At 36.8% G+C, this 57671-nt stretch carries 44 protein-coding genes (1 of these 44 running past the window's edge); 36 read left to right on the top strand and 8 right to left on the bottom strand.

All coding sequences use genetic code 11. From position 1 onward, the window contains the following. Nucleotides 1–734 precede the first annotated feature (734 nt). Complete coding sequence (locus ESZ48_RS16315; protein WP_129018570.1) at nt 735–1484, bottom strand: hypothetical protein; 750 nt, start codon at nt 1482–1484, stop codon at nt 735–737. A gap of 984 nt (nt 1485–2468) precedes the next feature. Beyond that, nucleotides 2469–2666, bottom strand: a complete 198-nt coding sequence (locus tag ESZ48_RS16320; RefSeq protein WP_129018571.1) for a hypothetical protein — start codon at nt 2664–2666, stop codon at nt 2469–2471. A 569-nt stretch (nt 2667–3235) separates the two neighbouring features. Here ESZ48_RS16320 and ESZ48_RS16325 point away from each other — a divergent pair. The 4 genes from ESZ48_RS16325 to ESZ48_RS16340 all read left to right on the top strand — a co-directional run bounded on the left by ESZ48_RS16325 (nt 3236) and on the right by ESZ48_RS16340 (nt 6837). Continuing rightward, on the top strand, nt 3236–3601 hold the full coding sequence (locus tag ESZ48_RS16325; protein WP_129018572.1) for a DUF7793 family protein: 366 nt from the start codon (nt 3236–3238) through the stop codon (nt 3599–3601). Further along, entirely contained in the window at nt 3601–4557 is a 957-nt protein-coding gene (locus tag ESZ48_RS16330; protein ID WP_129018573.1) for an AraC family transcriptional regulator, read from the top strand. The genes ESZ48_RS16325 and ESZ48_RS16330 overlap by 1 nt, the downstream gene beginning before the upstream one ends. A 502-nt stretch (nt 4558–5059) precedes the next feature. Next, the gene (locus ESZ48_RS16335) at nt 5060–6481 is read left to right on the top strand and encodes a DoxX family protein (protein WP_223266485.1); all 1422 of its coding nucleotides are present in this window, start codon (nt 5060–5062) and stop codon (nt 6479–6481) included. Nucleotides 6482–6558: 77 nt separating this feature from the next. After that, the gene (locus ESZ48_RS16340; RefSeq protein ID WP_129018575.1) at nt 6559–6837 is read left to right on the top strand and encodes a hypothetical protein; all 279 of its coding nucleotides are present in this window, start codon (nt 6559–6561) and stop codon (nt 6835–6837) included. Between the two features lie 58 nt (nt 6838–6895). Here the strand turns inward: ESZ48_RS16340 and ESZ48_RS16345 are convergent, their stop codons facing one another. From ESZ48_RS16345 to ESZ48_RS16355, 3 genes are read right to left on the bottom strand one after another with little or no spacing between them, the layout of a single operon-like run. After that, on the bottom strand, nt 6896–10126 hold the full coding sequence (locus tag ESZ48_RS16345) for an amidohydrolase family protein (protein ID WP_129018576.1): 3231 nt from the start codon (nt 10124–10126) through the stop codon (nt 6896–6898). A 4-nt stretch (nt 10127–10130) separates the two neighbouring features. Continuing rightward, entirely contained in the window at nt 10131–11507 is a 1377-nt protein-coding gene (locus tag ESZ48_RS16350) for a RagB/SusD family nutrient uptake outer membrane protein (RefSeq protein ID WP_129018577.1), read from the bottom strand. Between the two features lie 13 nt (nt 11508–11520). Further along, a complete protein-coding gene (locus ESZ48_RS16355) occupies nt 11521–14529 on the bottom strand; it encodes a SusC/RagA family TonB-linked outer membrane protein (protein WP_129018578.1) in 3009 nt (1002 codons plus the stop codon). 428 nt (nt 14530–14957) lie between these two features. Between ESZ48_RS16355 and ESZ48_RS16360 the strand changes: the two genes are divergently transcribed. From ESZ48_RS16360 to ESZ48_RS16510, 31 genes are all read left to right on the top strand, one after another. Continuing rightward, nucleotides 14958–15344, top strand: a complete 387-nt coding sequence (locus ESZ48_RS16360; protein ID WP_129018579.1) for a helix-turn-helix domain-containing protein — start codon at nt 14958–14960, stop codon at nt 15342–15344. Nucleotides 15345–15353: 9 nt separating this feature from the next. Further along, the gene (locus tag ESZ48_RS16365) at nt 15354–15752 is read left to right on the top strand and encodes a helix-turn-helix domain-containing protein (RefSeq protein WP_129018580.1); all 399 of its coding nucleotides are present in this window, start codon (nt 15354–15356) and stop codon (nt 15750–15752) included. A 1474-nt stretch (nt 15753–17226) separates the two neighbouring features. Continuing rightward, the gene (locus ESZ48_RS16370) at nt 17227–18288 is read left to right on the top strand and encodes a Fic family protein (RefSeq protein ID WP_129018581.1); all 1062 of its coding nucleotides are present in this window, start codon (nt 17227–17229) and stop codon (nt 18286–18288) included. Nucleotides 18289–19253: 965 nt separating this feature from the next. After that, nucleotides 19254–20177 carry an NAD-dependent epimerase/dehydratase family protein gene (locus ESZ48_RS16375; protein ID WP_129018582.1) on the top strand — a complete coding sequence of 308 codons (924 nt, stop codon included), beginning with the start codon at nt 19254–19256 and terminating at the stop codon, nt 20175–20177. A 48-nt stretch (nt 20178–20225) separates the two neighbouring features. Continuing rightward, on the top strand, nt 20226–21092 hold the full coding sequence (locus ESZ48_RS16380; RefSeq protein ID WP_129018583.1) for an FkbM family methyltransferase: 867 nt from the start codon (nt 20226–20228) through the stop codon (nt 21090–21092). A gap of 104 nt (nt 21093–21196) precedes the next feature. Continuing rightward, nucleotides 21197–22057: an ABC transporter permease gene (locus tag ESZ48_RS16385; protein ID WP_129018584.1), complete on the top strand. Its 861-nt coding sequence runs from the start codon at nt 21197–21199 to the stop codon at nt 22055–22057. Between the two features lie 564 nt (nt 22058–22621). After that, the gene (locus ESZ48_RS16390; RefSeq protein ID WP_129018585.1) at nt 22622–23890 is read left to right on the top strand and encodes an ABC transporter ATP-binding protein; all 1269 of its coding nucleotides are present in this window, start codon (nt 22622–22624) and stop codon (nt 23888–23890) included. Beyond that, nucleotides 23874–24797, top strand: coding sequence for an FkbM family methyltransferase (locus ESZ48_RS16395; protein WP_129018586.1), 924 nt, complete (start codon nt 23874–23876; stop codon nt 24795–24797). The genes ESZ48_RS16390 and ESZ48_RS16395 overlap by 17 nt, the downstream gene beginning before the upstream one ends. A 70-nt stretch (nt 24798–24867) precedes the next feature. Beyond that, nucleotides 24868–26088, top strand: coding sequence for a glycosyltransferase (locus ESZ48_RS16400; RefSeq protein ID WP_129018587.1), 1221 nt, complete (start codon nt 24868–24870; stop codon nt 26086–26088). 65 nt (nt 26089–26153) lie between these two features. After that, nucleotides 26154–27047, top strand: a complete 894-nt coding sequence (locus ESZ48_RS16405; RefSeq protein ID WP_129018588.1) for a glycosyltransferase family 2 protein — start codon at nt 26154–26156, stop codon at nt 27045–27047. A gap of 33 nt (nt 27048–27080) precedes the next feature. Further along, on the top strand, nt 27081–28037 hold the full coding sequence (locus ESZ48_RS16410; RefSeq protein ID WP_129018589.1) for a glycosyltransferase family 2 protein: 957 nt from the start codon (nt 27081–27083) through the stop codon (nt 28035–28037). Continuing rightward, on the top strand, nt 28030–29289 hold the full coding sequence (locus tag ESZ48_RS16415; protein WP_129018590.1) for a glycosyltransferase family protein: 1260 nt from the start codon (nt 28030–28032) through the stop codon (nt 29287–29289). Before ESZ48_RS16410 ends, ESZ48_RS16415 begins: the two co-directional genes overlap by 8 nt. A gap of 19 nt (nt 29290–29308) precedes the next feature. Continuing rightward, nucleotides 29309–30442: a glycosyltransferase family 4 protein gene (locus tag ESZ48_RS16420; protein WP_129018591.1), complete on the top strand. Its 1134-nt coding sequence runs from the start codon at nt 29309–29311 to the stop codon at nt 30440–30442. A gap of 83 nt (nt 30443–30525) precedes the next feature. Next, nucleotides 30526–31635: a glycosyltransferase family 2 protein gene (locus ESZ48_RS16425; RefSeq protein ID WP_223266486.1), complete on the top strand. Its 1110-nt coding sequence runs from the start codon at nt 30526–30528 to the stop codon at nt 31633–31635. Between the two features lie 37 nt (nt 31636–31672). Continuing rightward, the gene (locus tag ESZ48_RS16430; RefSeq protein ID WP_129018639.1) at nt 31673–32446 is read left to right on the top strand and encodes a polysaccharide pyruvyl transferase family protein; all 774 of its coding nucleotides are present in this window, start codon (nt 31673–31675) and stop codon (nt 32444–32446) included. Between the two features lie 25 nt (nt 32447–32471). Further along, nucleotides 32472–33428 carry a glycosyltransferase family 10 domain-containing protein gene (locus tag ESZ48_RS16435; RefSeq protein ID WP_129018592.1) on the top strand — a complete coding sequence of 319 codons (957 nt, stop codon included), beginning with the start codon at nt 32472–32474 and terminating at the stop codon, nt 33426–33428. A gap of 178 nt (nt 33429–33606) precedes the next feature. Beyond that, a complete protein-coding gene (locus ESZ48_RS16440) occupies nt 33607–34611 on the top strand; it encodes an N-acetylneuraminate synthase family protein (protein ID WP_129018593.1) in 1005 nt (334 codons plus the stop codon). After that, nucleotides 34612–35772, top strand: a complete 1161-nt coding sequence (neuC, locus tag ESZ48_RS16445) for a UDP-N-acetylglucosamine 2-epimerase (RefSeq protein WP_129018594.1) — start codon at nt 34612–34614, stop codon at nt 35770–35772. After that, nucleotides 35772–36473, top strand: coding sequence for an acylneuraminate cytidylyltransferase family protein (locus ESZ48_RS16450; protein WP_129018595.1), 702 nt, complete (start codon nt 35772–35774; stop codon nt 36471–36473). Before neuC ends, ESZ48_RS16450 begins: the two co-directional genes overlap by 1 nt. A 3-nt stretch (nt 36474–36476) precedes the next feature. Next, nucleotides 36477–37889, top strand: a complete 1413-nt coding sequence (locus ESZ48_RS16455) for a UDP-glycosyltransferase (RefSeq protein WP_129018596.1) — start codon at nt 36477–36479, stop codon at nt 37887–37889. Between the two features lie 8 nt (nt 37890–37897). Continuing rightward, on the top strand, nt 37898–39037 hold the full coding sequence (locus tag ESZ48_RS16460) for a glycosyltransferase family 4 protein (protein WP_129018597.1): 1140 nt from the start codon (nt 37898–37900) through the stop codon (nt 39035–39037). Next, complete coding sequence (locus ESZ48_RS16465; protein ID WP_129018598.1) at nt 39034–40563, top strand: glycosyltransferase family 2 protein; 1530 nt, start codon at nt 39034–39036, stop codon at nt 40561–40563. Before ESZ48_RS16460 ends, ESZ48_RS16465 begins: the two co-directional genes overlap by 4 nt. Further along, nucleotides 40560–41555, top strand: coding sequence for a glycosyltransferase family 2 protein (locus ESZ48_RS16470; RefSeq protein ID WP_129018599.1), 996 nt, complete (start codon nt 40560–40562; stop codon nt 41553–41555). The genes ESZ48_RS16465 and ESZ48_RS16470 overlap by 4 nt, the downstream gene beginning before the upstream one ends. Before the next feature lie 12 nt (nt 41556–41567). Continuing rightward, entirely contained in the window at nt 41568–43181 is a 1614-nt protein-coding gene (locus ESZ48_RS16475; protein WP_129018600.1) for a hypothetical protein, read from the top strand. Beyond that, complete coding sequence (locus ESZ48_RS16480) at nt 43181–44254, top strand: lipid II:glycine glycyltransferase FemX (RefSeq protein WP_129018601.1); 1074 nt, start codon at nt 43181–43183, stop codon at nt 44252–44254. The genes ESZ48_RS16475 and ESZ48_RS16480 overlap by 1 nt, the downstream gene beginning before the upstream one ends. Continuing rightward, the gene (locus ESZ48_RS16485) at nt 44251–44721 is read left to right on the top strand and encodes a hypothetical protein (RefSeq protein ID WP_129018602.1); all 471 of its coding nucleotides are present in this window, start codon (nt 44251–44253) and stop codon (nt 44719–44721) included. Before ESZ48_RS16480 ends, ESZ48_RS16485 begins: the two co-directional genes overlap by 4 nt. Nucleotides 44722–44728: 7 nt before the next feature. Then, on the top strand, nt 44729–45871 hold the full coding sequence (locus ESZ48_RS16490) for a glycosyltransferase family 4 protein (RefSeq protein ID WP_129018603.1): 1143 nt from the start codon (nt 44729–44731) through the stop codon (nt 45869–45871). A gap of 1027 nt (nt 45872–46898) precedes the next feature. Further along, nucleotides 46899–47972, top strand: a complete 1074-nt coding sequence (locus ESZ48_RS16495) for a glycosyltransferase (RefSeq protein ID WP_129018604.1) — start codon at nt 46899–46901, stop codon at nt 47970–47972. Nucleotides 47973–48011: 39 nt separating this feature from the next. Continuing rightward, nucleotides 48012–49403 (top strand): O-antigen ligase family protein, encoded by a 1392-nt coding sequence (locus ESZ48_RS16500; RefSeq protein ID WP_129018605.1) that lies wholly within the window; start codon nt 48012–48014, stop codon nt 49401–49403. After that, complete coding sequence (locus ESZ48_RS16505) at nt 49354–50388, top strand: glycosyltransferase family 4 protein (protein WP_129018606.1); 1035 nt, start codon at nt 49354–49356, stop codon at nt 50386–50388. The genes ESZ48_RS16500 and ESZ48_RS16505 overlap by 50 nt, the downstream gene beginning before the upstream one ends. A gap of 399 nt (nt 50389–50787) precedes the next feature. Beyond that, nucleotides 50788–52179: an exopolysaccharide biosynthesis polyprenyl glycosylphosphotransferase gene (locus ESZ48_RS16510; protein WP_129018607.1), complete on the top strand. Its 1392-nt coding sequence runs from the start codon at nt 50788–50790 to the stop codon at nt 52177–52179. Between the two features lie 577 nt (nt 52180–52756). On the opposite strand, the gene ESZ48_RS16515 is transcribed toward ESZ48_RS16510, so the two are convergent. The 3 genes from ESZ48_RS16515 to ESZ48_RS16525 all read right to left on the bottom strand — a co-directional run bounded on the left by ESZ48_RS16515 (nt 52757) and on the right by ESZ48_RS16525 (nt 56558). Further along, nucleotides 52757–53014 carry a hypothetical protein gene (locus ESZ48_RS16515; protein WP_129018608.1) on the bottom strand — a complete coding sequence of 86 codons (258 nt, stop codon included), beginning with the start codon at nt 53012–53014 and terminating at the stop codon, nt 52757–52759. A 506-nt stretch (nt 53015–53520) separates the two neighbouring features. Further along, entirely contained in the window at nt 53521–55107 is a 1587-nt protein-coding gene (lnt, locus tag ESZ48_RS16520; RefSeq protein WP_129018609.1) for an apolipoprotein N-acyltransferase, read from the bottom strand. Nucleotides 55108–55487: 380 nt separating this feature from the next. After that, complete coding sequence (locus tag ESZ48_RS16525; RefSeq protein WP_449404161.1) at nt 55488–56558, bottom strand: putative type IX sorting system protein PorV2; 1071 nt, start codon at nt 56556–56558, stop codon at nt 55488–55490. A gap of 486 nt (nt 56559–57044) precedes the next feature. On the opposite strand from ESZ48_RS16525, the gene ESZ48_RS16530 reads away from it, so the two are divergent. Then, nucleotides 57045–57671, top strand: partial view of a CDP-alcohol phosphatidyltransferase family protein gene (locus ESZ48_RS16530; protein WP_129018610.1) — the 5' portion only. 135 nt of this gene lie beyond the right edge of the window; only the first 627 of its 762 coding nucleotides appear in the window; its start codon is at nt 57045–57047; its stop codon lies off the right edge, out of view.

Below are 57671 nucleotides of genomic sequence, written 5' to 3' on the forward strand. Positions count from 1 at the left end.
TTTCAACTGTTCAAACTTCCCTTTCTTTACCTTCGTTTCACTCTGGTAAAATCATTCCTAGTTCTTGTTCAAACTCCATTTCAAACTCCCCTTTCTTTACCTTCGTTGCACTACGGTAAATTCATTCTCCAGTTCTTATTCAAACTCCATTTCAAACTCCCCTTTCTTTACATTCGTTGCACTACGGTAAATTCATTCCCCAGTTCTTATTCAAACTCCATTTCAAACTCCCCTTTCTTTACCTTCGTTGCACTACGGTAAATTCATTCCTCAGTTCTTATTCAAACTCCATTTCAAACTCCCCTTTCTTTACCTTCGTTGCACTACGGTAAATTCATTCCTCAGTTCTTATTCAAACTCCATTTCAAACTCCCCTTTCTTTACATTCGTTGCACTACGGTAAATTCATTCCCCAGTTCTTATTCAAACTCCATTTCAAACTCCCCTTTCTTTACCTTCGTTGCACTACGGTAAATTCATTCCTCAGTTCTTATTCAAACTCCCCGTCCAAACTGCGTTTGTCCACCCCTCTTCAACTGAAGAGGGGAGCTGGATTGTGAATATTCATGTTAATTTGTGATTTTATTACTAGCCTGTCTTTTTCAGTTAAATATAGGTTGTGGTGTAGTCATGCGTAGTTTTTTAGGAAATAGTTATTTTTTAAACAGATATAAAATAAGTCCAATAAAAAAGCGGACCTTTTTGGGGTCCGCTTAGTTTTGGTATTCCGGTTGTTATAATACTTCCAATAATTGGAGGGCATTATAAGCACCATTGTTCAATGGGTACTGGATACCGTTGACTTCTTGATAAAAAGCCACTTTTAGGAAGTAACATTGAGCTCCGGCTCCAGCAGGAACCGCGGGAGGTGTCAAAGTTACTGTTGCCGTGGTATTATCAATAGGCAGGTTTGTTATTGGACTTAACTGTAGGTCCTTATCGCCCGTTGTGAAGTCTAAATTCAGGAATCCTGAGATTAGACTTACGTGGGTGGCTCCTTGCGGAATATACAATCTTTGAGCAGGTGTAAAAGCGGCGATTACTATTTCGCCCGTTGCTGTGTCTAAATTGATATCCGACAATACTACAGCGCTCATGATGGCCCTGTTGTTGAAATTAAAGCCTTTTAAGGCCAATTGTCCTTGTGGGGTTGTAATTCCCACAGCCACATTACGTTCGCCGCGGGGACTGATGGCATCTTCGTTTTTGACCAATGTCATTACACGTGTCAGTCTTGAAGTTACCAAGCCATCCTTTGCGTCGACCATCAGATCCAAAATAGCACGTCTCAGCATTTTGCCACTGGTTGCCGCCAATCCAAATTCTGACCCATTTTCACGGGTTCTTGCGAATGCTGGATCTTTAGCCATACGTGATTTGCTTATGCCACCTTTGGTGCGTACTAAATACCCTTCTCTGCCCTTGTAAAAGGTAAGGTCGTCCAGAGTTCCTTCGACCTTGATTAAGCTTTTTAATTTTGCCATAATTCTTAAATTTGTGAGGACATTATCTACTTGTCCTCGGATTATACAATTTGTTTATTTTAGAACCAGTCCTGGGCGCGCAAAACATCGGCCGCTGTTTTTATATATCCAGGTTTGGATCTGATGCTAAATTATAGGGAATACTTAGTGGTGGTTTGTCGTTGTTGCCGCTTTGATGCTTTGTTTCTGAAATGGAATGGTTCTTCATTATTGCGCCATTTTTACTTTGATTTGCAGGTTTATTTTCCTTTATGAGCTTTCTGCCTGAATTTCCTTTTCTGCCGTTTATAACCATTTTTGCCGAAGTGCCTATGTCATGCTTTATCCATGGAGTATCTATGGAGTATCTATGGGGTAACTATTAGAGAGAGGTGAGAATTATTCATTAACGATTAACGATTGATGAATGTTGATTTTTGAATAACGAATAACGAATAATGTAGGTTTGAGGTGTGAGAGATGAGGATAGAAAAGAAAAAGAGAGTAAAGAAAAAAGAAGCCGAAACAAACAATAACGAGCTGTCATTGAGAAGCCTCTCCACCCAAGCGTCATTGCGAGGACGCAGGACGAAGCAATCTCATCAATGGGGAGCCGTCAACAAACAGATTACTAACACTTTATTATTTTTATAAATAGGTGTTCCCGTCATCGCTAAGGCTACCCGCCTACGCTTAACTGCGGACGGGCAGGCGTGAGTGCTTTGCATTGGCCGCGTCTTTCCTTTGACGCTCCTTGCACCGACGCTTGGGAGGTAGTCGCAAGAAAATGAGGTATTTGCTGTTTTAAGGTGTTGGAGGGAAAATACCAATAGCAGCATGGGAGTCTGTGTATTAGGCTTCCAACTATGAGGTTGCCGCGTCGTTCCTGCGTCACTCCTCGCAATGACGCTCGGGTGGCGTCGCTGCTTTGTTGCTCCCTGCTCTGGTAGGCAGGCTCGCAATGACGATCGGGGGGGTGTCGCTGGTTTGTCACTCACTGCTTCATTATGTTCTTCGGTTGAGCAATTCGCAGACCTGATCATAGGGTAACCCCAAATAATCGCATGCTTCGGCAATGGTGATCAATTGGTGCTTCTTTTTTTTGTGCAATAGCCGGATGTCGCGCAAAATATCTCTAGCATAACGTTCGCTCTTTCCCGTTATCCAACAAATATCCTTACTGTATATACAAATTCTTTGCATCAGAAGATTGTTTTTAAAGTGAAAAAGTTAAAGAAATCAATACATCCCATCGGCAATATTATGTATATGCCTTATTATGTAGGAAATGAGCGGTGATTATGGCTGGTCAGATCGTTATATTGATCTGTCTGTCTTTATTCACAAAAAGACACCTTTGGCCATATTTAATTTTGGCTATACCCCAATTCAGGGCGAATAGCACATGTTGTCGGAAGAGTAAGGATGGATGTGTTCATGGAAGCGATTTTAGGTTAAGTTTTTTAGAGATCTAAGGTATATATTTTGGGGTTTTAAGATCGGTTTTAAAGGTAAATATCTGACTGACTGTTTGTTGTTGTGATTTAATCCTTTTATTATGTAGTGGAAACTATAAAATAATATGCGATGTTCATAATTATGAGATATCATTTTTCCTTGTTAATCCTTTTGGGAATAGAAAATCTCCCTTAGAGCAAAAAATTAGCTTAAATTCTTGTAAATCTTTGATTAAAAAAGTGTTACGAGTTGTTTTTGCGTTAAACGGATTAGTTTTTTTCCTATGTTAGAGGCTCCAATCAATCTTCATACTTATGAAAGAGACTACTTACTCTAAAATTTGGATGGCAGATGGCATTCTTATTTTTGTATATAAACCACTTCCTGTCCTTGATTATAGCACGGCAAAAATTGTGGTAAATGAACGACTTCATTATCAGCAAGACGTTTCCTATCCGGTATTGTGCGATCTTCAAGGTATAAAGGATGCTGATAAATCGGCAAGGGATTATCTTGCGAATGAAGGTTCGTTTTTATTAAAAGCTGTAGCAATGGTTGACACAAGAGCGATTATGGAGGCGCTATTGCGTGTTTATATCCACCGAAGCAAACCGCTAATTCCGACGCAGTTGTTTGAAAATCAATATGAGGCTATGCATTTTCTAAAATCCTATCGCTGATGCAAAGTCCGTTCAATACACATCGACTACAGCAAATCCAACGGTTGCTCATGACATTGATTATGGGAGGGGGAAATTATCTAATAGAACGTTCAGAGGAAGATGACGATATTGAATTGGTGCTTATGATGGCCAACCTGTTGGTGGAGGAGCTGGCTGATACTTTGCGGTATGTGGGGTATTTGGATTCGCCGGAAGCCATCAAGGAATATGTAAACATGATATTTGTTCTGGATACCAGTTTTCAGGTGCGGTATGTCAACAACACCGTTCACACATTATTGGGACAGGAATCAGATGCATTACTTGGAGCTTCTTTTTCTGATTTGTTAACGGCAGACTCTTTGTCAAGCTGGCAATTGATTACGCGAGGCCTGCTTTATGAAGACCATTATCACGGGATACATGACCTTTCTTTTAAGGTTCCGGGGGCGTTAACCAAAAGGTGCACTTGTGCTTTTAGTACCGTTTTCATAAAGGAATGGTCTGTATCTTTTATTTTGGTGACCACCTTTGAGACTTCACTGAACAGATTGTTTATAGAAGATAGAATCAAGGCGCTATTAGCCTCCCGAGATTTGCGATCGCGTGTGAAATCAAATTCTCCCTTTAATCTTTCCAATGAAAAGGATGTTCGAATTATTCAGGGCGTCCGGGATCGTATTCTTCAAAACATTTCACAACCGCTTCCCGGATTACGGGTTTTGGCCCATGAATTTGGTACCAATGAGCACAAATTAAAAAATGGCTTTAAGCAATTGTACGGCACTTCTGTTTACCGTTTTTTAACCCAAGAGCGCTTAAAACGAGCTAATATGCTTCTGCAGAATACCAGCCTACCGGTGAAAGGAATTGCTCAAATGACTGGGTTTAAGAACATGTCCCATTTTTCGAAAGCATTTAAAAAGCAATATGGCGTCACACCGATGACTTTGAGGAAGATGAGGGAGGGGTGATTTGGGGTTTACGATTTTTGATTGAAGATTGAGGATTGAAGATTTTTGAATAGCGAATAGCAAAAAAACAAATAACGATTTACGATTTTTGATTGTTGATTGTAGATTGAGGATTTGAATAACGAATAACGAATAATGAATAATGAATAACGAATGACAAATGGATTTACGATTTGCGATTGTTGATTGTTGATTGTAGATTGAGGGTTTGAAGATTTTTGAATAGCGAATCATGAATTACCATTTGTCTCGATGGAGCCTGTCGACAGAAGAACGAGAGCGAGGATCGTGTCTTAAAAATCTTTGAGAGCCTTTGCCATTGTTGGTGTTTTCCACCAACAATTTCTAATTAGAGTGAGCCGCTTTATTGTATATATACTAAATGTTATATATAGTACTTATGAAAATCCCTTAGAGACTATCGGTTATCCTTTTGAAAACATTACAATTCACGAATTTTATTCCTACTTAAGATTCTGTTATGAGATTGAGATGGGACATATTGAAACACTATACTTTAGAGTTTGTCAGTTTACTGTTCATTTTATTATTTGTGTATGCTGCGGTAAGCAAATTGTTGGATTTGGGTATTTTCCAGTCGCAGATTGCCCAGTCGGCAATGTTGGCTCCTTATGCAAAAGCATTGGCTTGGCTTGTTCCTATTATAGAATTATTGCTGGCTGTATTGCTGTTTATTTCTTATACACGAGTCTGGGGGTTATTGGGCAGTGCTGTACTTATGTTCGGGTTTACTATTTATGTTTATTTGATTTGGTCCTATAGTCCTTCATTGCCGTGTTCTTGTGGCGGACTGTTGGAAGCAATGGACTGGGAAACGCATCTGTACTTTAATTTGGGATTTACCCTACTTGCTACTTGGGCGTGGTATTTAAAAAGTGGCAACAAGCGTAATGACACTTTATTACTGATAGGAGATTTTGGAATGCTTGCGTTGGTTTTGACACTTTTCTTTACCCAGCCCCAATCTCAGATTTTACAAGATGAAAGCTTTACTCGCACATATCAAAAAGGGGTTTTAGAAGAAATAGCCAGTCAAAAACTAGCTTTCAACTCTTATTACTTGGCTGGTGTAAACGATTCTCTAGTTTATTTGGGGAATAGCACTGGATTTACGCATGGATTGGTTTGGAATTATAAAACGGGCGATACAACGCACATTAGTGTACAACTACCTGATGCACCCGGCAGTTTTGTTTCCTCACCTAAATGGCAGGTTTATGGAGATTATTTCTTTATCGGTGAAGGTGTTGGCCCTAGTTTATATCGTGGCAAAACAAGCGATTGGATCGCTCAGAAATTTATGCCTGCAGTTCCCTATTATAGTGATATAGTAGCAATAGACACCACAGAATTTATCATCCGCGCTAGGCAGGCCAGTACCCAAAAGAACGTATTGGCTACTTATGTTAATAGAGAGCCTTACGTTCAAATACAAGATGTTTTAGACCAAGATTCAGGCAATCTTTTGCAGGCGGATGGCACTTTGGTTTGGGATGTAGCACAGGAACAAATAACCTATTTGTATTTCTATAAAAATCTAATTAACCATTGGAATAGAGATTTCAGCAATCCGCAAACTACTACGCTATTATATAACCTAACCATAAATATTCGTACACGTCAAGGCAGGGATGGAACATATTTACGGGAAACAACGTATAGCCCTTTTCATATTAAGTTAAGAATATGGAACAACAAGTATTACGTCTTATCCGATGTTATGGGAGCTAACGAAAGCTTGGACGTCTTTACTAAAAATTCAACCATAGATATTTATGACAACAATTATTTAGAAAGTATACGAATCCCAAATAAAAACAAAGAAAGAATTAGTGATTTTTATATCACTGACGAGCATATAATTGTCCATTACGTTACTCAAGTAGTGGTGTATGGACATTAGCGATTTTATCTGGCCAGATAACCCGAGGTTGCAGAGGGACTGCAAACCTCACAGTAAGCATCTAAAAAAACAAGAAGATGAAAACACAACTAATTTTAAAAACTGCCGTAGTGGCTATGGCGGCTTTTGGAGCTTTTGCGTTTGGTGGGACTAATAGACAACAAACACCACCATTCACAGAGGCTTATTATCTCGATAGCGAGAATGGATGTACTAATATTGAAGCTAGATGTTCTAAACTATCTTCTGGTGTAGTTTGTCAGATATTGGTAAATGGAAAAACCATGCCTGTATTTGATTTTGATTGCGAAATCAATCTCAAACACAATAATAGTTCACCAGTAGAATGGAAATAGTCTGTAAGCACTATTACTCAATTAGATAGGGAGCGAATTCTCGTTCCCTATCATTAGTCTATCTATTAATATCCCATCCCCATGGTTTTAATTTTCTTTCGAACGGATAGATTTGCCTCATTGTTTCGGCTTCAAAAATATTTCCATTTTGAATAGTATATAAAATATCTGTGGTATTAAATATTCTTTTTAGAGGATCTGAATTTAAGATAACCAGATCGGCAAGTTTATTGCTTTCTATTGTTCCTATTTCGTCTTGTAGATCGAGTTTTTCCGCGCCATTTATAGTAGCTATTTGTAAGGCCTCATAATTTGATATACCTTCTGCCATAAACCATATTTCCCAATGCATTCCGATACCTGGTAGTGGGTCACCATGGCCTCCAGCGGTTACCTTACCACCTGAATCTACTATATTACCCAGTGTTTTAATCGCTCTTAATTGCTCATAATCACCAATTTTCCTCCATTGATTAATAAATATTTGTTTATTTGGATCATTGTTTTCATAAATATTAGCATACTTATTGTCATACATAACGTCACCGTTAAAGTTTATAAGTTTGTTTCTTTCTTTACTAGTTATCTCTGTAAAAATGTCAGTAACCCCAGGACTAACTATATATGTTGGTGTATAATAAAAACCACTATGGCTAATTAGTTGTATTATATCTTTTTGCATTGGATAATTTCCAATCTCATGCTCTATTGCAGTATACCCTTGAGTAATTCGACTTATTGCTGTTGTAAAAATGTCTTGATGCGCTGTAATATTTATTCCAAATTCTTTACAAGCCTCTAATAATAGACTTCTAATTTTTTTATCTTCTATATTATAATCTTTAATTGGGCCTGAAACTCCAATTTTTTTATTGCTTTTAACAATTCTGCGAGCATCATTTATTGAGCTTATATTTTTGTAATGTTCTGACATCCTTCTAGAGGCACCTATATTTATATTTCCCGATGCAAAAATCCTCGGCCCTAAAAGTTTTCCTGTTTCCAACATTTGTGCCTGTTCTCTATAATTTAAAACTTTTTGAGATGGGTCATATACTGTAGTTATACCGTATGCGAGAGAACCTATATATTGTGCTTCTTGCTGATTTACAAATTCAGAAGGATAGAAATGTAAGTGACTATGTACATCAATAAGTCCTGGTATAATCGTTTTTCCTTCTAAGTTAAAAACTTTATAATTTTTTGGAATCATAATTTTATCTACATCTCCTACTTTTTCAATTCGATTGTCCTTTACTAAAATAGTTCCTTTCTTTATGATTTTATCTTCCTTATTCATGGTGATGATTCGAGCATTAGTAAGTGCATATTGAGCTTTGGGAATGTCTCTATACCTTTGTACTTTGATGTCCGTTATTTTCTCGGTCTTTCCTATACGCACATCATAGGTGTAAATCTCTTCGGCTGAACCCCACATTAATATATTTTCATCCTGCCAAGATAAATAACTAGGCGCAACCTCATAAACGGACTTTGCTGCTGGTAATAAAATATTAGTTATATACCCACCGTTATAATGATATTTCTTACGTGTAGATTCTGAATTTTCTGCAAATTCAAATTTCAACGAATAAGGAAATCTATCGACCCAAACTTGTTCATCAAAAATAAAGGCAATATAATTTGCATTTGGTGAAACCACTACTTCGTCTATATTAAAAGGAATTAATAGTTCTTTCACTACATCTTTTGTTTCTAAGTCAATTTCTATTAAAACAGGTAAATTTTTGTCACGATTCCTTGTTGTAATGTACAAACCCTTCCCATTTGGATAATATATAGGGATAGGATAAAATCGATTAGGAAAATTAGTTTTTGGGTAAACCTCAATAATATCATTACTAAAATAATTACCAATAACTCCAACTGTCTTTATAGATAACTGATACTCTATGCTATTAGATCCAGAGATTTGATTAGGAATCCCCATTTTAGCTTCGGTTTCATCGGCCACAAATACAATTTCTGAACCATCGGGTGACCATGCTGGATTAATATATCTACCTGGTGTTTGAGTTAATTGATATTCTTCTCCCGTTTTTATTTTTCTTGTGTATAAATGCCCCATTTCAGTATCGTTCCAAGTAGTATAAGCTAGATATTTCCCATCTGGCGATAAACTTGGAGATACTTCAAGCCTATCTTCATCTGGATACATCTCTTTAATATTTCCGGTGGTTTTTGCATAAGAATGTAATTTCCCAAAAGCTCCAAAATAGATGGTATCTAAGTCTGGCTGAGTAACTGGATTGCGCAAAACACTCGCGGTAATGATTGAATCCTTGATATATTGCGGTTTTCTACGTAAAGGTTTTTTAATTACCTTCCTTACCTCCAGTTCTATCGGAATCGGTTCATACTCTCCTGTTTCGATGTCCATCCGAACGATTTCACCTTCTTTGTCTAGAATAATAGTGGTACCATCTATAAAGTCAAAACTGTAATTTAAAGAGGTGGAAATTCCTAAAGTTTGTATCGTATTTAAAATGATTAAATTGTTCGTAGCTAGATTCCAATGTACTAAATCTTGCTTTGTATTATCTTGGGGATTCACTTTATAAAATAAAAGATTCCGTCCATTTTCAGAGCCCCTAACAGATTTTAAAAGAACTTTATCGGGAATTGATTCTATGAACAAATCGATATTTTTATCTACATCATACGCCCATAAATCACCATTCTTTTGGAAAAAAGCATAGTTGCATAATTTATCAACACTCATTGTTCTATTTACAGTATGCATTACAACCTTCTCCTCTTCTAACGCAGGACGTGTTATTTGACCTTTCCCTGTAGTAATATCAAAACTTTGTAAACCTTCTTTACTAGGAATTAATAAGTGTTTCTCATCTTTCCAGTAGGCATACATAGGGAGATGTCTTGACTCTGTAATAGGATAAACTCTCTTTATTTTTGATTCTAAATCTATAGTCCAAACCTGGAACACTCCTGTTTCATCACTGACATATGCTAATTTTTTTCCATCTGGAGAAAGTTTTCCCGCTCGTTTCCAATTATTATCTTGAAGCAATACCTCTGCTTTTCCTCCCTTTATTGGCACTTGGTAAATGTCTCCTAGTACATCAAAAATGATATTTTTGCCATCAGGAGTGACGTATAAATTCGGTAAGGTGAACCTATCTGTAGTAAACTCTATAAGTTTTTCATCATCAGCTAACTTCAAAGTAGTTTTATTTTGGGCACAGCCTTGGCTAGCTATGCCTAGCCAAATAGCTAGACATAGGTTCCAATAAATTAATTTGTTCATAGCTTTAGTAACCTGAGTTTTGAGTTAAGAAAGGATTTCTAAGTATATCCTGCTCTGGAATTGGAAGCAGTTTTGCATGTGGTTGCCAAGTCGGTTTCTTCTGTCCTAGCACTTCATCGGATTTCCCAAAGCGTCTAAGATCTAACCAGCGGTGTCCCCATTCGCTAAAGAGTTCTCTGCGTCTTTCATCCAAGACAGTTTGTTCGATATCCGTAACCTCTGTGATCATCCGATTGGCTAATCCTGCACGATTTCGGATGCTATTCAAATCATTCAAAGCTAGTTCTGGATTACCATTTTTAGCATAGCCCTCGGCACGGATTAAGTAAAGTTCTGCCAGACGGAGTACCATAGAATACTCTTCCGAACCTCCCTTAACTTTAAACTTATATTTATATGGATAGTAATAATCGTCATTGCCTTCAGTATAAATTGCTATCCAATTCTGGTAACGAAAATCATTTGCTTCCCATATTGATAGAAAATCTTTGGTTAAAGATTGAGATGATCGATTATTCAAAGCATTAGGATTGTTTTGTAGTATAAATAAATTTCCTTCATTAGCACCTGTATTTGGCATAACAGGAACTAATTGCCAGATGCTTTCTGAACTATTGGCTTTAAATACATCATCAAGCTCAGTCAAACTATATTTTCCAGAATCAATGACCTTGCTAGCATAATTAACAGCCTGAGTATACTCTTCGTTCCATAAGGCTAAACGAGCCAATAAAGTATGAGCAGCATATTTGGTCGGACGAATATGCTCGTTGTTACTGTACACATAATCTTCGGGAAGGTAAATTAAAGCCTCTTCCAAATCTTTTTGAATCTGTGTATGTGCCTCACTGGTAGACGCACAAGCTAAGTTCTGATTAATATGATAATCTGTAGTCAATACCAATGGTACCCCATCGTACAGATGCACCAAATAGTAATAGATAAAAGCTCTCAGAAACTTTGCTTCGCCTTTTATTCGATTTTTGGTAGCTTCGGATAAATCTACATTTTCTTTAATTCCTTCCAGCAAAACATTTGTATTATAAAGCTGTTTATAGGCAGAACTCCAGATATTATAATTAGTGCTGTTATCTGCACGGAGGCTGTTGGTATAAAAATCATATCTATCGTTGGTATTATTATAATCTATAGCATCATCTGCTAAAACATTCCCTAGAAAGGTAACACTTTGGATGTTCCCACTAGCAAAACCACTACTTTGTAATTCATGGTATATTCCTTCTAAAGCTGCAAGGGCAGTATTATCATTTTCAAATACCAATTCAGTATCTAATTCACTTGTATTGAAACCCACTTCTAAGAAGTCATCACACGAGGTTAATACTACTAAAAACACTAGGTAAAATAAAATTCGTTTCATAATATTATATTTTTTATAGGACTAGTTTTATTCCTAAATGAACACTAGTAAGAGTAGGTAAATTTAGTCCATCTGGACTTTGAGCATCATAGCCTTTATAAGGCGTAAGCGTAAATAAATTTTGTGCATTCAGATAAATCTGAGCTTGTTGTAACTTTAAATTGTGTAAGATATTGACTGGGAGTTGGTAGTGTAAAGACAAGGATTTCATACGTACAAAAGAAGCATCCACTATAATAGCATCACTCGCGATATAATCGTAATAATCAGCATCAAAATTTTGGGTGTAAGCAGGGTGTTTTCCTATTGGATTAGAAATATGCCAACGATCCAATATCTCAATCGGCATATTATGTGAACTCCCTGATGTACCAAAAAACACAAGTGGATCAGTCCCTTTTTGTTTTGTAAACTCCAAGAGAAAAGAAAAACTCCAGTTTTTATATTGAAATGTATTATTCCATCCACCATAAAACTTATTAGAGAGGTCGGTGATGACCTGTTGGTCTTCATAGTTTATTATTCCATCACTGTTTATATCTTGATATGTGTTTTTTCCGGTACCTGAATTGATACCTGTATAATGATAGTGTTTACGAATATTTAATGACTTACCTATTTCATAAATAGGCGCATAACTTGAACTTTCTAATCCAGGAAAATCTACCAATCTATTTTTAGGGATAGTTAAATTTAAATTAGAATTCCAAACGAAACTAGAAGTTTGAATAGGTGTGGTTTGCAATACAATTTCCCAACCTGTGTTTTCAACAGTTGCAGGGAAATTCCCTGGTACGCTATTAAAACCTGTAGTACTAGGTAAAGACATACCGATTAATTGATTATCGGAGCGATTCCTATACCAGCTCGTAGATAAAATCACTTTATCCTTCCATAAGCCCCAATCAAAGTTTAATTCCAACTTTGTGTTTTTCTCCCATTGATAATAAGGATTGTGCAAACGACTAGAAACAAGACCTCCACTACTCAAAGAGCCAGATTGTAAACGAATTTGAGAATATGTATTTCGATATTGGTAATCCCCTACATTATCACTGCCTGTGGTGCCATAGCTGCCTCTAAGTTTTCCATAACTTAACCAAGACATGGTTTCCTCTGCGAGGCTTTCTTTATAGAATTCCCATGCAACCGCAATAGCCCCAAAGTTTCCAAAACGATTATTTTCCCCAAATCTTGAAGAACCATCCCTGCGACCAGTTAAGTTCAAATAGTACTTGTCGGCATAAGAATATCCAATACGAGCAAATAAAGCTGCATAGTGATACTTTATTAGATTATGAGTAGATATATTTTTTTCTCTTGCTAGAGCTATATTACCTACTTGGGATTCAGAAAAATAATCCACACCTCTTAGATGTTTATTAGTGTTTTTGTTCTTTTGAAAAGTTGTACCTATTAAACTACTTATTTTATGTTTTTTAAAGTTTAAACTATACTTAACCAGAGGTTCAATTGATAAATTCCTTCTATTTACTAACCTTTGATTTGTTGTAGAACGTGAACTTGACATATACAATGGATTAGAGGATTTTTTATACAACAATTGCTTGTCATCATTCTCAGCATGATTGAATCCTAAATTAACACCGACATATAAGTCTTTAAATAAATTATAACGAATTTGTCCATTCCAATGAAAAGATAGAATTCTGTTAACATTGGGATTTACCAATCCAGTTATTGGATTATCAAATGTGGGATTTCCATGCTCATCTACTTCCCAGTTGACATTGCCTTTCTCGTCAAATAACGCTGGCGCATTTGGGGCTAAACGAATACCATTGTTTACAAAAATACCCGCATCAAACAAGTTGCTTTTTCGATACCCATAGTTAATCGAGGTGTTCAGTTGTAAACGTTTGTCTTGTGATCTATGGTTAATATTTGCTAAAAGATTATTATTGTGAAAACCAAAATCTCCAGGAAATACCGTTCCCTCTTTTTGAATACCTCCAGAGAGCAAAAAGGAAGTCTGATCACTTCCGCCACTTATGGTAGCTTGATATTTTTGGAATTCAGCCTTTCCGCCTATGAGTTCTTTTTGCCAGTCGGTATATCCGTTTTGACCCCATAACAACAAGTCAGGGGCATTGGCTGGTGTGGGAGTAACTTCATCGTTTTCAAAAGCTTCGCGACGCATTTCTAAATACTGTTGGGTATTCATAAGCTTCAAAAACTTCCCCACCCAAGATACTCCCGTTTCTGATTGTAACTCAAACTTGGTCTTGCCAGCTTGTCCTCTTTTCGTATTGATGATAATTACGCCATTTGCACCGCGAGAACCGTAAATAGCGGTAGCATCGGCATCTTTTAAAATTTCTATGCTTTCGATTAGCGATGGGTCTAAAGAAGCCAAAGGATCTACGCCAGTGCCTGAGTATAATTGAGTTAGAGAGATTATTTCAGAATTATCTATTTGAATTCCATCAATTATATAAAGTGGGGAATTGACTACTATCCCTCTTAAACTACTTTGTCCTCTTATAGTTACAATAGGGGCATGTCCACGCAATCCTGATCTTGCTTCAATTTCTATCCCCGTCACTCTGCCTTGTAAGGCTTCCATAGGGGAGTGGATCACTTGCTGTTGGAGTTGGTCAGTGCCTATTTTAGTGACATTACCTGTTTTGGTGCGCTCGGCAAGAGCATAATAACCTCCCGTAATCTCTACAGCTGCCAATTGCTCAATATCTTCTTTTAAAAGGACATCTATGTTAGGCTGGTTGATGAGCTTTATTTCTACTGTTTTATATCCTAAATGCGAAAACACCAGTACATCACCAGAATTTGCTTGTATGGCATAATAGCCTTTTTCATCGGAAAGTGTTCCCGTGGTTGTGCCTTTTATAAGGACGCTTGCTCCGGGTAAAGCTCCTGAGACATCAGATATAATCCCCGTAATGGATTGTTGTTGAAAAGCAAAAATAGGCAGGCACAAAAGCTGTATGATTAAAAGACAGCAAAACCTGCTATTACTTTTGAAGAGTAGAATATTCTTCATAAATTTGATTAGTTTTAAAATGAAACATTAGTTTTGTATTCTTGAGTCCTCTATGAAGTTTGCCGACGAGATAGAGGGCTTTTTTAATGCTATACCAAATGGCATGGCATTAAGGTTTTGTGCGTTGTTATTTTGTCATAGGCAATTTGTGTTTATTAGGGAAGATGGGCTAGTGCTTAATAACCAAATCTAACCGTGGCAATAGCCCTTTCCCATAGACTAAAATTAATTGTTTGTTACTAAAACTTAGGGGTGTAGATTTAGATTATTTAAATATTAATTTCTTCATATTATTAATAATGTTTACGCTCTTTTAAATCTGAATAACAAATGAAACTATTAACTTGAACAAAAAACAAATAATCAGGTTGACTTTTATTTGTTTTGGGTTGATAATTATTATAGATTTACAGTAAAAATTAGAAAGTATGGAGAAAAACGTTACGTCTCATATAGGAAAGAATATTCAAAAACTTAGAATATTGAAAGGCTTCAAGCAAGAGACTTTAGCAAAAGAGCTTGGTATGTCACAATCTGAATTTTCTTTTATTGAAAATTCAGAAATAATTGATGATGTAGTAATAATAAAGATAGCAGAAATTTTAAATTTAACTCCTGAGATTATCAAAGAATTCAATGAAAATCATGCCTTTTATAGTATTGATAATAAATTGGAGAATGTAACAATACATGAAAATGGACAAGGTATTCATCAGGTTTTTAGTCCTATTGATAAAGTGGTGGAATTGTATGAAAGGCTACTTGCAAGTGAAAGAGAAAAGTTAGAAATGTTAAAACAGTTGACAAAAAAATAGATTTAAATTATGGACACAATAACAAGTTCAGTATCACATCACAAAGGAAGAAAAGTTGAGCAGATAAGAAAACTCAGAGGTTGGACACAATCAGAATTAGGTGATAAACTGGGGGTTTCTAAACAAGCTGTTTCTAAAATTGAACAATCGATTAATATTGGAGACGAAAAGCTCAAAGAGTTTGCTGGTGCGTTGGGGGTAACTTATGAAGGATTAAAGAACTTTAGTGAGGAAAAAGTACTTAACAATACGAATAATTTTTACGAGAACTGTGGAGTAACAGCATCAAGTATAAATGCAAATGTTGAAAACATAAATAATCCAATTAAGGAAACTATCGAAATGTTCGAAAGACAACTTGATTTACTAAGAAAAGAATTAGTTAACGTTCTGAAAGAAAGGAAGTAATTGTTGCCTCAAAAAATATGAGACAACATTGAAACATCGAGAATCACCGATGTATTGGCGAAAAAGATAGCTCCTTTGTTGATTAAGTATTAGGTTCCCGATGGGTCAGGATTGAGTAAACCACCTCGTCTGCAATTTCTTTTCTGAAATTGCATCCACTCCTCCTTATGAAGGAGGAGAATTAATGAATTATACTTTAATTGAATTAGACGCTTTAAAGTTGATGGTAGAAAACACCAACAATGGCTGATTGATAAAACCACACTTATTCGAAGCTTTTGGAATAATGTTAGAACTTACAATCCCTCTGAATATGAAAAATTCAACGAAAAGAGTTTTACAATAGTTGCAGCAATAAGAAGGTTGATAGAGGAGACTTCATTTTTTGATATGCCTAAAAAGACAGGTGAAGTTCGCAATCGTATTTCAAATGATTATTCTATTAAATTGGAAAGTTCTGCGGTTAGTCAGGCATTATTAGACTTTGTGAAGGATGGGCTACTTAAGAAAAGCAAAGTCGGGTCAAGGAATTATCATTACTATAAGTGATATTTTTTGTTTACTTGATAACGCGGACGGTCCTCTGGTTTCCGTGAGGAAGTAATTGAACATATTTTATTTTGCCGCTTCTGTTGCTTTCCACCAACGACGTTAGTCTTTTATTGAGAATGGGGACGTCATTTATTAATTGGAAGGTTGTTACCTAAAGATTGCCGCGTCGCTCCTTTGTCGCTCCTCGCAATGACGGAATCAACGGGCTTGCACTCCCACCCAAGGAGCATTGCGGGGAGCAAACCCACAACCCTGGCGTCATTGCGAGGACGCAGGACGAAGCAATCTCATGGTTGGGTAGTCCAACAAACAGATGACTATTATTATGTAATTAGGTGTTCCAGCTGTCGCTAAGGTTAAGGGCGGGCCGGCGTGTATGCTTTGCATTTGCTAAGTAACTCTTGCGCCGATTTGAAAGATCAAGTGTTTCTCACTATGTTGGCGTTTTACGCCAGCAGTGTTTGGTTATTTAGTCTTTCTGGGGCATTTGTAGGCTAGTTTGTTGGGTTGTTTTTGGAGCCATCAGCAAAGGCAGAATAGTATAAATTATTTATTATATACTTTCGTTGGGCTATGGCAGATTTATTCCTTTGTAATTGTTCGATGGATTTAAATTGTTGGTAACAAACACTAACAATAGCTGAAATAAACCACCTCGTCTGCAATTTCTTTTCTGAAATTGCATCCACTCCTCCTTGGGAAGGAGGAGAATTAATGAATACTGCAATAATTTAATGCTTTGAAGATGTTGGTGAAAAACACCAACACTGGCGGAAACACCAACAATGGCTGCGTAGAAACCAGCAGCAATGTTAGAAATATACAAATGTGTATAGATATGTTACTTTTTGTTACACATAAGTGAGATATGTATAGAAAATCCAATTATCTTTACACGTATAGGTATGCAAAATAATAAACAATGAATTGGAAACTCCAAAATCTGCCATATTCCGTTGACTTAGAAACTCTAAAGGTGCTTAAGCTTTTACCGGAAGCACACAGGGCTTTAGCCGAATTAAAAGGAGTTGCACAATCAATTCCTCGACAAGATATTTTAATAAACACATTGGCCATACAGGAGGCGAAAGATAGTTCGGAAGTAGAAAATATTGTAACGACCCACGATGAGATTTACAAAGCCAGTATGGGTATAGAGAGTGTGACCTCTAGTCAGGCCAAAGAAGTGCAGAACTACATAGTGGCCATGAAAACAGGTTTTGCTACCGTAGCGAAGAATCATTTTTTATCCATAAATCACATTAAGCAAATTCAGCAAATACTAGAAAATAATAATGCGGGATTTAGAAGGGTACCTGGCACCACACTTAAAAACAAAAATACTGATGCTATTGTTTATACGCCGCCCCAAAGCCATGAGGATATTGTAAAACTCATGCAAAACTTGGAGGTCTTTATTAATGTAGAAGAAAATTTACCTATAGATCATCTTATTAAAATGGCGCTGTTTCATTTTCAATTTGAAAGTATTCATCCATTTTATGATGGGAATGGGCGTACGGGAAGAATTTTAAATATTTTATACCTTATACAATATCAATTGTTGGATACTCCTATTTTGTATTTGAGCAAATATATTATCCAGCATAAAAACCAGTATTACCAGTTGCTGCAAAAGGTGCGCGACACAGGAGAATGGGAAGACTATCTGTGTTATATGCTTACTGCTATTACCGAAACGTCAAAAGACACTTTGGAGAAAGTGAGGAACATCAAAAAAGCCATGGCAGACTATAAGATGCTCTTGCGTGAAAATTATAAATTTTACAGTCAAGATTTGTTGAATCATTTGTTTAAGCAGCCATACACCAAAATAGAGTTTTTACAAAATGAGCTACATATATCTCGTATCACGGCGGCCAATTATTTAAATCAGTTGGCTACTGATGGCCATTTGGTAAAACATAAAATAGGACGTACCAATTATTATGTAAACCATGCAGTACTTAAAGCCTTGAATTAAACTCTGAATGGGCTGATTTGCATTAAGAGGTTAGAGAAATGTTTGGGGATTGTGAAGAAACTATTTAAACGTGTTGATACGAGTAGGGAATCGGCAAACTCTAGGTTGATCAGCCTCATTTGACAGATTACTAACAACTTATTATTTTTATATTTAGGTGTAAGTATATGCTTTGCATTTGCTACGTCGCTCTTGCGCCGCTTTTAAAGATCAAGCGCTTCTCACCATGTTGGTGTTTTAAACCAGAAGTGTTGGAGCCCTTAGTTCTTTTCGGACATTTGTATATTATTGTATTTTGTTTTTTTGGAATGAGACCATCATGGGTAGGATAAAATAATTACCTCTAGTTATATCTACATTGCCATCCGTTTTATCTGGACTATAAATTGAAGTGTTGGTGGAAAACACCAACAATGGCGCAGATTAATTAAGGCTTTTCAAACACCTCTTTCTTTACCTTCGTTTCACTACGGTAAAATCATTTCCCAGTTCTTGTTCAAACTCCATTTCAAACTCCCCTTTCTTTACCTTCGTTGCACTACGGTAAATTCATTCCCCTCTTCATCTGAAGAGGGGAGCTGGATTGTGAGTTTTCATTTTGTTTTGTGAGTTTTTTATAAACCTCTTCTTTCAATAAAGTGAATATGATGGCTTAGTCAGGGAAATTATCACAAGATATTAAAACTAAACCTGTTGCTCCTCCCTTTAGTCAAAGGGAGGTGGCTAAACCGACGGTAGGAGGTTTAGACGGAGGGTTTGCGAATCCTAACTTCAATCACCTGTTATTCATGTTAATTAACTACATCAAATAAACCCACCCCAATTTTACAACTATTAATCCCCATAGTTCGCTCAATTTTTTTATATTAGTTTTTTGATTCATGGCGAGATATATTCTGAACATTCCTAAAGTAGAATCTCGTCATTCTGCCAGCGTATGACTTTTTTAATGCTTAACATATGATATGACAAATTTCTTGATCACTGGTGGTGCCGGTAATATTGGAAGTGCCTTGGCCGCAAAATTGGCCGAAACTGAGAACTATAAGATTGTCATTGTCGATAATCTGTCCACAGGCCATATCCATAAAATGCCGAAATCTGACAATGTGATCTTTATCAATGCTGATGTCAATATCTACAAGGATATCCTCCCTGTGTTTGGTCGTTTTGATTTTGATTATGTCTTTCACTTTGCTGCCGTGGTCGGTGTACAACGCACTTTAGAACATCCCATTGGGGTATTGGAGGATATTGAAGGCATCAAAAATGTTTTGGCGCTTTCAAAAAGTTCAGGGGTTAAGCGGGTGTTCTTTTCCAGTTCATCGGAAGTGTACGGCGAACCCTTTGAAATCCCACAGAACGAAAACACCACCCCATTAAACTCACGACTGCCTTACGCCATAGTAAAAAATGTTGGCGAAGCCTTTTTTAGATCTTATGAAAAGGAATACGGACTACCTTATACTATTTTTCGATTCTTCAACACCTACGGGCCGCATCAAAGCCAAGACTTTGTCGTCCCTAAGTTTTTGAAGGCTGCTATGGCTGACAAACCTATTGAGATCCATGGGGATGGCCTGCAGACCCGATCATTCTGTTATATTGAGGATACCATTGCCACCTGCATCAAAACCCTACACCGCCATTATGAAAACAGTGTCCTAAATGTTGGAAATGATCGTGAAATGAGTGTTTTGGAACTCGCCCAGGAAATTATCAAGGTCACTGGCTCCAATTCGGAAATTATCCATTTACCTGCTCTAATTGAAGGCGATATGCGCCGCCGTTGTCCTGATGTGACCAAAATGAAAGCCATTTTACATCGGGAGTTGACGAGCTTGGACGAGGGTTTGAATAAAATGATTCAATACTACAAGCTCGATTAATTTTTTGTGAATTTTAAAATTTAAAGTTAATGAAAGTAATTGCACATAATGAATAAACACTATTTCAAAAGACCGTTTTATCATCTCGCTGGTAGAGCGTCTAAGATTTTAAGAAATTTTCAAATATCTCAGGACAAAAAAATAAAACTGAAAGAGGATAAACTGTGGAATGATTTATTTAAAGGAGACGCCTGTTTTAAATTTGAGCTGCATAATATTTTTATGAATTTATATAAAGACAGCATATTATCGAGAATCATTTACAATGGATTTGAAAAAGATGAAATAGACTTCATTATGTCCACATTAAAAAAAGATGATATTTTTATCGACATCGGAAGTAACATTGGATTGTTTTCTTTGATAGCTTCGCATATTGTCGGAGAGAAAGGAAAAGTCATCTGTTTTGAACCTTCTCCAGTGACATTTGAGCGTCTTAAGGAAAATGTAAAATTGAACAATTTTGACAATATTGATTGTAGAAACATAGGCTTATCAAATAAGAAGGATGAATTAAGCTTTTATATTTCAGAGAATGGACATGACGCATGGAATTCTTTTGCCCCTAGTACTGACAATAAATTAGAAGATGCAATAATGGTTCAAGTTTCAACCTTAGACCATGAACTTCGCAAAATTGATAAAGAGCAAATTAGTTTAGTTAAAATAGATGTTGAAGGATGGGAAAAGTTTGTGCTCAGTGGCGGTATAGAGTTTTTTACCAAATATAATCCTGTTGTGATGGTCGAATTTACGGAAGAGAACACTTTTAATGCCGGTTATCCTGTTCAAGAAATTTTTGACATTATGCAAGATTGGGGGTATCAATGGCACAGAATAGTAAATAATAGGTTGATAGTGGAAACAAAAAAGATGCGTTACCCATATGTAAATTTAGTTGCTATAAAAAATTAGACGCCTAAATTATGTAAATATAATGTGCCGAAACGCCTCTAAATAATAAGGTTTAACTCCATATTTTCTATTATATTTGCCCAGTTAAAAATGCAACTCATCTCATGACACCACAGGATCAATGGTTGTACACCATTTCTTCAAAACATAAACTTATTGACCTTAATTTTAAGGAAATTTGGCGTTATAGAGATTTGCTGATCCTTTTTGTAAAAAGAGATATCGTCACGGTCTACAAACAAACTATTTTAGGCCCTTTGTGGTATGTGATTCAGCCCTTGTTCACTTCGGTTATTTTTACCTTGATTTTTAATAATCTTGGGAATATCCAAACCGGAGGTGTGCCGCCGTTTCTTTTTAATTTAGCAGGAATTACGGCCTGGAACTATTTTAGGGAATGCCTCACGGGGACCTCAAGTACCTTTACGTCCAATCAAGGTATTTTTGGAAAAGTCTATTTTCCAAGGGTGATTATGCCCATGTCCATCACGATTTCCAATCTTTTAAAGTTTGGAATTCAATTAGGGATTTTTATCGGTTTTTATATTTATTACGCGTTTCAAGGGCAGACTTTTGGGTTTAACAGCCATATCTTTTTACTTCCTGTATATATTATAATGATGGCCTTATTGGGCTTGGGCCTGGGGATGATCATCTCCTCCATGACCACTAAATATAGAGATTTAACCGTGTTGGTTGGTTTTGGCGTGCAATTGTTGATGTATGTCTCTGCGGTGCCTTATCCGGTAAGTGAGGCAAAAGCCAAATTTCCGAGTACTGTGGCGCTCATTGTTGAGTATAATCCGTTGACCCAAATTATAGAAGGCTTTAGAGTCATGCTTTTAAATACGGGTTCTTTTAGCTGGTTTGGATTTAGTTATACCTTAATCATTAGTTTGGTCCTGTTTTTAATAGGATTGGTTATATTTAACAAAACGGAGAAAACATTTATAGATACGGTGTAGTAGGCATTTGGGACCCGCCCCGAACGTACCTTTTCCTGCCCGAATGATTTCGTTCAGGCGGGCGGTTCGGGCGAGTTAGGGATTAGTTGTGAGAGGTGAGAGGTGAGAGGTGAGAGGTGACGATTAACGATTAACGATTGAAGATTGTTGAATAACGAATAACAAATAACGGTCAACTCTAATCAGGGATGTTCAATGAGGAGAGAGTGAGAGGTGAGTTGGTAGAGGATAGAAAATAGAGTAAAGAATAAAGAAGGCAAAACAAACAATAACGAGCTTTCATTGAGGAGCCGCTCCACCCAAGCGTCATTGCGAGGGCTCCCCACAATAGCTTCATTGCGAGGACTCCCACCCAAGCGTCATTGCGAGGACGCAGGACGAAGCAATCTCATCAATGGGAAGCCGTAACTTTGAGATTACTAACGCATAACTGTTTTAATATTTAGGTGTTAGTGAATGCTTCGCATTTGCCGCGTCGTTCCTGCGTCACTCCTCGCAATGACGGCAAAATTAAGACGCTCACATTGACGAAAGAATAATAAATAAACAAGAACTAATACGAACATGATCATTTTAAAAGCCGAAAACATCAGCAAGCAATACCGATTAGGTACTGTGGGTACGGGCACCATCAGTCATGACCTGAACCGTTGGTGGCATAAGGTGCGTGGTAAGGATGATCCATTTTTGAAAGTAGGAGAATCTAATGACCGCAACACAAAAGGAAATTCAGAATACGTGTGGGCTTTACAAGACATCAACTTTGAAGTGCAACGTGGTGAAGTCTTAGGCATTATCGGGAAAAACGGCGCAGGTAAATCCACCTTATTGAAAATTTTATCCCGTGTGACCAGCCCAACTACTGGCGAAATTAAAACTAAAGGCCGGATTGCATCTTTATTGGAAGTAGGCACAGGCTTTCATCCTGAAATGACAGGGCGTGAAAATGTGTATTTGAATGGAGCCATTTTGGGGATGACCAAAAAGGAAATAAAAGCTAAGGAAGAAGAAATTATTGCGTTTTCTGGATGTGAGCGTTATATTGACACGCCAGTTAAGCGCTACAGTAGCGGGATGCGTGTACGCTTGGCATTTGCCGTGGCGGCGCATTTAGAACCAGATATTTTGGTGATTGATGAGGTGTTAGCGGTTGGGGATGCCGAGTTCCAAAAGAAGGCGGTTGGGAAGATGCAGGATATTAGTAGAGGTGAAGGACGGACGGTGTTGTTTGTGAGTCATAATATGGCGGCGGTGAAAAGTTTGTGCACGCGAGCGATTGTTTTGGAACATGGTGTTGTTGTTTTTAATGGAAATACAGATGATGCTGTTTCTTATTACTTATCAAATTCTCAAACTTTTAATTCTTTATTGGAAGATAGAACAGATAGAATTGGTGATAATTCAAAATTTAAATTTACAAGCATTCATTTGAAGGATCAGTTGGGTAATTCAGTTGGATCATTAATGTCTGGATTAAGTTGTAGAATTGAAATTAAATTTCAATCGAATGAAATAAATGTTGAAGATATTATTTTTACTGTTGGAATAAAAGACATTAATGATGAATTAATATGTTTTTGGGCTTCTGATGAAATGGGCTATAAATTGGATAAAAATTTGAATGACATCACTCTTTTTATAAGCAAATTATTGTTGCGGGGTGGACAATATTCAATTTGGTTATTTTCATCCTATAAAACAACTGCTCAAAACAATTTTTGCGATGTTATAGACAAGGCAATGATTTTTAATGTTTTGCCTAGTGATTACTGGAATAAAGGGAAGTTAAATAGGACGAATAGTAAAGTAATAATCGATGGTGAATATATATAGATTTTATTTAGCCATTTGCTTATCAAGATTTCTTAAAAATAAATCTTTACGCGGTAAGAAATATCTAACTAAGTTAATAACGATCATCAAACCAAAAGTTAAGTGTGGTATGATTGTTAAAACTTTGTATGGTTTTAAACTCGAAATTAATCCCAATTATGATAAGGGAATAGAAACTCAAATTTACAAAACAGGTATTTATGAGGAAGGAACTTTATGGTGTTTTCAAAAGATTTTAAAAAAAAATGACGTTGTATTTGATATTGGTGCAAACATTGGCTTAACTTCAATTTATGCGAGTAAATTAGTTGGAAGAAATGGTACAGTGCACGTGTTTGAACCTTTAACGTCCACTTTCGAAATTTTAAAAAGAAATATAAAAGTAAATCGGTTAACAAATGTTAAAACATATAATATAGCTTTAAGTAATCATGAAGGTGTAGGATTAATTTACAAAAACTTGCATATAAATAGGGGGGCCGCGTCGTTAAAAAAATCAATAAATGAAATAGGTGAAAATGTAATAATATCAACATTAGATAGATTTGTTTCGACTAACGCTATTGAACTGATAAATTTCATGAAGATAGATGTTGAGGGATCGGAGTATGATGTTCTTGAAGGAGGTTTAAATATGCTCAAATCAAAATTTAAACCTATTATTTGTCTTGAATATAGTGAGGATGTTGAAAGCTTAAATAAGATAAAATTTTTATATAATTTGCTGAATGTTCAATTGGGTTATGATGTGTTCAAATCAATAAAGGGTAAAGGTCATGTATCACAATTAATTAAAATAAACGACAAATCTGAATTACCAAAGCACGATAATATTTATTGTTTTCAAAGCTATCATTATTCAGCTATTTCGAAAGATTTATTTTTTGGCCTGAACCTGAATTCATAAAGTTTAGTTTTAAAGTTATTTTGTTTAATTAAGATCCAGTAAAACCTTAACTGCAAGGTATCCCTAATATATGAAGACTATTTGTTTTGTTGTACCAAGTTTTCCTTCTGTAACCGAAACCTTTGTTACTAACCATATTATACAAGCCAAGATAAAGGGTTATAGGGTTAATGTTCTTACCAAAAATAAATTAGGCCTTGAAGCATCATCTCAACAAGAGCTTTTAGCGGAGCACCGCATATTAGACAATACCTTTATCATTGACTTTAAAATCCCGAGAAATAAAACTAAAAGGCGCTTTCAATCATTAATTTTAATATTGAAATTCTTTAAATATTGGAAACGTACAAAAGATATTTCAATAAGAGAACGATTCTCAACTTTACCCTTTAAGCTTAACTTTTATAATCAACTTAAAAAAATATCTGTTTTTCATATCCAATTTGGATTGGCTGGTTTTGACATTGCTCTCATGAAGTCTATAGGTTTGTTATCAGGACAAATCATAACTACTTTTCATGGTTACGATGCTCATTTCCATAATTCAGAAGAGCTTAGGTCATTGATAATGAGGTATAAGAGGCTAATGGAAGAATCAGGTCATGTTACGGTAAATACGCCTTATTTGGCTAATAAAGTGAAATTAATGGGATGTGATTACAGAAAATTGCGAATCATTCCCATGGGTGTTGATTTAAACTTTTTTCAACATTCTGAAGAAAAAAAAATATTAAAAAATCTATCTATAAAATTGATATCTGTTGGTCGTTTAATTGAACTTAAAGGATTTGAATATGCCATAAGAAGTATTAAGCTTCTTGTTGAAAATGGTTACAATATTAAGTATACAATAGTTGGAGAAGGCCAAGATAAAGAGATTTTACAGCAATTAGTTTCTAAATTGAATATAGAAGAATTCGTTTTTATAGTTGGTGCTAAAAACCAAAATGAAATAAAAGAGCTTTTAATAGAAAACAATATTTTTTTAATGAGTTCTATTACTGATAGTGCTAATAGGGCAGAAGCACAAGGTGTTGTAACGGCAGAAGCACAAGCCATGGGACTTCCTGTAGTTGCGTTTCGTAGTGGAGGTGTGCCATATACTATTTTAGAAAATAAAACAGGATACTTGATCGATGAAAAGAACATAGAAAAGTATGCCGCTGCTATAATGAAATTAGTAGAAAACCCCGTTTTGTATAAAAAGATGAGTATTTCAGCCAAACACTTTGCATCCAACAATTTTAATAGAAAAACTTTAAGTTCAGAGTTTTTTGGATTATATGTCTAAATTCATGATTTTATTCATATTTCTGTTATATACAACTTTGTAGATTAGTGCCGAAAATAGTAAACATGCCAAAACAATCCCTCGTTTCCATTATCATCCCCACCTTTAACCGCGCTCACTTAATAGGCGAAACGCTGGATTCTGTGTTGGCACAAACCTACACCAATTGGGAATGTATTGTAGTGGATGATGGCAGTACGGATGGAACTTCACAACTCATGGAAGCCTACTGTGCTAAGGATCCAAGATTTCAATATCATCATCGGCCAAAAGAGAGGCCAAAAGGCGCGAATGTGTGTCGAAATTATGGCTTCGAGCAAAGTATAGGGGAGTTTATAAACTGGTTGGATAGTGATGATCTATTTTCGAATAACAAACTGGAAGCGCAAGTTTCTGAATTACTAATGCCTGAAATTGATATTACAACATGCACTTGGGGTTTTCTTGAGAACGATTCCAGACATAAGTTGCGGGAATTTGAAATTTATAAAAATTATAGCAGCGGTTTAAAATTTCTTGATGATTTAGGTAAATACTCAACCTATTTACCCGTTCATGCTTATTTAATAAAAAGGGAGTTAATAAACCAAGCAGGATTTTGGAATGAAGATTTAATTGTAAATCAAGATGGGGAGTATTTAACTCGTGTCTTAATTGGATGTCAAAAAATAAAATATGTAAACAATGGATTTGTATTGTATAGAAGATCCGATCCAGGCTTTGCCAATATTAGTAGCTCTACTATAAATAATATACAAGGATTAATTGAAAGCTGGATATTAATAGAGAAGCATTTGAAGCCTTATTATAATGCGGATATCTTGTATGTGTCAAGTGCTAAATCCCGAATTTACAGTCTTGTTAAAAGCAAATATCCATCGCTTATTTTGCCCAATATCATTTTCTTTAGAAGAAATGTATTACTAAATCTGAAGCAAAAGGTTTTAAATTTTAAATAGAATAATTGATTTAAAAGTTCCAAAATTTAGTATATGAAAACTCCATTAATTTCTATAATAATGCCTACATATGATAGGGGTGATTTAATTTCAGAGAGCATAGATGCTATAATAAATCAATCCTATAATAATTTGGAATTTATTATTGTCGATGATGGATCCAAGGATGATACAATTAATGTAGTCACAGAGTATACTCAAGCCGATAAGCGGATAAAGTTCTTTGAACGTCCCAAAAATAGACCTAAGGGTGCTAATGCATGCCGGAACTACGGCCTTGAATTAAGTACGGGAGATTTTATAATATGGGCAGATAGTGACGATATCATGCATCCTAAATGTTTGGAAATTTGTTTTAGATTGATAAATGAGCATTCTTCAGATTTTTGTCGATTTAGTAAGGCCGTTTTTTTTGGATCTAATCATAATTATTTGATTTCAGAACCAGTTGTAAATGCAGTAATTCCATTAGATATAGATAACCTCTATGATATGATAAGCAATACCATCCCTTTTAATACCTGTACGGTTTTATGGAATAGAGAGGTAATTGGTAAAGAGCGGTTTAGTGAAGTGATTCTTTACGGAGATGAATGGGAGTTTTTTTCAAGGTTATTGTCCAACGGTCTCGAAGGAATATCAATTGATTCCGTATTATATTATGTTAGAAAACATGAAAACTCGACGACAGGTGAGTTTTGGAGCAATGATAAGATAAGAAGAAATTCTAAAGTTAAAGCTAATGAATTGGTTATTGAGAATTTAAAAGATAAAGACTTATTAAATTACAAAATGGCGCGATATTTCATTGGATCGTCTTTATTTTTAAAAGATAAGAAGGTTTATAGTGTATTAATTGAGAATATTGAACATTTAGGCTTTATTCAAAAAATGAAATTGAATATTCGATATCATTTTAATTTTTTAATAAGGCCGTTATATAAAGCTAAAAGAGCTGTAATTAAGAAAATAGGACGCAATAATGAATAGTTGTTCGAATAACATATTAGTTGTTGTAGAATCAATTGATATTGATGATAGTAGTGGCACTAAGGGGCGTATCGCCTTAATTCATAGTTTAGTTAATGCAGGTTATAAGTTAACTGTTTTGCATTTTACACAAAAAGAAATTCAACTTGAGGGTATCGACTGTTATGCCATTAATGAAAGAAAATATAACATTATCTATTTATTAAGTCGAGTACAGCGACTATTGAACAGGTGGTTCAGTATTGATATTTCTAAATACGTGGATACTCTTTTTGGTTTTTCATTTGGTTTTTTTAATGATGCCAAAAGTTTGGAGAAAGCCATTGGAAAATACGATCCTGTTAAATATGATATGGTTTGGACGTTGAGTAAAGGGAACAGTTATCGATCTCACAAGGCAGTTCTTGAGCTGCCGCAGTGGCACGACAAATGGTATGCCTATGTACACGATCCTTTTCCACAACAGTTGTATCCTCGCCCATATAATTACGTGCCTTATGGATATAAAAAACAACGTTATTTTTTCAGAGAGATCGCAATAAAAGCCAAGCGACTCGTATTTCCTAGTTTAAAGCTAAAGGAGTGGATGCAGAGTTATTATGAAGTAATAAATGGTAAAAGTTTGATTGTACCGCACCAGCTTTTACAGGATGAAGTTCACAAAATGGATCTGCCTATTTATTTTAAAAAAGAGAAATTCAATATTTTATTCGCGGGCAACTTATTAGATTTAAGAGACCCGAAACCTATTGTTGAAGCTTATCGTTTGTTTCTAAATGCATACCCAGATTCCAAAGAAAACTCTACTCTCATTTTTTTAGGAGGGCCATCTAAATATGACACTTATTTATTAAATCAACAGAAAAGCATGCCTTCTCTATATGTAAGTGATGGCTATGTTCCCTTTGCTCAAGTTTATAGAATGCAGCAGGAAACATCAGTTAATCTTATATTGGAAGCCAAGTCAGAGATCAGCCCTTTTTTGCCAGGGAAATTTCCACATTGTGTGGCAGCCAATAAGCCCATTGTTTATATTGGTCCGTATTATAGTGAATGTAAGAGGTTGTTAGGGAAAGAATATCCTTATGTGTTTGACTTTGAGGATAGCCAGATGATAGCAACTGCTTTTTCAGAATTATATGAAAAATGGAAATTTAATCCAGACCATTTGATTTTAAACAGACCAGACCTTATTGAGTATCTTATCAGTCCATATTTAAAAAAAACCTTAACGAATGATAATGTATGTTAATAGATAGTTTGAGAATGAGATGAAAATATTAATTATTGCTATGCGATCCATCCATACCATTAGATGGGTATCCCAACTGAAGGATAGTGGTCATGATGTACACTGGTTTGATATTTTGAATGGTGGGTACATCCCAGAATGGGAGTGGGTAACTCAACATACGAATTGGCGCTATAAATTTGGAAATTTTAAAGGACGCTATTTTATAAAAAGATATATTCCAAGGTTCCATCGATTATTTGAGAATAGTGCTGAACAAAAATTCAATGATCTATTAGATGAGATTCAGCCAGATGTTGTCCATAGCTTTGTCATGTATAACTGCACGGTACCGCTAATTACGACAATGAAGAAAAATAAACATATTAAGTGGATTTATTCAGCTTGGGGTAATGATTTGTATTATTACAGAAACATTGAAACATATAAAAAAGATATTCTAAAAGCTTTGCCACATTTAAATTATATGTTTGCTGACTGTCATCGTGATATTCAAATAGCCAAAGAAATGGGTTTTAAAGGTGGGGTTTTAGGAGTGTTTCCAGGAGGAGGAGGTTATGACATAGAAAGATATGACAGGTTGAATTTACCTATTGATCAGCGAAATATAATCTTAATAAAAGGATATGAACAACGATTTGGAAAAGCCATTAATGTTGTGTTAGCTTTAAAAAACATCCAAGATCAATTACAAGATTTTAAAGTAATCGTTTTTGGAGCAGATGATCCCTTTAACAAGGCTTTTAGCAAAATGGAAAATATTGATTTTATTGAAATTAAACAGCATATGAACCATAACGATGTGCTCTCTCTAATGGGGGAAAGTTTAATTTATATAGGAAATAGTATTTCTGATGGCATGCCAAACACCTTGCTTGAGGCCATTATAATGGGAGCATTTCCAATACAATCTAATCCGGGCGGAGCGACTGAAGAAATTATCCAAGATAATGTTAATGGATTTTTAATTGAGAATCCAGAATCCATTGAAGACATTCAAGAAAAAGTTTTGTTTGCTTTATCAAATGAAAACTTGTTGAACAAAGCGCGTTTTTATAATAAAGAACTGAGAGAAACTTTAGAATATGAATATATAAGAAACGAAGTTTTAAAAGCATATGACTCAATTATATTGAGAGAAAACGAGAATTAAAACTTAACGGATTTTGTTTTTTAAAAGATTAAAGTTTTTTTTGAAATTGAAATTTATAACTCAAAAAATCTAATAGATACATTTTGTCCATTCCAATACAAATCATATTTGCTTTCAGAGATCGCGATGTTGACCGTGTAAAATTATCGCTAACATCTTTAAAGTCACAAACTCAAAATAGTTTTAATGTAATTTTTATTGATTATGGCAGCCAAGACAGTTACGCACAGAAAGTAAAAGAAATAGTCAGTAGATTTACATTTGTCACCTATTACTATGTTGGTCACCCCGGCCTACTATGGAACAAAAGTAAAGCTATAAATTATGGATTAAGAAAAGCACACAGTGATTTTATTATTACCGCGGATGTTGATGTCTTGTTTACGGAAAATTTTGTGGAAATTGCTTTAAAGTTATCGAATCCAAATTCTTTTTCACTTTTTAAAATAGGCTACCTCTCTCAGCAAGTTACAGAGGAGCAGCAAAAACATCTTAATTTAAAAGCAATTAAAACCACTCATATTGGCGATACCTTTGGAATTGGTTTATTTCCGAAATCTACTTTAGAAGCCGTTGGAGGCTTGGATGAGTTTTACCACTTTTATGGCTCTGAGGACGAAGACTTAAATTATAGGGTATTATTATTCGGAGCCACACTAAATAACTGTAACGAGCTTTTGCTTTATCATCAATGGCATGAACGCTATCCTCAGGAGAAAGACCGTCAACTTACAGTAATGCCAAGATTGAGGAATGTATTGCGCATTAACCAACGTCATTTTTTATGGCATAAGGATCAAAAAATCATCCACCCCAATCCTAAAACATGGGGATGTTGCTATCGAAAAGATGATGCCATCATTCTTGAAGATCCAACATTCAAAATTCATCTATACAACATTTCATCGCATGTAGAACATTTCTTTGGTGCAGCAATTTACACCTATTCAGGTTCGGTTATTCAAGTTGTAATAACAGAAGCACCATATTTTAAATCACTAAAGTACCAGATAAAAAAAGCCATGGGAAAACAGTCCCAACCCTATATGACCATGAAAACCATAAATGATCTTATTTTGAAAGAAATCATGTTTCACTATCGTGACCATAACTATGCTTATGAGGTTTCAGAAGATTTGAAGCAGGTGAAATTTACAATCAATCTCGATATTAGTAACAATGATATTAATTAGAACAATACGCTTATTTTGGTGGAGCGAGCCTCGCCTAATGGGTAAAGCTAAGGAGAATTATGGCGACTTAATAGGGGTGTATCTCGTTGAAAAAATTTCTAATAAACGTGTTATCTGGACGCATCCTAAAAGGAGACATATTAGAGATTTCTTCCAGCCTATTTATCTGACTTCGGGAAGTGTTTTAGCTCATGTAAACTCTAAATGTATCGTCTGGGGAAGCGGTATTATTAATAAAGATCAAGTAGTTAAATCAGCAAAATTTTTGGCGGTAAGAGGTCCTCAAACCCGAAAGAATCTATTAGCTCAAGGTTATGACGTGCCAGAAGTTTATGGTGATCCTGCATTGTTAATGCCAAGATATTATATGCCAAAAATTGAAAAGGCATTTCGTTATGGCATTGTGCCACATTATAATGATTACAAGGAGGTTTATGCAATGTACAAAGCACATCCAGATTTATTAGTTATAGATTTAATGACGAACGATATTGAGTTAACAACCGATTTGTTTTTGCAATGTGAACACATTGTCTCCTCTTCTTTGCATGGTGTCATTATTGCGCATGCTTATCAAATCCCTGCCGTATGGGTGGAGTTTTCTGACAAGTTATTTGGAGATGGGATAAAGTTTCAAGATTATGTTGAATCTGTAAATTTGGATTGTTATGTCCCGGAAAAAGTGTCCAATTGGTCTGATTTACAAAATGTATTAGAAAACTTTGATTCCTATCCTAATCTGCCCGAAACTAATCAAATTGAGTCATTGCAGGATGGTTTGTTAGTGGTTTGCCCTTTTAAAAATCACTAATTAGATAGTATAAGGATAAATATATATGAAAATTTTTAAAGCATCTAATTTCAGTTACACACCATTTAACGATTTTGTTGAAGGCGATTTATCATTCCTCAAAATGAATGGAATTGAAATAGTTGATTCTCCATGGCATTCGGACGTTATAATTTCCCAAAATTATAAGCACTTAAAAAAGTATTTTTGGTTGGGCTGTTTTGGAAAATCCTTTTTGGTCTGGACACTTGAACCAAGGTTTGATTTACATTTTGCTAAAGTGAAAAAGGTGTTTTTTGGTCTTTTTAAATGTCACATTATGAATGTTTATACTCAAGATGTGTTTGTGACCAATCTTTCAGTAAGTAGTAATAATTTCAATAAGAGCTTAGAGCTTTTGCCTGAAGAATTTGAGTTGAAGACCAAGAAAACTATTGCGTTGATGTCTTATTTCAAAGGCATTGAATCCCCACCCATATATAGAGGCGGGGTTGATCTTGATTTGCTGAAGTTAAGAGCTGAAATTGCTCTTGAAGGGCACCAATTAGGAGTGTTGGATGTATTTGGTAAAGGTTGGCCACATAATATTTCAAAGGAAGACTCTCGAACTGGCAATTGGAAACAGAGAAAGCGGAAATTAATGAATGATTATAGTTTTAATTTATGTTTTGAAAATACTGTAGCAAAAAATTATATGACAGAGAAAATATGGGATAGCATTGAGAATTATTGTCTCCCAATTTATTATGGAAGGGGTACTACCGCATATGAATTATTTCCAAAGGACAGTTTTATAGATTATGCTGAATTCTCATCACCCGAAGCATTATTTACTTTTATACAAAATATGTCAGATGAGGATTATCGAGAACGTATGAATAAATGCATTATCGTCCATAATAATATCTTCGATAACAAAGATATAATAGCATCTGAAGAACGTAAAAAAATGCTTACAAAGATTACGGATAAAATGAACTATATCCAAAGCCTCAAAAGATAATCTCAGGAATTTAATGATTGATTTTACCACTATACATAATTACGTTTAAACTGTAAAATATTACTTATTCGTATAGCCCATGTTTTTTTGCTATTGATTTATAAATTAGAAGTACATTAATATTCTAAAACCCATCCCATAAACTTTTATATATTTGACTAAAGAAAATAGTTCGTTAATGAAACCGCTTTTCCTTATCGCCGAAATAGCCCAAGCTCACAATGGAAGTTTGCAAAAAGCCCATGACTATATTGATGCTGTTGCAACTACAGGTGTGGACGCCATTAAATTTCAAACCCATATTGCGGATGCAGAAAGCAGTATTCATGAGCCGTTTAGAGTCAAGTTTACGGATGCTTTTGCCACCCGGTTTGACTATTGGAAGGCCATGGAGTTTACCATTGACGCGTGGAAGGAATTAAAAGCACATTGTGACGCTGCAGGATTGGAGTTTATAAGTTCGCCTTTTAGTAACGCTGCAGTTGATTTATTAGAAGAGGTAGGGGTAAAGCGTTATAAGATTGGGTCAGGTGAGGTCAGCAATTTTTTATTATTGGAAAAGCTTTCGAAAACCAACAAACCTGTGATTCTATCGTCAGGGATGAGCTCCTATCAAGAACTGGATGCAGCCGTATCTTTTTTGAAGAACAGAAATGTGTCCTATTCGGTGATGCAATGTACCACAGCATATCCAACAAGCGTTGAACAATTTGGCTTAAATGTCATACAAGAACTTAAAGAAAGATATCAAGTGCCTGTTGGGTTTTCAGATCATTCTGCACAATCAGCTACCGGGGTGGCCGCAGTGGCATCAGGGGCTGAGTTTTTAGAATTTCATGTGATCTTGGATGCCAATGAAACTGGTCCAGATGCCAGTGCCTCACTAACCATAGCACATGCAAAACAACTCAATCATGATGCACGCTATATTCATAAAGCCTTACAGCATCCCATCACTAAAACCGATTCGAGTTCGTTTACTGAATTAAAACAAATCTTTGAGAAATCCTTAGCGGTTAATAAATCATTACCCAAAGGTCATTATTTGTCCTTTGCCGACTTAGAAGCTAAAAAGCCTAAAGGTTTTGGAATCAATGCATTTGAATTTGAAAAGGTAATTGGGAAACAATTGAGCCGAGGATTGGCAGCATGGGAGTTTTTAAATACAAAAGACATCGTTTAAATGGGTAGAGTTAGAAAAATATGTGCTGTTATTACCGCGCGACCTTCATATAGTAGAATCAAAACGGCTTTAAGGGCAATCAATGAGCATCCTGATCTCCAATTACAGTTGGTAGTGGCTGGATCTGCTTTATTGGACCGTTATGGTAACGCCGCTGATTATATTGAGCGTGACGGATTTAAGATTGATGAACGGGTTTTTATGGTGCTGGAAGGCGAGAATAAAACCGCCATGGCCAAAACCACAGGTTTGGGGGTGATGGAACTTGCCAATGTGTTTTATAATTTAAAACCCGATGCGGTGATCACCATTGCCGATCGGTTTGAAACCATTGCTACATCCATTGCTGCGGCTTATCAGAATATTCCTTTGGTCCATTTGCAAGGCGGTGAGGTTACGGGGAATATTGATGAAAAAGTACGGCATGCGAATACCAAGTTGGCGGATATTCATTTTGTCGCTTCAGAAGATGCCAAAGCACGTGTGATAAAATTAGGAGAGGATGCTGAATTTGTTTTTAATACCGGGTGTCCGTCGATTGATATTGCCCAAGGATTAATAGATCAGACTGAATTGGATTTTAATCCTATTAAGAAATATGGCGGTGTTGGTGGCTTGACCGTGATGCCCGAAAACTATTTAGTGGTGTTGCAACATCCAGTCACCAATGAATATGATCAAGCAAAATCAGATATCACAACAACACTTAATGTTATTAACGAATTGGGAATTTCGACCTTTTGGTTTTGGCCCAATGTAGATGCCGGATCTGATGGTACGTCCAATGGGATTCGCTCTTACAGGGAGAAGCATGATCCAAAGCACATTCGGTTTTTTAAGAATATGGATGCTATTGATTTTTTAAAATTGCTGTACCATAGCCAATGTCTAATCGGGAATAGTAGTGTTGGAATTCGGGAATGTTCTTTCTTGGGTGTTCCTGTGGTGAATATCGGTACTCGACAACATCGGAGACAACGCGGACAGAACACTATTGACGTGACTTATGATGGGGCTCAAATTAAACAGGCCATTTTAGAGCAACTTAAAAATCCTAAAAATAAACGCAGTACGATATATGGCGATGGGAATAGTGGTCAAAAGATTGCCGATATTTTAGCGACCATTGAATTGCGCTTTCATAAAACTATTATGTATTGATGAAAATATTAGGGATCATTCCGGCAAGAGGTGGATCGAAAGGCATTTCTAAAAAAAACATCAAATTATTAAATGGTAAGCCATTGTTGGCCTATACCACTGAGGTTGCCTTACAGTCAAGGTTGCTTTCAGAAGTCATAGTGTCCACCGACGACGATGATATTATGAACGTTGTCAAAAAATTAGGCGTTAAAGTGCCGTTTAAAAGACCTGCTGAACTAGCCCAAGATGATACCCCAACGATAGAGGTCATTTTCCATGCCTTAAAATGGTATGAAGATCAAAATATTCATTTTGATGCGGTCTGCTTATTGCAAGTGACCTATCCATTCAGAACGCTTACTTTTTTGAATGAGGCGATTCAAAAATTTAGTTCCAGTGATTTTGACTCGCTTATTTCAGTTCAAAAGGTGCCACATGTCTATAATCCGCATTGGGTTTTTGAGGCAAACAATAAGGGCAATTTATATTTAGCGACTGGTGAATCTGAAATTATTAGTAGACGGCAAGAATTACCTGATGCTTATCACCGGGATGGGGCTATTTATTTAACCTCCACAAAAACACTTATGGAAAAGCAGTCTCTTTATGGCAGTGCCATAGGGTTTATAGAATCTCCTACTGAAGGCTATGTTAATATTGATACCATTGAAGATTGGAAAAAGGCTGAACACATTGTGAAAACCTTTACTAAAGATTAATTCATGTCATTTAAAAAGAAGAAAGCCTTTATATTGGTGCCAGACGGTGTAAGTCTGAAAAATTTCGCTTACACTAAGTTTTACAATAAAGCTTATGAAAGAGGCTTTACGATTGTGTTTTGGCATCATACACCTTTTGATTTTGACAGTTTAGGTTTTAGTCATTTGGCTATAGAACAACCTAAACTGCATTGGTTGACCACCGTTTTAAAAAATGTTAGAAAACGCGTGGAGCTTTCTCGTTTTGCCAAACGAGAAGAGGATGTCATTTATAATAGCTATGTTTTTCCACTTTCCTATAAAACCTTAAAAGCTAGCGTCAGAAGCCTTTTGACAAATTTGCTAACTTTTGTTTTTGATTCCGAAAAAGGATTAAGATCAGTCCGAAGGACCATACAAAAGCTTGAAGGGCAAACCTCCTATTATAAACATTGTTTAGCAGTGCTTGAAGAGCATCGGCCAGATGTGGTTTATTGTACCAGTCAACGTAATGTGTTAGCTATAGCGCCGCTACTCGCAGCCGCTAAATTAGAAATTCCTACAGTTTGTTTTGTGTATTCATGGGATAATTTGCCAAAAGCCACTTTGGATGTCACTGCAGACTATTATAACGTTTGGAGTCAACATATGAAGCATGAGCTTTTACATTACCATCACTTTATTAATGAGTCACAAGTTCACGTTACGGGTACACCGCAATTTGAACCCCATTATATTAAGGAATTATTACAACCAAAGGAGCGGTTTTTTGAGGAAAATAACTTGAATTTGGATATCACCTATCTTTGCTATAGTGGAGATGACGTGACAACCTCTCCAAAAGATCCGATGTATCTAAGAGATGTTGCTAAAGCAATTAGGTCTCTAAAAAACAAAGGTCATAGTTTGGGTTTAATCTTTAGACGCTGTCCTGTCGATTTTTCTGATCGTTACGATTCCGTTATTGAGGAATACGCTGATGTGATAGTACCCATCCAGCCTATTTGGAAGAAAATGGGAGGCGCATGGGACACAATCTTGCCCTTGCCAGAAGATGTGACCTTGTTGAGTAATTTGGCTTTGCATACTGCTGCCGTAATTAACTTGGGATCTTCGATGGTATTTGATTTCGTCATTCATCAGAAACCTTGTTTGTACATGAATTATAATTATTTTAACGAAGCGAATCTTCCGGAACAGGGGGTGTACGTTTATGATTATGTTCATTTTCGATCTAAGCCTTGTGAAGACGTTGTGATATGGTTAAACCATCCAAATGATATTGCGAAGTCCATTGAGGCAGTTTTAGAACATCCAAGCCCGACCATTAGTGCCGCTAATTTATGGTATGAAAAAATCAATGAACCTCCTGCCAATAGTGCTTCAACTCGGATTTGGAACAGTATAGAAGCTATTATTAAAAAAGAAACCACTTAAGCGTCACCATGCATATTGCTTTTCTTACACCAGAATTTCCAGATTCCAATCTCAGTAGGTCGGGCGGCTTAGGTACCAGTATTAAAAATCTAGCCAGAGGATTAGTTGCTCAAGGTGTTACAGTAACTGTGTTTGTTGTAGGGCAACAAGAAGACTCTAACTTTAAAAGTGAAGACATTCATATTATAAGTGTTGCCACCAAAAATCATATGGCGTTCAAATGGTACTTGGAACGTAAGCGTTACCAAAAAATCATTCAAAAACACATTGATAAAGAAGGCATAGACCTCATTGAGGCACCAGATTGGACGGGAATTTCGGCTTTTATGAAATTTACAGTACCACTAATTATTCGACTGCACGGCAGTGATGGTTATTTTTGTCATTTGGATAGCAGAAAACAAAAAAGGAAGCATCAATTTTTGGAAAAAAGAGCGTTAAAAGGAGCTGATGCTATAGTCTCAGTCAGCAAATTTACGGCTGATCTAACAAAACAAATTTTTGGATTAAATAAAACAATTGCTACCATTCCTAATGGCATCAACACTGATGATTTTAAACCTCTTGACATAGCAATCAATCAAGGTCAATTGTTGTATTTTGGAACGCTTATTAGAAAGAAGGGTGTATTGGAATTAGCTGAAATTTTCAATAGAGTTGTTGAGAGAGTGCCACATTGTACACTCTTGCTTATTGGGAAAGATGCTAATGATGTTTTTGAGAACACGTCAACGGTATCACTTTTTATGGCCTTGTTATCCGAAGAGGCTAAACAAAGAATGATACACTTGGATGAGGTGCCTTATGCTGAGATTAAAGCCCATATTGCAAGTTCCCAAGTGGTGGTATTACCGAGTTTTGCTGAGGCCTTTCCCATGACTTGGTTAGAAACCTTAGCCATGGAGAAAGCTTTGGTAAGCTCCAATATTGGATGGGCCAAGGAATTGATGGTGGATGGGGTTACGGGATTTACGGTAGACCCTAAAGACCATGAACTGTATGCTGAAAACATTATTGGCTTACTGAATGATTCCGATAAATGTGTTGAGTTTGGCAAGGCAGGTCGGGAACATGTCATCAATCATTTTTCAACATCGATTATTGTAAAAAAGAATATGGCACTCTATAACACTATTATTAAAAAATGATTATTGTTTACCATCATAACAATAAGGTAGCTTCCATTTTTGATCATCAACTTCAAGAGGATATTCTAGTAGAAGAAAATCATATCTTGAAAACATTGATGCATCTTGCTACTTTACATAATAATAGAATTTTGGTTTGGTGCCGATTAGATTGTAAAGAACAACTAAATCATGTAGTTATTTCGAATAGCTTTAAGATAAAAAATATCATGTTGTCTTATGGTAAAGGGTTTTATATACCTGAAGCTATTGGTTATGTCGAGGATTCTCCATTTATAAAGGTAAATCCCTCAGTAAAATATGGTACTTTTTTAATGTCTAGCACTGTTGGTGCTATTCACAGTGAAACCTTATTGAAATTTAGGAGATGTAATTTTCCTAATGACTTTGCGTTCGCGCTCAACTCCATAGCAAAATTGGGAATGCCACATGGGCTATTTTGTTATTCTGAACCCAAATTGATTTTATCTACAATTGAAACTGTAGAAAAGCGTGCTGGAGTTTATACTTTATTCCGTTTTGTAAAACAGCATTACAGAGCCCGTTGGGTGTTTTTGCTCGCCTTGAATTTTTGGTGGCATGAGAGTAAAGTCACATTGTTACCGCTTTTAAATAGTCTTTTGTACAAGAGACGTTCTTTTAATACTGCTATTAACCTTGAAGCTAATGTTGAATGTGAAACTATAGAATTACCTTCCATAGATGTCATCATTCCAACTATCGGACGACCTAATTATTTAAAAAACGTTTTAAAGGATCTGACAGGGCAAACACATCTTCCCAACAAAGTGATCATTGTTGAACAAAACCCAGAAGAAGGCAGTAAGACTTCTTTAGATTTTATTTATTCCGAATCGTGGCCTTATAAGGTTGATCACCATTTCATACACCAAACGGGAGTCTGTAATGCAAGAAATATTGCCTTACAACAAGTGGTTTCGGAATTTGTTTATTTAGCGGATGATGATAACAAATTTGATGAAGGTTTAATTGAAACTGTACTAATAAAAATGCTAAAATTTGATTTAGATGTCATTTCTATGTCTTATTTGCAGAAAAATGAAAGAGAAAAGCGGAAGTTCCCGTTACAATGGGGGACTTTTGGCGCTGGAAGTAGTGTTCTCAAATCAAAGTTTTTGGCTAATGTGTCGTTCAATGAGGTGTTAGAATTTGGATATGGCGAAGATGTTGATTTTGGCATGCAGTTGAGAAATGTTGGGGCTGATATCATTTATTTTCCAAGCATTCAAATACTGCATCTCAAAGCGCCTATTGGCGGCTTTAGAACAACTTTTAAGCAGCCATGGTTGGAAGATAAGATACAGCCAAAGCCTACGCCTACAGTGATGTTTAATAGAATGACCAATACCTCAGAAAAGCAATTATTGGGATATAAAACTATATTGTGCCTCAATTATTATTTTTCGCAAGAAATTAAGAATCCGATTAGGTATTATAAGTTTTTCATAAAGGAATGGAATCAAAGTGTATTTTGGGCCAATAAATTAAAAAATTCGAACACGTGAGATTTTCTTTGATTATATGCACTTATATGCGTCCAAAAGCTATATTAAAATTAGCGAAGTCTGTTCAATCTCAAACACTTTATCCAAATGAAATCTTAATTATTGATGGCTCAACAGACGATGAGACCGAGCAAATTTTAAAACAACATACTTTTAATAATTTAGTCTATCATAAAGTTGATGACCAACACAGAGGTTTGACCAAACAACGCAACTTCGGCATTTCAAAAGTATCTCCAACTTCTGAAGTAGTTTGTTTTTTAGATGACGATACAATTTTGCATGCTGATTATTTTAAACAGTTGTTAAGCACTTATGACCAATATCCAAATGCATTGGGTGTGGGTGGCTATATTAACAATGAAGTGCAATGGCAAAATACTGACGGTTCTTCAAGCTCCAAACGCTTTTATTATGATGGCTGGATGCGCAAGGAACCTTTAAGATTCAGAGTTAGAAAATGGTTTGGATTGGCTCCAGACACACCACCTTGTTACTTGCCGAGCTTTTCGCATGGGCGTTCTGTGAGTTTTTTACCACCATCGGGAAAAGTATATCCTGTTGAGCAATTTATGGGAGGAGTGTCTTCTTATAGAACCTCAGTTTTTGACGCTCTACATTTTTCTACCTATTTTGAGGGTTATGGTTTATACGAAGACACTGATTTTTGTTTGAGATTAGCTAAAAAGGGCGAGTTGTATGTGAACACGGCTGCACGATTAGAACATCATCATGATCAGCAAGGACGTCCAAATAAATACAAATACGGAAAAATGGTTATTAGAAATGGATGGTATATTTGGAAAGTAAAATATCCAAAGCCTAATTTAAAAGCACAGATCAAGTGGCATTTGACGGCTATTTTACTTTTAAAGCTCACTTTCTTAGGTGTGATAACCAATAAAAAGAAATCAGAAGCATTTAATGAAGGTTTCGGACGGTTTGTGGGGTGGTTAAGTTTAATTATCGATAGACCCAAAATAGAAAGATAAAATAAAACCTAAATGATTAGATCTATCAATATTGTATTAACACAAGGTCAGGAGGACATAGCTTTTCGTAGGGTACATGATTTTAAATATGAGATTGCCACTGAAACTTTATTACATGAAAGTTTTAGCTTAAAAATATGCTTTACTCAAAAAATTATAGGTTTTAGGGATCATGATTACAAATGGAAGAAGATCGACTCACGATTGATTGCCACGGAACTTTCTCCTAAGATTATAAAGATGGAAAATGGTCAAATTATTCAAGCCAATCAAAACATTGGAATATGGGAAGTTATTCCAAAATCTCCTATGACATTGTATTGGCATTTTAATCCAGACTTATCACAACCTATGGTCAATTATACTGGGCCTGAGAACTTGAAACAAATAGAATCAGCAATAAATAGTATGGATTTCAGCATTCCACTTGCATTGTTGCTTTCGCCCGATACTGGATTAGAACTCAGTAGATCTGAATTCCCTTTTAAGCCCATCGTGTGTTTTACAGACCACTGTGATTTTGATACTTTAGAAAATCTCAAAATACAACGACAGTTTTTTAAAACACATCAAATAAAAATCACTAAAGGGTTTTTCATAAACCAATTTTCTACACGAAAGGATAACGCTTCTTGGGAGTTGCATTCAGAAGAATTAAAAAGATGGATAGCAGATGGTCACGAGATGGCCTACCATTCCTTATCCCAATCAATAAAATCAGATTCAGAAAGCTTAAATGATTTCTTTAATTTTAAAGCCCCCTTAAATGGCATAAGAGTTTGGATTGATCACGGCTATCAACCGTACAACTTTACACTTTATAAGAAAAGTGGGCTAACAGAAAGTGAGTTTTCGAACCAATTATCTTCTCAAAATATTAAAACACTCTGGAATTATATTGATACAGGCACAACTGCCAAAGGAGTTATCAATCAGTTAAATTCAGATCATTTTACTTTAAAAAGCTTTTGGAAAGGTGTTAAGGGTTTAGGTTTTAAAAAAGCAATAAGCTTAATGACCAAAAATGTTCTCTTCCATTACTTCAATGACGAACAAAAGACTCAGTCCTATAAATTTTTGGCGGTTGATGTTAAGGGGTTTTTTATAAATAAAAAAGTCAGTGTTTTAGGAAGTTTATTAAGAAATACGACAGCCATTGTGCCAGCATTCATGTCTGTTTTGTTCTTTTGGAATTCGAAAAAGAAAGAACCCTATCCTTTAGCAAAATACAGTCCAGTGTTTTTTAATCATAAAATTGGAAATCAGTATTTTAACATATTTCAAACTTTGGAAATGGTTGATCTTAAAGCGTCACTGTGCAAAGAAAATATCGATTTATTATGTGAAGAAAACGGACTGTTTATAGCCCATACCTATTTTTCTGTACCATTGCTATACCATTATGGAAGGTTATTTATAGATCAGAATAATATTAATCCAGAAGTAGAGATTAATTTTAGATACTTATCAGAGAAAATTACTGATGGTAGTATTTGGAACCCGACCTTGTCAGAATTTCAAATGTATATGGAACAATATAAGAAAGTGGAGTTTGATTGTGATGAAAAAGGGATGATATTTGTAAAGCATGAAACTAACATTTGCTCAAGAAAAGTTGTATCATAATGGAAGTGATCTATACAAAAGATAAGGAATGGCTTGATAAATGGGATACTTATGTGGCAGAAAAGCCTCGCGCAAGCCACTTGATGACGACAGATTGGTTGAAGTCGTACAGTTCGTATGGGTTCGACTATGAGGTAGGTATTGTGATAGAAAATAACAAGATTATTGGAGGTTTTGGATCTGTTATACCAAAGGTACTATTTTTTAAATTTTATATTATTCCTCATGGGCCAATAGTAAATAAAGGATATGAATACTATGTAGAAGCGCTCTTAAAAGACTTGTATCTTAGAGCAAAAGAACTGCGTTGTTGTTATGCCCAAATTAGTTTACCAATTTCTAGTACTAATAAAATAAAGGATCATGTTTTTAATCCTGCTGAAGTAAAATTTATTCGAAACAATTTTAAATCAGGGAAACTATTTAATTATGTGTATTGTTCCTACGGACTAAATTGGATGGACTTTACAGAGCATCCGAATACAGACAGCTACTTAAAAACATTGTCTTCAAAGGTGAGACAATACGTTCGATTACCTTACAAAAAAAATACTGAAATTATAAATGTAACGAGTCAAATTGAACTGAAAAAAGGATATAATGTTTTTGAATTTAACGCAAATGAACTTGGTTATAAGATTCGTGCATTTAAGGATATTAAGGATTCTATTTTAGGATTGATTGATTCAAAACGAGGGTTTTTTCTTAATATTTATGTGGATGGGGAGGTTAAAGCATCCGGATTTTATATACTGGCTGGAGGCCATATAACCAATGTGCTGGCTGGTGTCATAAAAGAAAAACCAGATTTAAAATTGGGATATATGCTACAATGGGAGGCTGTAAAAAAGTCATTTGATTTGGGATATAAGGGGTATAATATCTCCATGGGTGGTTCTGAAGGTGTAAAGGAATTTAAAAAACGTTTTGGTGCTGATGCTATGTTTTATGAAGATCCACACTTCTATGTCATATTAAAGCCATTGATGTTCAATGTTTATCTTAAATTTGAGAAATACATGAAACCGTATAAGTCTCAAATCTCAAGAGTATTATCTAAATTTAAAAAATGAGGAAAATCTCTAAATTATTTAAATTTAAATTGATAGACGTATATGTTTATAGGATGCAGTGTCCTGAACATTTTCAATATGAAAACTTTCCTTATGTAGTCGAAAAGATAAAGGTTTCGAGAAATAAAACTAAATATTACATAGCAAATGAGAATTTAACGATACATGAAAGCTATTTATACCAACGTACTTTTTTGTTGAGGTTATTAAAAATATCAGGCCCAGTGATTGGTGATTGCTATACAAATATAAAATATAGAGGACAATCTATTTATCCATTCGTCATTAATTATATTGCCAATGACGTCATTGAAGCAACTAAAAAGGATGTTTTTATTATTGTAAATTCTAATAATTTCAGCTCGATAAAAGGTATTGAAAAGGCTGGATTTAAAAAATATGCTGAGATAAAGGCAAAAAGATGGTTAGTTTGGTACCATAGAAAACACATAATTCTTATGAAATAATGACTTTATGAAACTCGCCATTTTTACATTAGTTCAGCACAGTTTTAAAGAGGGTCAGTATTATGGCTATGCACCTTATATCAATGAAATGAACCTATGGGGCAATTACGCTGACGAGGTAATTGTACTAGGCATTAAAAAGCCATCTAATGAGGTGGATGGCATAGAAACCGCTTATCATCATCCAAAGTTAAAATTTGTTCCAGTACCAAATTTTAATATTTTAGGGATGGCATCCGTTTTTAAAACACTAATTAAAGTACCCTATATTTTTATAAAATGTGTGCAGGTGATGCGTCAAGCTGATCATATCCATTTAAGATGTCCTGCCAATGTAAGTTTGGTGGCTTGTTTTGCCCAAATCTTTTTCCCAAGCAAAAGGAAATCGACCAAATATGCCGGCAATTGGGATCCGAATAGCAATCAACCATGGACCTACCGTTTGCAACAGGCCATTTTACGTAACACCTTTTTAACTCGGAATATGCAGGTATTAGTGTATGGTGAATGGCCTAACGAAACTAAGAACATTCAACCTTTTATCTCTGCTACTTATTATGAAAGTGAAAAAATAGCGTTTCAGCCTAAAGATTATACCCAGCCTTTAAGTTTTGTTTTTGCGGGAGCCTTAGTTGTAGGCAAGCGTCCTTTATTGACCATTCAGATTATTGAAGCCTTGCATCAAAAAGGAATTCCAGTAATATTGCATATGTACGGAGATGGACCGTTAATGCCAGAACTGCAAGATTATATTACGAGGAACAGATTGGAATCGGTAGTTTCCTTATACGGCAACCAGGACAAAAGTGTGGTCAAAGCCACATTAATGGACGCTCATTTCAATATTTTGCCATCCAAAAGTGAGGGCTGGCCAAAAGCGGTGGCTGAAGGGATGTTTTTTGGATGCATTCCCATTGCTACCCCGGTTTCCTGTGTTGGTTGGATGCTTGGCGAAGGTACGCGAGGTATCTTAATTGAACCCGATTTGGAAACCGCAGTGTCCCAGATTGTGACTGCTTTAAAAAACGCCGATTTGGATGTCATGGCGAAGGCAGCATTGGATTGGTCGCAACAGTACACGTTTGATCGTTTGGAGGAGGATATTAAGGAGGTGTTATCCCCTAAATCCCCGAAGGGGACTTTTGGTTGATGACGGATTAAGAATTAGGGAGATTGATGATTGCTGATTGACGATTGATGATTGATGATTGATGATTTTTGAAATTTAATGCTTCAATGAAATTGGTCAGACGACAGACTATCAGATTTCATAGATTAAAATAAAAGCCATAAATAGATCAGTGAAATCCAGCTTCCCGGCTTTCAGGTCAGCAAGATCAGCGTCACCCGCCTTGAACGGACGGGCAGTTCAGCGTTCTATAATAAATCTGGCGGATGATTGATGACAACAGTCGGTAGAAAGTGGAAATAAAAAAATCATTCCTAATTTTGACAATGAATTAATTAACTAAAAACGGTCAACTCTAAACAGGGAAGTATAATTAAGCATTGAAAATTTACGATATACGATTTTAGATTTACGAGGTGTGATTGTTGATTTTTGATTGATGATTGGATGACTGTTAATTACAAAAGTTGATGACTATTTTTGACAATGAAAATTAATTAAAAACGGTCAACGCTAAACAGGGAAGTATAATTAAGCATTGAAAATATACGATATACGATTTTAGATTTACGATGTGTGATTGTTGATTTTTGATTGATGAGTGCTAATTACAAAAGTTGATGACTGTTTTTGACAATGGAAATTAATTAAAAATGGTCAACGCTAAACAGGGAAGTATAACTTGCCCGAAGGGGACTTTTGGAATGTGAGTTGCTGGAGGATTCCGCATGCTGCGATTGGTCATTGCGAGGGTTACATGAAAGGAAGCACTGCTTTATTGAATGTACATAGCAAAGCTATCGACCGTGGCAATCTTTTGATTGTGAGTCCGAGACTTGGTTGTTGAGCGAAGTTTTGAGTAGTGTCTGATGGTCTACTTAACTTGATTCCTTGTTCGAACCTAAAGATTGCTTCGTCCTGCGTCCTCGCAATGACGCTATTGGGTTGGGCTCGGAATGACGCTCGGGTGGAGAGCTCGCAATGATGTCTCTTGCTTACAAGCCAATCGCCCAATAAACAATAATAAATAACAATAAAGAAAAGGTAAATGCGTGTACTGCAATTGATAGATAGTTTAGATGCGGGTGGGGCGGAGCGGATGGCGGTCAATATTGCCAACGTGCTGTCTGAATCTGTTGAACGTTCTTACCTATGTGCAACACGACGGGAAGGGTTATTGAAAGACGCAATCGCATCGAACGTTTCATATTTGTTTTTGGATAAGCAACGTAAGTTGGACTGGCCTGCTATGATCAAGTTGAGGCGGTATATTCTCAAAGAAAAAATTGACATTATCCATGCCCATTCTACCTCCTTTTTTATGGCGACGCTTATGAAGTGGCTAATTCCTGGACTAAAAATAGTTTGGCACGACCATTATGGAAACAGTAGCTATTTGGAAGAACGGAAGTATGGTGTGCTCAAATTATGCTCAAGGTCTTTTTCACTGATTTTAAGTGTGAATAGCGTACTGGAAACTTGGGCAAAAACTAATTTGAACGGCGACGAGGTGGCTTATTTGCCTAATTTTGCCATTCAGGAAACGGTAATATCTCAAGTAACCGAATTGAAAGGTGTCGCAGGAAAACGAATCCTGTGTTTGGCAAATTTAAGAGAACAAAAGGATCATCATAATCTTTTACAAGCTTTTAAATTGGTTGGTAATCATCACTCTGATTGGACTTTGCACTGTGTGGGTCAGGATTTTAAAGATGCCTATTCTGAGTCGGTGTATCAACTGGTAACGGAATTGGATTTAGAAGAACAGGTCTTTTTTTACGGCAGCTGTCCAGATTCAAGTGCTATTATCAAACAAGCTGATATTGGCGTTTTATCGTCTTCCTCAGAGGGCTTACCTTTAGCATTATTGGAATACGGACTGGGCCAGTTGCCTATTGTAGCTACCAATGTGGGGGATAGTACGAGTGTGTTACCTGAAGCCTGCCGTGAGTTTTTAGTAGCGCCAAACCATCCTGAACATTTGGCGGAACGAATAATGGTTTTGATTTCTGACGACTATTTGCGAGAAACAACTGGGAAGGTGATTAACCAGCATGTATTGGAGCATTTCTCGGCAATGGCGGTTAATGATAAATTGATGTCGTATTACTCCCAACTCTAAAAAAAACTCTATTTTGCAAGCCCTTGACACTTTAGTCCTATGAGCGCCAAACAACGCTATCGTTACCGGTTTACCAATGATGCCTATGTGGCCTTGATCGTGTTGCACATCATTATGGGCATTTTTATTAACGTGATCCCGGATTTTTCAAAATTGTATTTTACTGTGGTTTGTTTGTTTTTCATCTTCAAAATTATTGTGGCTCCAAAACATGAGAAGGTGATTTGGGTGTTATTTGGTGCCACTTATATTGTCGCTTCAGAATCTCTTTTTAGAATGACCGGAGGCGGTCTGTTTTATGAATTCTCTAAGTATTTTGTCATTTTATTGATGGGGATGGGGATGTTTTATGATGGCCTTTCTGGAAAAGGCTATCCCTATTTTATCTATCTCATTCTCTTGGTTCCAGCGGTATTGGTGGCTTCGACTACTTTGGGTTATGACCTTAATTTTAGGACCAGTGTCGCTTTTGTATTAAGCGGCCCCGTGTGCTTAGGGGTTTCCGCACTCTATTGTTACGATAAAAAAGTCAGTAAAGAGGTCTTGTTGCAGATTGTAGCGTGTATTAGTTACCCCATTATCGCCATGACCACCCATATTTTCTTATACAACCCAAGTGTTAGGGAGGTGCTAACATCAACAGGATCGAGTTTTGCCACTTCTGGAGGATTTGGCCCTAATCAGGTTTCCACTCTGTTGGGCTTGGGGATGTTTGCCTTAACCGTACGGTTTTTTATGAAATCGCCCGGTTTGTTTTTAAAACTTTTTAATTTATTCCTCTTGGTGGCCATATCGTTTAGGGCCTTGGTTACTTTAAGTAGAGGTGGCGTATTTGGAGCCATAATAATGATTTTTGCGTTCTTGGTGGTTTATTATGGCAGTGCCAAATACCGACAGAAACAACAGATTATTGTTTCCGTTTTATTGTTGGTTTTTGTAGGATTCATTACATGGGGAATCAGTTTGAATCAATCGAGTGGTCTAGTGGGAAACCGTTATGCCAATGAAGATGCGATAGGCCGTGAAAAGGCCGATATGTCCACTGGTCGTGTGGAGCTCTTTGTCCATGAGTTTGCCGGCTTTCAAGAGCATCCGTTTGTCGGGGTTGGGGCCAGTGGGATGAAACAGGAACGGCTTATATCAGAGGGCACGGTTATCGCATCCCACAATGAAATCAGCCGTTTGCTTTCTGAACACGGGATGCTTGGGGTTATTATATTAATGATCCTTATTTTAAAACCTTTGGATTTTAGAAGCAGAAATCGGAACAATATCTTTTTTTATTCGTTTCTGGCCTTTTGGTTTGCCACCATCAATCACTCAGCCATGCGTATTGCCGCACCCGCTTTTTTATATGGATTATCACTTTTACACGTCACCAATGAAAAACCTCCTCTACGTCGGAAACCATCTCCAAAACTCACAGACTAATCTTAGTTACAGTGCTGTTTTAGGGCCTTTGTTGGAGCAAAGTGGCTATTCGGTGTGTTATACTTCCAGCAAGATCAATAAATTTTTTCGGCTTTTGGACATGTTATGGACAACGTTTAGAGTTTGTAAACGCACAGATCTTGTTTTAATAGATACCTACAGCACCCAGAATTTTTATTATGCAGTTTTAGTCAGTTCATTATGTCGGGTATTGAAGCTGCGATATGTTCCGATTCTTCATGGCGGGAATTTACCAAACCGGTTAAAAAATTCACCTAAATTGTCTAAAAGGCTTTTTGAACATGCTTACGCGAATGTGTCTCCGTCTTTGTATTTAAAGGAAAGCTTTGAAGCGTTTGGGTATCAGAATGTGGTTTATATTCCCAATACTATTAGTCTAGAGAATTATCCATTACACAAAAAAAACTATGATACGCCCCGACTTTTATGGGTGCGCTCTTTTTCTGAAATATATAATCCTGCCTTGGCGGTCAAGGTGTTGCAGGAGCTTAGGCTACGAGGGGTTGATGCCAGTTTGTGTATGGTGGGTCCGGATACAGATGGCAGCTTGGCTGAGGTTAAAGCCTTGACTGAACGGCTAAATGTGAGTGTTACTTTTACTGGAAAACTCAAAAAGACAGAATGGATTGCACTTAGCAAAGACTATAATGTATTTATCAATACCACTAATTTTGATAATATGCCAGTAAGTGTGATTGAAGCTATGGCGCTGGGACTGCCTGTGGTATCGACCAATGTTGGTGGGATGCCGTATTTGATTGAACATGGGGTTGATGGGGTTTTGGTGGCTCCTAATGATAAGGTGGCTATGTCGGATGCGATTTGTTCGGTTTTTGAGGATGTGGATCGGACGGAGGCAATGGCTGCTAAGGCGAGGGAGAAGGTGGAGGAGTTTGATTGGGAGAAGGTGAGAGGGCTTTGGGAGGAGTTGTTGAGAGAGGGAGGATTGAAGATTTTTGATTAGTGATTGATGATTGATGATTAACGATTAACGATTGATGATTGATGATTGATGATTGATGATTTGTGATTAAAAAGGTATTAGGGATTTGGGATTAGTAAGATTGAGGATTAACGATTGACGATTAACGACCCTCGCGAACGTGCCTCCCGCCAGAATGACCTGTCGGGCTGGTTTCGGTACGGGCGGGTTGAAGAATGTTGATTTTTGATAACGAATAACGGTCAACACTAATCAAGGAAGTTCAGTGTGGTAGAAACTCAACTGAAACGAGAAACGAGAAACAAGGAACAAGGAACAAGGAACAAGAAACCTTTAATCCGTTGGTGTCCATTATAAAACCAATAAACATTTGTAGAATTGTGCAGACTTAGTATCTTCGCTTTAAGATTATTTTAACAAATGGCTAAAAAAGGCATCCATTTTCAAGTTTCAGAGCGCAAACTGTTACTCCGTGGAATGGATTTGGTGATGGTGGTTTTGGGGTTATACTTGCTTGGCCTTTTTTTTGACTACACTTACCTTGAAGTTTCCTGGGAAAATAGCGTAGCCGTAATTCTACTTTTGGTGTATTTGGCTATATTCGGGACGGTTTTTGAAATTTATGATTTGCAGAAATCGAGTCAGCTGGATGTGACGTTTCGAACCATTGTTCTCATGGTCTCTACAAGTGTGCTGTTCTATTTCCTGACGCCAATTTTAACGCCTTTCTTGCCGGAAAAGCGTCTGCAAATTGTTTATTTTTATCTGACCATAATCGTTTTTATATTTTTATGGCGGGTGGCCTATACGCGTTTGATTGCTTCACCCCGCTTTTATAAAAGAGTATTGTTGGTGGGGGAGGTTAGCTATGTGGAAGCTTTTGTCAATGCTCTGCGCCAATCCGATCCAAATTATAAAATTGTGGGGTTTATCGATTGTGAACTTCCAAAGGAACATCCTGTAAAGTATATGGGAATTCCGGAATTTGAGGCGGACAACTTGATGCAGACTCTTATTGATCATCAAATTTCTGAAGTGGTGGTGGCCAGCTTTAATACGGAGACGATTACTGCGGGAATCTACAGTGATCTCATGCAGCTCTTGGAACGGGGATTTACCATTAGGGAATATACCCAGGTTTATGAGGAAATAACCCATCGGGTGCCCATTCAATTTGTTGGCAAGGATTTTTATAAATACTTCCCTTTTAGCCGAAGCAATCAAAATACCTTATACCAGTTTTTTCATCGCATCTTTGACATCCTCTTTTCAGTTTTGGGATTGCTAGTGGGGATTATAATTTTGCCATTTCTCTTGATTGGGAATCTTTGCGGAAACAAGGGACCTTTGTTTTACCGACAGGAGCGGGTTGGGAAAAACGGGAGACTTTTTAACATTGTCAAACTAAGGAGTATGGTGGTTAATGCCGAGACCAATGGCGCCAAATGGGCGGAAGTGAATGATGTGCGGATTACCAAATTCGGGATGTTTTTACGACGCAGTAGACTAGACGAAATCCCCCAGTTTTTTAATATCCTTAAAGGCGAGATGAGTGTCATCGGTCCCCGGCCGGAACGCCCGTTTTTTGTGGAAGAACTCGCCCGAACCATTCCCTTTTATGAAACCCGACACATTGTTAAACCTGGTTTGACGGGGTGGGCACAGGTGAAAACACGGTATGGCGGGTCTGTTGATGAAAGCCTCGTGAAGTTGCAATATGATTTATTCTATATTAAGCATCGCAGTGTATTTCTCGATTTGAATATTATGGTGAAGACCTTGAGTACGGTGGTTTTTTATAGAGGACAGTAGGGGGAGGTATTAGGTATTTGGCATTAGGTATTAGGTTGTGGATAGGAGGTGGTAGAATGTGATTTTTATTGAAGATTAGTGATTTAAGATTGGGGATTGATGACCGATGACCGATGACTGAAGACTGAAGACATTCAGTTTTAAATTTGGTTAGATGAGTAGTTGATTAGCGATTGAAGATTAACGATTTTTGATTTTTGAAGTTTAGATTTGGAATGATTGTTAGATGAGGAGGTTGAAAATGAAATTGAAGTTGAAATTGAAGTTGAAGTTGCTTGCCCGTCCGTAGGGGGGAAGTTGAAATGGAAGTTGAAAAGGAAAACTTTGGCTGCCGATTGTCTGCCCTTCTGCCTGCCAGTCCGAAGCTTTTGCGAAGGCTGGTAGATTTTGCGTAGGCGGGAAGACTACCAATTGAATACTGAATATCGAATTTTGAACACCGAATAATGAAGTTTTAAATTTGGCTAGAGGAGTGTTTGATTAGCGATTTTTGACCCGCCCGAACGTGCCTCCCGCCAGAATGACCTGTCGGGCTGGCTTCGGTACGGGCGGGTTAACGATTTTTGATTTTTGAAGTTTAGATTTGGAATGATTGGTAGATGAGGAGGTTGAAAATGAAATTGAAGTTGAAATTGAAGTTGCTTGCCCGTCCGTAGGCGGGAAATCGAAGTTGAAAAGGAAAACTTTGGCTGCCAGCTGCCGGCTGCCAACTGCTTGCCCGTCCGCCTGCCAGTCCAAAGTTTTTGCGAAGGCTGGTAGCTTTTGCGGAGGCGGGAATACCGCCAACTGAATATCGAATATCGAATTTTGGAACACCGAATGATGAAGTTTTCAATTTAGCTAGATAAGTAGTTGATTAGCGATTGAAGATTAATGATTTTTAAGGTTTAGATTTGGAATGATTGGTAGATGAGGAAATTGAAGTTGAAAGCGAAGTTGAAATCGAAGTTGAAAAGGAAAACTTTGGCTGCCGACTGCCTGCCCGCCCGCCGGTAGGTGGATAGCTTTTGCGTAGGCGGGAAGACTACCAACTGAATCATGAAGTTTGGGTTTTGAATAATGGAAGGACGGCACGCGGATGACGCTGATTATACGGATTTTTACTGATTTTGTAGTGAATATTTATGAGAACCTTCTCTGTGAAACTCTGTGATTGCTCAGTGAATCTCTGCGGAATAGAATGGAATGTATGTTGGAATATTGAATATCGAATACTTAATATCGAATACTCAATCATGAAGTTTGAGTTGAACTGAACTGACAACACTCTCACCTCTCACCACTAATCCCTAATCCCTAATCCCAAATCCCTCATGCCTAATGCCCCATGCCTATTTCCCCTCAAACTCTTGCCTTCCTAAACATCGTAATCAAAAACACAAACAGCGCAATGAAGATGGCTATTCTCGCGATATAATCACCAGCCCAGGTGTAAAAGGTCATTTTTTCGTTGGTTGTGAGGGTTCCTGACAAAGCACCTTGAGTATCATAGGGCAAGGACGACATGATGTCGCCTTTGGCATTGATCAGTGCAGAGATGCCTGTATTGGCACTTCTCACAATATCTCTACGGGTTTCAATGGCTCTTAACCTGGCATAACTTAAGTGTTGTTTATGACCTTGTGTGTCGCCCCACCAAGCGTCATTGGTGATGATGGCCAGTACGTTGGCGCCATTTCTGATATATCCTGTTACAAACTCACCATAAACCGATTCATAACAAATAATGGGGCCAACCCTTAGGTTAGGATTGGTGGTATGGAAAGCCGTGCGCTCTTCTTGCGTGGTTTTCATGGCCAAAGTACCGCCTAGGTCAATCATGAAATCGCCTATTAGAGGTTTTATAATGGTTTGATACGGCAGGGTCTCTACACCAACGACCAATTTCGATTTGTGATAGAGTTGCACCTCGTCGCTGGCGTTGAGCATCATGGCCGAGTTGTAATCGTCATACCAAAATCCGCTGTTGTGGTAATTGGATTGTTTTTTGACCAGTTCTTTATCCGTGATAAAATTGATAAATGAAATCCCCGTTAGGAAATTTAAATTGGGATGTTCTGAAACATACACATCCAGTTTTCTCTTAAAATAGGCGTTTTCCAACTCTTTGATTTTGACATTGTCTGCAAATACGGTTTCCGGAGCGACGAGAAGATCTGTTTGTGCATTGATTTTAGTGTCTGCCAGCCTGAGTAACATATCGGCGATATCTTCATTGGGGACATTGTATTTTTCGGAATACGGATCGATATTGGGCTGTAATGCTATCACGTTCACTTGTTCACCTTTGATAGTGTAGGTGTGATAGATGGTTAAGGAGATGATAATCGGCAAAATGAGGACGGCTAAGATGACGATACCTGACGATTTAAGATCTTTTACAGATTTCTGATGTTGATATTTCACCATTAATTTATACACCAGAATGTTCACGAGCCAGACCCATAAGGTGCCTCCAAAAGTTCCAGTGTATTCATACCATTGGATCCAGGTGAAATATTCTGAAAACCCATTGCCTAGATTTAGCCATGGCCAAGAAAAGTCCCATCCCAAATGCAGCTTTTCAAAAGCCATCCATAAACACATCAAAAATAACAGACTGATGTTTACGGTAGCACGTTTTGCAATGCTGTGGTAAGTGACCACTAATATTGCCATGAGCATGGAATTCACCAAGATGGCAAAGCTGGCACCAAAGACATCGGCATATTGCAACCAATTGGTGGTGATGAAGTTCCAGATGACAAAGCTCAGGTAACTATACGCAAAAATTGACCATTTTTTCCATTTGATATCGGATAGTCGGATATGGCGCTCCACTAATAATAGCGGGACAAATCCTATGAAAAGCAAGACTGGAAATCCGTAGGTGGGCCAACCAAATGCTAAGAGCAAACCTGAGAGAATGGCGAAAATGATGTGTTTCATTGGGGAAATTTACGAACAAATTTAATGAATATGAATTAAGTACAAAGTATAAAGAAACAAGATTCAAAGATCAGAGTTCGGAATTGGGGATTAGTGGTGAGAGGTGAGTGGTGAGAGATGTGGTGCTTGTGGCTAATGAGAAGAAGACGGATGATAGATGACGGGTGACCGATGTGCTAGACTTATTAACGACCGCCCGAACGTGCCTCCCGCCAGAATGACTTGTCGGGCTGGTTTCAGTACGTGCGGGTTGAAGAATGTTGATTTTTGATATCGAATAGCGGTCAACACTAATCAGGGAAGTTCAGTGTGGTAGAAACTCACAACTGAAACGAGAAACGAGAAACAAGGAACAAGGAACAAGAAACAAGAAACCTCGCTTATCTGAAAATACTGAAATCCAATTTTAAGGAAAACACGTTGGAATACAGCGCAGCACTTTGATCGCCGATATCCGTAAAAGCATAATCGATTTGGATGCCACGGTATTTAAAACCGACCCCAAAATTAGGTTGAAAAGTGAGGTTTTCGGAGTTGTCGAGCTGGAGCTCATTTTGAAAATTGCCTACGCCTGCTCTTAAAAAAACCAGATCGTTATAGCCAAATTCAAATCCGAGGGAAGGGGTTACACTTGCAAAAGACGTACTCAGGATATCATTGTTTTGCTCAAAGCGCACATTAAGATCCAAAGCGGTTACCAAAGAATAGTCATAATTGAAAATGAACTTTTTGGACATACCGACTTGTAGTTTAGGGATGGTCAACTCTGTGGACTCTGGAACTTCCTGATTTTGACCGGCCACAGCATCTTTAATGGTTGCCAGTTTGTCCTTGTCAAAAGTCCAAGCATTAAAAGTGGTGGTAATATCCCTGGCCATCAATCCGAATTTCCAGTTGTTTTGCGATTGGAATTGGACGCCCAAATCGAGACCAAATCCCCAAGACGATGCAAAATCGCCAATAATCCTGCGAATAACCTTCGCATTGACCCCATAGCTAAAGCCATCCAAAGGGATTTTTCGGGCATAGGAAAACATCAGACCATAATCGGCAGCAGAAAAAAGACTGATCCGATCGTAATTAATATTCCCTTGTGCATCAATTAATTGGGTGGTATCCAGAATGTCATCCACTCCAAATCGGATCAATGAAATCCCCACAGCACTTCTATCATCAAGAGGCATGGCAAAGGCGGCATAATTATAATTGGCAATATTGGCGAAATAACTGGAGTGCATTAATGCAATTTGATTGTCTTCAAGTTCGACCAATCCTGCAGGATTCCAGTAGCCTGAGTTGACATCGGCAGATTGTGATACGACAGCATTACTCATTCCTAAGGCAGCGGCGTCAACCCCAATATTCATAAACTCATTGGAGTATTTACGCGTGGTTTGACCGTAAGCAAATAGGGTCAACAGGAAGAACGCAACAACGATATTCGTTTTCAAACGTAAGATTTTTACAAAGATGCACAAAAAGTTGAATTAATCTTAGTTTTTAGGTGGGATCATAAGTTCAAAATAGTGACAAATAGTTGTTAGTGGTATAGATACTTCGACAAGCACAGTAGCCCCGCTGCGCTGATGGAACCAGGAGTCAAGACGGCTTGCTCCCATACAAGTTGCTGTTGGAGTCAAGATACTTCGACAAGCTCAGTAGCCCCCGCTGCGCTGATAGAACCAAGAATCAAGACGGCTAGGTTTGATAGAAATGGCTGTTGGATTTTGGACAGCTGTGCTGATAGAAACTGGAATCAAGAGCCTAAACTTTAGGTGTGAAGGAATGACGACCAATTTTAGAAAAGACGGAGAAATGCAAACGTATCCCGTATTAATTTCAATGCTGGCGGAAGAATTACGCATTTAAGTTTTCAATTATCGCTTATGAGCATATTCTTATAAAAATAGTTTCCTATTTTTACACAAACTTATCTCATGGCCATAAAAAGACATCTTCCCAATATCATTACGCTACTCAACTTGTTTTCTGGTAGCATTGCCGTTGTATTAGCCGTGCAAAACTATTTTGTATCGGCCGCCTTATTTATGTTTTTAGGGATCTTTTTCGATTTCTTTGATGGTCTTGTGGCCAGAAAATTGAATGTGCAAAGCGAATTGGGACTTCAGTTGGACTCTTTGGCGGATATGGTGACGAGTGGGTTGGTGCCTGGGGTTGTGATGTTCAAATTGCTCAACTGGGCCGTTGGTCATCCCATTGTAGAAAACACCGATACGCTTTGGGATTCTTCAAGTATCTTTGAAGGACTACATCACTATGCACCATTGGCCTTTATTGGCTTTTTTATTACCTTGGCTTCGGCATACCGTTTGGCAACATTTAATCTTGATGAAGAGCAGCAAGCTTCTTTTAAGGGATTGCCAACTCCTGCAAATGCGCTGCTTATTATTTCCTTGCCTTTGATCATGGAATTCCAAAACAGTGATACCATTAATGCCATCATCTTGAATCCGTGGTTTTTGATTGTGGTGACTGTTTTAAGTTGCTATTTACTGAATTCAGGAATACCTCTCTTTGCATTGAAATTTAAGGATTGGAGCTTT

Origin of the sequence: Gelidibacter gilvus (genome assembly GCF_004115975.1) — a bacterium.
Classification (GTDB): Bacteria; Bacteroidota; Bacteroidia; order Flavobacteriales; family Flavobacteriaceae; genus Gelidibacter; species Gelidibacter gilvus.

Bases quoted from the DNA above. Each gene is read 5' to 3' on its own strand.
- ESZ48_RS16495 (WP_129018604.1), top strand. From the start codon at position 46,899: ATGCGTGTACTGCAATTGATAGATAGTTTAGATGCGGGTGGGGCGGAG.
- ESZ48_RS16340 (WP_129018575.1), top strand. From the start codon at position 6,559: ATGAAAACACAACTAATTTTAAAAACTGCCGTAGTGGCTATGGCGGCT.
- ESZ48_RS16415 (WP_129018590.1), top strand. From the start codon at position 28,030: ATGAATAGTTGTTCGAATAACATATTAGTTGTTGTAGAATCAATTGAT.
- lnt (WP_129018609.1), bottom strand. From the start codon at position 55,107: ATGAAACACATCATTTTCGCCATTCTCTCAGGTTTGCTCTTAGCATTT.
- ESZ48_RS16395 (WP_129018586.1), top strand. From the start codon at position 23,874: ATGGTGAATATATATAGATTTTATTTAGCCATTTGCTTATCAAGATTT.
- ESZ48_RS16430 (WP_129018639.1), top strand. From the start codon at position 31,673: ATGGGTAAAGCTAAGGAGAATTATGGCGACTTAATAGGGGTGTATCTC.
- ESZ48_RS16420 (WP_129018591.1), top strand. From the start codon at position 29,309: ATGAAAATATTAATTATTGCTATGCGATCCATCCATACCATTAGATGG.
- ESZ48_RS16380 (WP_129018583.1), top strand. From the start codon at position 20,226: ATGAATAAACACTATTTCAAAAGACCGTTTTATCATCTCGCTGGTAGA.
- ESZ48_RS16365 (WP_129018580.1), top strand. From the start codon at position 15,354: ATGGACACAATAACAAGTTCAGTATCACATCACAAAGGAAGAAAAGTT.
- ESZ48_RS16400 (WP_129018587.1), top strand. From the start codon at position 24,868: ATGAAGACTATTTGTTTTGTTGTACCAAGTTTTCCTTCTGTAACCGAA.
- ESZ48_RS16390 (WP_129018585.1), top strand. From the start codon at position 22,622: ATGATCATTTTAAAAGCCGAAAACATCAGCAAGCAATACCGATTAGGT.
- ESZ48_RS16465 (WP_129018598.1), top strand. From the start codon at position 39,034: ATGATTATTGTTTACCATCATAACAATAAGGTAGCTTCCATTTTTGAT.
- neuC (WP_129018594.1), top strand. From the start codon at position 34,612: ATGGGTAGAGTTAGAAAAATATGTGCTGTTATTACCGCGCGACCTTCA.
- ESZ48_RS16385 (WP_129018584.1), top strand. From the start codon at position 21,197: ATGACACCACAGGATCAATGGTTGTACACCATTTCTTCAAAACATAAA.
- ESZ48_RS16355 (WP_129018578.1), bottom strand. From the start codon at position 14,529: ATGAAGAATATTCTACTCTTCAAAAGTAATAGCAGGTTTTGCTGTCTT.
- ESZ48_RS16500 (WP_129018605.1), top strand. From the start codon at position 48,012: ATGAGCGCCAAACAACGCTATCGTTACCGGTTTACCAATGATGCCTAT.
- ESZ48_RS16345 (WP_129018576.1), bottom strand. From the start codon at position 10,126: ATGAACAAATTAATTTATTGGAACCTATGTCTAGCTATTTGGCTAGGC.
- ESZ48_RS16325 (WP_129018572.1), top strand. From the start codon at position 3,236: ATGAAAGAGACTACTTACTCTAAAATTTGGATGGCAGATGGCATTCTT.
- ESZ48_RS16450 (WP_129018595.1), top strand. From the start codon at position 35,772: ATGAAAATATTAGGGATCATTCCGGCAAGAGGTGGATCGAAAGGCATT.
- ESZ48_RS16350 (WP_129018577.1), bottom strand. From the start codon at position 11,507: ATGAAACGAATTTTATTTTACCTAGTGTTTTTAGTAGTATTAACCTCG.
- ESZ48_RS16375 (WP_129018582.1), top strand. From the start codon at position 19,254: ATGACAAATTTCTTGATCACTGGTGGTGCCGGTAATATTGGAAGTGCC.
- ESZ48_RS16330 (WP_129018573.1), top strand. From the start codon at position 3,601: ATGCAAAGTCCGTTCAATACACATCGACTACAGCAAATCCAACGGTTG.
- ESZ48_RS16440 (WP_129018593.1), top strand. From the start codon at position 33,607: ATGAAACCGCTTTTCCTTATCGCCGAAATAGCCCAAGCTCACAATGGA.
- ESZ48_RS16410 (WP_129018589.1), top strand. From the start codon at position 27,081: ATGAAAACTCCATTAATTTCTATAATAATGCCTACATATGATAGGGGT.
- ESZ48_RS16405 (WP_129018588.1), top strand. From the start codon at position 26,154: ATGCCAAAACAATCCCTCGTTTCCATTATCATCCCCACCTTTAACCGC.
- ESZ48_RS16455 (WP_129018596.1), top strand. From the start codon at position 36,477: ATGTCATTTAAAAAGAAGAAAGCCTTTATATTGGTGCCAGACGGTGTA.
- ESZ48_RS16315 (WP_129018570.1), bottom strand. From the start codon at position 1,484: ATGGCAAAATTAAAAAGCTTAATCAAGGTCGAAGGAACTCTGGACGAC.
- ESZ48_RS16360 (WP_129018579.1), top strand. From the start codon at position 14,958: ATGGAGAAAAACGTTACGTCTCATATAGGAAAGAATATTCAAAAACTT.
- ESZ48_RS16320 (WP_129018571.1), bottom strand. From the start codon at position 2,666: ATGCAAAGAATTTGTATATACAGTAAGGATATTTGTTGGATAACGGGA.
- ESZ48_RS16475 (WP_129018600.1), top strand. From the start codon at position 41,568: ATGATTAGATCTATCAATATTGTATTAACACAAGGTCAGGAGGACATA.
- ESZ48_RS16505 (WP_129018606.1), top strand. From the start codon at position 49,354: ATGAAAAACCTCCTCTACGTCGGAAACCATCTCCAAAACTCACAGACT.
- ESZ48_RS16480 (WP_129018601.1), top strand. From the start codon at position 43,181: ATGGAAGTGATCTATACAAAAGATAAGGAATGGCTTGATAAATGGGAT.
- ESZ48_RS16510 (WP_129018607.1), top strand. From the start codon at position 50,788: ATGGCTAAAAAAGGCATCCATTTTCAAGTTTCAGAGCGCAAACTGTTA.
- ESZ48_RS16370 (WP_129018581.1), top strand. From the start codon at position 17,227: ATGAATTGGAAACTCCAAAATCTGCCATATTCCGTTGACTTAGAAACT.
- ESZ48_RS16485 (WP_129018602.1), top strand. From the start codon at position 44,251: ATGAGGAAAATCTCTAAATTATTTAAATTTAAATTGATAGACGTATAT.
- ESZ48_RS16460 (WP_129018597.1), top strand. From the start codon at position 37,898: ATGCATATTGCTTTTCTTACACCAGAATTTCCAGATTCCAATCTCAGT.
- ESZ48_RS16435 (WP_129018592.1), top strand. From the start codon at position 32,472: ATGAAAATTTTTAAAGCATCTAATTTCAGTTACACACCATTTAACGAT.
- ESZ48_RS16490 (WP_129018603.1), top strand. From the start codon at position 44,729: ATGAAACTCGCCATTTTTACATTAGTTCAGCACAGTTTTAAAGAGGGT.